This is a genomic window from Streptomyces sp. NPDC055025 (genome assembly GCF_053608565.1).
This window is the reverse complement of record NZ_JBSGVS010000064.1, coordinates 1-52,560: the sequence shown is the minus strand read 5'-3', so window position 1 is coordinate 52,560 and position 52,560 is coordinate 1. Positions and strand designations below refer to the sequence as shown.

At 71.8% G+C, this 52,560-nt stretch carries 49 protein-coding genes and 1 riboswitch; of the genes, 25 read left to right on the top strand and 24 right to left on the bottom strand.

The annotated features are described in order from the left end of the window. Positions 1-119: 119 nt before the first annotated feature. Positions 120-1,181: an Rv2231c family pyridoxal phosphate-dependent protein CobC gene (gene cobC / locus ACWGDX_RS31490; RefSeq protein ID WP_453631081.1), complete on the bottom strand. Its 1,062-nt coding sequence runs from the start codon at positions 1,179-1,181 to the stop codon at positions 120-122. A 215-nt stretch (positions 1,182-1,396) separates the two neighbouring features. Further along, positions 1,397-1,825: a cobalamin biosynthesis protein gene (locus ACWGDX_RS31485; RefSeq protein WP_453631079.1), complete on the bottom strand. Its 429-nt coding sequence runs from the start codon at positions 1,823-1,825 to the stop codon at positions 1,397-1,399. A gap of 75 nt (positions 1,826-1,900) precedes the next feature. On the opposite strand from ACWGDX_RS31485, the gene ACWGDX_RS31480 reads away from it, so the two are divergent. After that, a complete protein-coding gene (locus ACWGDX_RS31480) occupies positions 1,901-2,815 on the top strand; it encodes a ZIP family metal transporter (protein ID WP_453631077.1) in 915 nt (304 codons plus the stop codon). A gap of 49 nt (positions 2,816-2,864) precedes the next feature. On the opposite strand, the gene ACWGDX_RS31475 is transcribed toward ACWGDX_RS31480, so the two are convergent. The 7 genes from ACWGDX_RS31475 to ACWGDX_RS31445 all read right to left on the bottom strand — a co-directional run bounded on the left by ACWGDX_RS31475 (position 2,865) and on the right by ACWGDX_RS31445 (position 11,621). Next, on the bottom strand, positions 2,865-4,334 hold the full coding sequence (locus ACWGDX_RS31475) for a cobyrinate a,c-diamide synthase (protein ID WP_453631075.1): 1,470 nt from the start codon (positions 4,332-4,334) through the stop codon (positions 2,865-2,867). Beyond that, entirely contained in the window at positions 4,328-4,927 is a 600-nt protein-coding gene (gene cobO / locus ACWGDX_RS31470; protein ID WP_093599561.1) for a cob(I)yrinic acid a,c-diamide adenosyltransferase, read from the bottom strand. Before cobO ends, ACWGDX_RS31475 begins: the two co-directional genes overlap by 7 nt. Then, positions 4,927-7,077, bottom strand: a complete 2,151-nt coding sequence (locus ACWGDX_RS31465; RefSeq protein ID WP_453631073.1) for a putative cobaltochelatase — start codon at positions 7,075-7,077, stop codon at positions 4,927-4,929. Before ACWGDX_RS31465 ends, cobO begins: the two co-directional genes overlap by 1 nt. 67 nt (positions 7,078-7,144) lie before the next feature. Beyond that, on the bottom strand, positions 7,145-8,788 hold the full coding sequence (locus ACWGDX_RS31460; protein WP_453631071.1) for a cobyric acid synthase: 1,644 nt from the start codon (positions 8,786-8,788) through the stop codon (positions 7,145-7,147). Further along, positions 8,785-9,894: a cobalamin biosynthesis protein gene (locus tag ACWGDX_RS31455; protein WP_453631069.1), complete on the bottom strand. Its 1,110-nt coding sequence runs from the start codon at positions 9,892-9,894 to the stop codon at positions 8,785-8,787. Before ACWGDX_RS31455 ends, ACWGDX_RS31460 begins: the two co-directional genes overlap by 4 nt. A 33-nt stretch (positions 9,895-9,927) precedes the next feature. Further along, a riboswitch (cobalamin riboswitch) is annotated at positions 9,928-10,069 on the bottom strand. Between the two features lie 67 nt (positions 10,070-10,136). Then, complete coding sequence (locus tag ACWGDX_RS31450; RefSeq protein ID WP_453631068.1) at positions 10,137-10,343, bottom strand: hypothetical protein; 207 nt, start codon at positions 10,341-10,343, stop codon at positions 10,137-10,139. 30 nt (positions 10,344-10,373) lie between these two features. Next, positions 10,374-11,621: an anion permease gene (locus ACWGDX_RS31445; RefSeq protein ID WP_453631066.1), complete on the bottom strand. Its 1,248-nt coding sequence runs from the start codon at positions 11,619-11,621 to the stop codon at positions 10,374-10,376. Positions 11,622-11,794: 173 nt separating this feature from the next. Between ACWGDX_RS31445 and ACWGDX_RS31440 the strand changes: the two genes are divergently transcribed. The 7 genes from ACWGDX_RS31440 to ACWGDX_RS31410 all read left to right on the top strand — a co-directional run bounded on the left by ACWGDX_RS31440 (position 11,795) and on the right by ACWGDX_RS31410 (position 19,933). Then, entirely contained in the window at positions 11,795-12,457 is a 663-nt protein-coding gene (locus tag ACWGDX_RS31440) for a class II aldolase/adducin family protein (RefSeq protein WP_453631064.1), read from the top strand. Positions 12,458-12,593: 136 nt separating this feature from the next. Continuing rightward, positions 12,594-13,721, top strand: coding sequence for an alpha/beta hydrolase (locus tag ACWGDX_RS31435; protein WP_453631062.1), 1,128 nt, complete (start codon positions 12,594-12,596; stop codon positions 13,719-13,721). Between the two features lie 133 nt (positions 13,722-13,854). Further along, positions 13,855-15,252, top strand: a complete 1,398-nt coding sequence (locus tag ACWGDX_RS31430) for a hypothetical protein (protein ID WP_453631060.1) — start codon at positions 13,855-13,857, stop codon at positions 15,250-15,252. Between the two features lie 443 nt (positions 15,253-15,695). Beyond that, a complete protein-coding gene (locus tag ACWGDX_RS31425; protein WP_453631058.1) occupies positions 15,696-16,463 on the top strand; it encodes a hypothetical protein in 768 nt (255 codons plus the stop codon). A 98-nt stretch (positions 16,464-16,561) separates the two neighbouring features. Continuing rightward, a complete protein-coding gene (locus ACWGDX_RS31420; protein ID WP_453631056.1) occupies positions 16,562-18,160 on the top strand; it encodes an ABC-F family ATP-binding cassette domain-containing protein in 1,599 nt (532 codons plus the stop codon). 619 nt (positions 18,161-18,779) lie between these two features. After that, a complete protein-coding gene (locus tag ACWGDX_RS31415; RefSeq protein WP_030753304.1) occupies positions 18,780-19,001 on the top strand; it encodes a helix-turn-helix domain-containing protein in 222 nt (73 codons plus the stop codon). Between the two features lie 128 nt (positions 19,002-19,129). Further along, entirely contained in the window at positions 19,130-19,933 is an 804-nt protein-coding gene (locus ACWGDX_RS31410; RefSeq protein ID WP_453631054.1) for an enoyl-CoA hydratase/isomerase family protein, read from the top strand. 26 nt (positions 19,934-19,959) lie between these two features. Here ACWGDX_RS31410 and ACWGDX_RS31405 read toward each other — a convergent pair whose 3' ends face one another. The 3 genes from ACWGDX_RS31405 to ACWGDX_RS31395 form a co-directional block, all read right to left on the bottom strand. After that, positions 19,960-20,769 carry a family 1 encapsulin nanocompartment shell protein gene (locus ACWGDX_RS31405; RefSeq protein ID WP_453631052.1) on the bottom strand — a complete coding sequence of 270 codons (810 nt, stop codon included), beginning with the start codon at positions 20,767-20,769 and terminating at the stop codon, positions 19,960-19,962. Further along, complete coding sequence (locus tag ACWGDX_RS31400; RefSeq protein WP_453631050.1) at positions 20,750-21,823, bottom strand: Dyp-type peroxidase; 1,074 nt, start codon at positions 21,821-21,823, stop codon at positions 20,750-20,752. Before ACWGDX_RS31400 ends, ACWGDX_RS31405 begins: the two co-directional genes overlap by 20 nt. 172 nt (positions 21,824-21,995) lie before the next feature. Next, the gene (locus ACWGDX_RS31395; protein ID WP_453631048.1) at positions 21,996-22,739 is read right to left on the bottom strand and encodes a hypothetical protein; all 744 of its coding nucleotides are present in this window, start codon (positions 22,737-22,739) and stop codon (positions 21,996-21,998) included. A gap of 93 nt (positions 22,740-22,832) precedes the next feature. Between ACWGDX_RS31395 and ACWGDX_RS31390 the strand changes: the two genes are divergently transcribed. The 5 genes from ACWGDX_RS31390 to amaP all read left to right on the top strand — a co-directional run bounded on the left by ACWGDX_RS31390 (position 22,833) and on the right by amaP (position 25,280). After that, the gene (locus ACWGDX_RS31390) at positions 22,833-23,324 is read left to right on the top strand and encodes an Asp23/Gls24 family envelope stress response protein (RefSeq protein WP_453631046.1); all 492 of its coding nucleotides are present in this window, start codon (positions 22,833-22,835) and stop codon (positions 23,322-23,324) included. Positions 23,325-23,399: 75 nt separating this feature from the next. After that, complete coding sequence (locus tag ACWGDX_RS31385; RefSeq protein WP_453631044.1) at positions 23,400-23,591, top strand: hypothetical protein; 192 nt, start codon at positions 23,400-23,402, stop codon at positions 23,589-23,591. Between the two features lie 6 nt (positions 23,592-23,597). Then, positions 23,598-23,948: a hypothetical protein gene (locus ACWGDX_RS31380; protein WP_453631042.1), complete on the top strand. Its 351-nt coding sequence runs from the start codon at positions 23,598-23,600 to the stop codon at positions 23,946-23,948. Next, positions 23,945-24,697 (top strand): DUF6286 domain-containing protein, encoded by a 753-nt coding sequence (locus ACWGDX_RS31375; protein WP_453631040.1) that lies wholly within the window; start codon positions 23,945-23,947, stop codon positions 24,695-24,697. The genes ACWGDX_RS31380 and ACWGDX_RS31375 overlap by 4 nt, the downstream gene beginning before the upstream one ends. Positions 24,698-24,701: 4 nt before the next feature. After that, entirely contained in the window at positions 24,702-25,280 is a 579-nt protein-coding gene (gene amaP / locus ACWGDX_RS31370; RefSeq protein WP_453631038.1) for an alkaline shock response membrane anchor protein AmaP, read from the top strand. Between the two features lie 91 nt (positions 25,281-25,371). Here the strand turns inward: amaP and ACWGDX_RS31365 are convergent, their stop codons facing one another. From ACWGDX_RS31365 to ACWGDX_RS31340, 6 genes are all read right to left on the bottom strand, one after another. Then, positions 25,372-26,127, bottom strand: a complete 756-nt coding sequence (locus ACWGDX_RS31365; protein ID WP_453631036.1) for an SDR family oxidoreductase — start codon at positions 26,125-26,127, stop codon at positions 25,372-25,374. 4 nt (positions 26,128-26,131) lie between these two features. Then, positions 26,132-27,916, bottom strand: coding sequence for a glycoside hydrolase family 15 protein (locus tag ACWGDX_RS31360; protein WP_453631034.1), 1,785 nt, complete (start codon positions 27,914-27,916; stop codon positions 26,132-26,134). 83 nt (positions 27,917-27,999) lie between these two features. After that, positions 28,000-28,800 carry an SURF1 family cytochrome oxidase biogenesis protein gene (locus ACWGDX_RS31355; RefSeq protein ID WP_453631032.1) on the bottom strand — a complete coding sequence of 267 codons (801 nt, stop codon included), beginning with the start codon at positions 28,798-28,800 and terminating at the stop codon, positions 28,000-28,002. Between the two features lie 140 nt (positions 28,801-28,940). After that, complete coding sequence (locus tag ACWGDX_RS31350; RefSeq protein ID WP_453631030.1) at positions 28,941-29,975, bottom strand: DEDDh family exonuclease; 1,035 nt, start codon at positions 29,973-29,975, stop codon at positions 28,941-28,943. Between the two features lie 125 nt (positions 29,976-30,100). Next, complete coding sequence (locus ACWGDX_RS31345; protein ID WP_453631028.1) at positions 30,101-33,208, bottom strand: NACHT domain-containing protein; 3,108 nt, start codon at positions 33,206-33,208, stop codon at positions 30,101-30,103. Positions 33,209-33,533: 325 nt separating this feature from the next. Then, positions 33,534-35,099: a S8 family peptidase gene (locus ACWGDX_RS31340; RefSeq protein WP_453631026.1), complete on the bottom strand. Its 1,566-nt coding sequence runs from the start codon at positions 35,097-35,099 to the stop codon at positions 33,534-33,536. A 246-nt stretch (positions 35,100-35,345) separates the two neighbouring features. Between ACWGDX_RS31340 and ACWGDX_RS31335 the strand changes: the two genes are divergently transcribed. The 3 genes from ACWGDX_RS31335 to moaA all read left to right on the top strand — a co-directional run bounded on the left by ACWGDX_RS31335 (position 35,346) and on the right by moaA (position 38,596). Further along, on the top strand, positions 35,346-35,741 hold the full coding sequence (locus ACWGDX_RS31335) for a DUF485 domain-containing protein (RefSeq protein ID WP_453631024.1): 396 nt from the start codon (positions 35,346-35,348) through the stop codon (positions 35,739-35,741). Continuing rightward, a complete protein-coding gene (locus tag ACWGDX_RS31330; RefSeq protein ID WP_453631023.1) occupies positions 35,738-37,390 on the top strand; it encodes a solute symporter family protein in 1,653 nt (550 codons plus the stop codon). The genes ACWGDX_RS31335 and ACWGDX_RS31330 overlap by 4 nt, the downstream gene beginning before the upstream one ends. 216 nt (positions 37,391-37,606) lie before the next feature. Continuing rightward, entirely contained in the window at positions 37,607-38,596 is a 990-nt protein-coding gene (gene moaA / locus ACWGDX_RS31325; protein WP_453631021.1) for a GTP 3',8-cyclase MoaA, read from the top strand. A gap of 22 nt (positions 38,597-38,618) precedes the next feature. Here moaA and ACWGDX_RS31320 read toward each other — a convergent pair whose 3' ends face one another. After that, positions 38,619-38,864: a hypothetical protein gene (locus ACWGDX_RS31320; protein ID WP_453631020.1), complete on the bottom strand. Its 246-nt coding sequence runs from the start codon at positions 38,862-38,864 to the stop codon at positions 38,619-38,621. Positions 38,865-39,072: 208 nt separating this feature from the next. Next, entirely contained in the window at positions 39,073-39,432 is a 360-nt protein-coding gene (locus ACWGDX_RS31315) for a DUF3099 domain-containing protein (RefSeq protein ID WP_453631018.1), read from the bottom strand. 220 nt (positions 39,433-39,652) lie between these two features. Between ACWGDX_RS31315 and ACWGDX_RS31310 the strand changes: the two genes are divergently transcribed. Next, positions 39,653-39,943 (top strand): GlsB/YeaQ/YmgE family stress response membrane protein, encoded by a 291-nt coding sequence (locus ACWGDX_RS31310; RefSeq protein WP_453631017.1) that lies wholly within the window; start codon positions 39,653-39,655, stop codon positions 39,941-39,943. Positions 39,944-40,134: 191 nt separating this feature from the next. Here the strand turns inward: ACWGDX_RS31310 and tyrS are convergent, their stop codons facing one another. The 3 genes from tyrS to ACWGDX_RS31295 all read right to left on the bottom strand — a co-directional run bounded on the left by tyrS (position 40,135) and on the right by ACWGDX_RS31295 (position 44,524). Further along, a complete protein-coding gene (gene tyrS / locus ACWGDX_RS31305; RefSeq protein WP_453631016.1) occupies positions 40,135-41,403 on the bottom strand; it encodes a tyrosine--tRNA ligase in 1,269 nt (422 codons plus the stop codon). Between the two features lie 84 nt (positions 41,404-41,487). Beyond that, a complete protein-coding gene (locus tag ACWGDX_RS31300) occupies positions 41,488-42,894 on the bottom strand; it encodes a metallopeptidase TldD-related protein (protein WP_453631014.1) in 1,407 nt (468 codons plus the stop codon). Positions 42,895-43,000: 106 nt separating this feature from the next. Beyond that, positions 43,001-44,524 carry a TldD/PmbA family protein gene (locus ACWGDX_RS31295; RefSeq protein ID WP_453631012.1) on the bottom strand — a complete coding sequence of 508 codons (1,524 nt, stop codon included), beginning with the start codon at positions 44,522-44,524 and terminating at the stop codon, positions 43,001-43,003. 214 nt (positions 44,525-44,738) lie between these two features. On the opposite strand from ACWGDX_RS31295, the gene ACWGDX_RS31290 reads away from it, so the two are divergent. The 4 genes from ACWGDX_RS31290 (at position 44,739) to ACWGDX_RS31275 (ending at position 49,104) form a co-directional block, all read left to right on the top strand. Beyond that, positions 44,739-46,784, top strand: a complete 2,046-nt coding sequence (locus tag ACWGDX_RS31290; protein ID WP_453631010.1) for a GTP-binding protein — start codon at positions 44,739-44,741, stop codon at positions 46,782-46,784. 168 nt (positions 46,785-46,952) lie between these two features. Further along, positions 46,953-47,672 carry a 3-oxoacyl-[acyl-carrier-protein] reductase gene (gene fabG / locus ACWGDX_RS31285; RefSeq protein WP_363084638.1) on the top strand — a complete coding sequence of 240 codons (720 nt, stop codon included), beginning with the start codon at positions 46,953-46,955 and terminating at the stop codon, positions 47,670-47,672. A gap of 4 nt (positions 47,673-47,676) precedes the next feature. Next, entirely contained in the window at positions 47,677-48,450 is a 774-nt protein-coding gene (gene fabI / locus ACWGDX_RS31280; protein ID WP_365906107.1) for an enoyl-ACP reductase FabI, read from the top strand. 261 nt (positions 48,451-48,711) lie between these two features. Then, on the top strand, positions 48,712-49,104 hold the full coding sequence (locus ACWGDX_RS31275) for a hypothetical protein (RefSeq protein ID WP_453631009.1): 393 nt from the start codon (positions 48,712-48,714) through the stop codon (positions 49,102-49,104). Between the two features lie 36 nt (positions 49,105-49,140). Here the strand turns inward: ACWGDX_RS31275 and ACWGDX_RS31270 are convergent, their stop codons facing one another. Further along, entirely contained in the window at positions 49,141-49,815 is a 675-nt protein-coding gene (locus tag ACWGDX_RS31270) for a FadR/GntR family transcriptional regulator (RefSeq protein ID WP_453631007.1), read from the bottom strand. An 84-nt stretch (positions 49,816-49,899) separates the two neighbouring features. On the opposite strand from ACWGDX_RS31270, the gene ACWGDX_RS31265 reads away from it, so the two are divergent. The 4 genes from ACWGDX_RS31265 (at position 49,900) to ACWGDX_RS31250 (ending at position 52,483) form a co-directional block, all read left to right on the top strand. Then, complete coding sequence (locus tag ACWGDX_RS31265; protein ID WP_453631005.1) at positions 49,900-51,348, top strand: CynX/NimT family MFS transporter; 1,449 nt, start codon at positions 49,900-49,902, stop codon at positions 51,346-51,348. Between the two features lie 4 nt (positions 51,349-51,352). Further along, the gene (locus ACWGDX_RS31260; RefSeq protein ID WP_453631003.1) at positions 51,353-51,469 is read left to right on the top strand and encodes an SGM_5486 family transporter-associated protein; all 117 of its coding nucleotides are present in this window, start codon (positions 51,353-51,355) and stop codon (positions 51,467-51,469) included. 194 nt (positions 51,470-51,663) lie between these two features. Further along, positions 51,664-51,873 carry a hypothetical protein gene (locus ACWGDX_RS31255; RefSeq protein ID WP_453631002.1) on the top strand — a complete coding sequence of 70 codons (210 nt, stop codon included), beginning with the start codon at positions 51,664-51,666 and terminating at the stop codon, positions 51,871-51,873. 91 nt (positions 51,874-51,964) lie between these two features. Beyond that, positions 51,965-52,483 (top strand): SixA phosphatase family protein, encoded by a 519-nt coding sequence (locus ACWGDX_RS31250; protein WP_453631000.1) that lies wholly within the window; start codon positions 51,965-51,967, stop codon positions 52,481-52,483. Positions 52,484-52,560 lie beyond the last annotated feature (77 nt).

Genomic DNA, 52,560 nt, shown 5'->3' with positions numbered 1-52,560 from the left:
ACGAGCACCCGCGCGTAGCGCTGACGCCGCCGCGTACGGCGCGGCCACGCGTCGCCCGGCCGGTGGTCCCGCCGGCCGGGCGACGCCACGGGCCGTACGCCGTCAGCCGCCCACCCCCGTCAGCCGCCCACCGCCGTCAACGCCTGGTCCAGGGCCAGGAGGAAGCGGTTCGTCGTGGTGCGGTCGCGGACCGCCAGGCGTAGCCATTCGGCGTCGAGGCCCGGGAACGTATCGCCTCGGCGGGCCGCGAAGCCCAGGGTGCGCAGCCGGGCGCGTACCGCGTTCGCGTGGGCCATATGGACCAGGACGAACGGGCCCTGCGCCGCCTCGACGGTCCGTACCTCCTCGAACTCCGCGAGCCCCGCCAGCAGATGGGCGCGCTCCACCGCCGTCCGGCACGCCGCGCTCTCCGCCTCCGCCAGCGCGGCGGGCGACATGCACGCCTCCGCCGCCGCCAGCGCGGGTGTCGAGACCGGCCACAGCGGCTGCGCCCGCTCCAGCGCGGCCACCGTCCCCGGCTCGGCCAGTACATAACCGATCCGCAGCCCCGCGAGCCCCCAGGTCTTGGTGAGGCTGCGCAGCACCACCAGCCCCGGCACATCCGTACGCCCCGCCAGCGCCTCCGGCTCACCCGGCACCGCGTCCATGAACGCCTCGTCCACCACCAGCGTCCGCCCGGGGCGCGCCAGCTTCGCGACGGCCCCGGCGGGATGGAGCACGGAGGTCGGATTCGTGGGATTGCCGATGACGACCAGATCCGCGTCCTCGGGCACCGCCCCGGGATCGAGCCGGAAGCCGTCCGACGCGCTGAGCAGCACCCGCCCCACGGTGTGCCCCGCGTCCCGCAGCGCCGATTCCGGCTCGGTGAACTGCGGATGGACGATCACCGGCCGGCGTACCGGCAGGGCACGGGCGAGCAGTACGAACGCCTCCGCCGCGCCCGCCGTCAGCAGCACCCGCTCCACCGGCAGCCCGTGCCGCGCCGCCACCGCCGCGCGCGCCGCCCGTCCGTCCGGGTACGCCGCGAGCCCGGTCAGCGAGTCGGCGATACGGGCGCGCAGCCACTCCGGGGGAGTACCCGTACGGACATTGACCGCGAGATCGATCAGTCCCTCCGCGCCGTCCCGCATCTCGGCGTCGCCGTGATGGCGCAGATCATGAAGATCACCGCGCGTAGACATGAGGGCCAATCGGTCGATGGCGGACCGGTATACGGGCCCGGCGGGGCCGGTGCGGGTACGGACCCCGCGCGTGGGGTGCCACGCTCTCGCTGGACTGGTCGACGCGGGTCACCGGGCTCCTTCCGAATGCCACCGGGATACGGGGGCGTCATGGCGCGGCGCGCTGTAGCGCGTGGCCGCTGATCTGTACCGCCAACCGGCCGCCGCCGTCAACGTCACCGACAGGTCTCCGTCGTCGACATCATCTCCGCTCCCGCCGGTTCCACTCCGTCCCGGCCCCTGTACGCCACCGCGCAGGTGACCGCGGCCGGCCGGCCCTCGGGGGCCGACTTCCGTTTCGGCACGAGAAGCGCACCTCCGCCCGCCAGCGCGGCGGCCTCCGCGACGGACGCGGTCCCTGCGGCGGCCAGCGGCGCACCGGACGGATTCGGTACGGCGATCGCGGCCAGCAGACCGGCCGCGTACCCCCGTACGGGCACACCCAGCCGCGCCGCGGCCCCGGCGATCGCGGGGGCGTCCGCCTTGGTGTCGACGGTCGCCAGTTCCACCACCGAGCGCGGCGCGAGCCCGGCGTCCCGCAGCGTGTCCGCGATCAGGCCGAGCACTTCCCCGACGGTGGCGCCCCGGCTCGCGCCCACCCCCACGACCAGCTCCGGATCCGGCCGCGCCGTGGAGCGCGGATGTGCGAGTCGGGCGTCCGATCCGCTATGCAGGGGCGCATGGCCGTGTTCGTCGCGCTCGGCGCGTTCCTCATGACGCTGTTCGGCGGCTGGACGGCGCAACGCGTCACCGACCGCCGCCATCTCGTACTGGGCCTGGCCGGTGGGCTGATGCTCGGTGTCGTCGGTCTGGATCTGCTGCCGGAGGCGATGCGCGCGGCGGGCCATGAGATCTTCGGCGTACCGCAGGCGCTGCTGCTCTTCGTCGGGGGCTTTCTCGTAGCCCATCTGGTGGAACGTTTGCTCGCGGTCCGTCAGGCCTCCCACGGCGGCGCCCCGCGCGATCCCGTCCCCCGTGAGTCCGTCGCGCCCGGCTCGGGCCGCGGCGGCCGTGGCGGCGGACCGGGCGGCGGCCCTGGTGGCTCGGGCGGCGGCGGCCCTGGCGGCGGTCCCGGCGAGGCTCCCGCCGGTGGTCCCGGTGCGGGTCCTGGTCCTGACGCGGGCCACGGGGCCGCCGACCTCGGGACGAACGGCCGGGCGCCCGAGGTCGGGCTGACCGCCGCGGCGGCCATGGTGGGCCACAGCGTGATGGACGGTATCGCCCTCGGCGCGGCCTTCCAGGTGGGCGAGGCGATGGGCGCCGCCGTCGCCCTCGCCGTCATCGCCCATGACTTCGCCGACGGCTTCAACACGTACACACTCACCAGCCTGTACGGGAACGACCGGCGCAGGGCGATCGGGATGCTGGTCGCGGACGCGATCGCGCCGGTGCTGGGCGCCGCGTCCACCCTGCTGTTCACGCTCCCCGAGGAGGCGCTCGCCAGCTATCTCGGGTTCTTCGGCGGCGGCCTGCTCTATCTGGCGGCGGCCGAGATCCTGCCCGAGGCGCATCACGAGCACCCGGCCCGCTCCACGCTGCTCTGCACGGTTTTGGGGGTGGCCTTCATCTGGCTGGTGGTCGGTCTCGCCGCCTGAGTCACGGGAGCATGGGAGCCACGGGCCCGGACACGGCCCCGCGACCCGCTCACGCCGAGCACCGCTCCACGAACCGCCGCGCCATCTCCGGCACCGCCGCCCAGTGCGTATGCAGATAACTCGCGTGCACACCCCGCAGGACGAAACCCTCCACCCGCCGTTCCGGGTGCACCACGCCCCAGGCGGGGGCGTTCCCGGCGCCCGGCTCCAGCACCGTCCGGTGGAACTCGTGCCCCCGCACCCGGGTTCCGGCCCGCGCCAGCGCGCTGTCGCCGACCGCCACCGCCTCGCGGTACCCCAGTGTCAGCCGCCCCGACATCCGCGCGTCGGCGTCCAGCACGCCGCACATCGGCCGTCCGTCCAGGGAGCGCGCCAGATACAGCAGCCCGGCGCACTCCGCGGCCACCGGCGCACCGGAGAACGCCAGCTCCGCGACGGCCTCGCGCAGCGGCTCGTTCGCGGACAGCTCCGGCGCGTACACCTCGGGGAAGCCGCCCCCGATCACCAGCCCCCGGGTCCCTTCGGGGAGCCGCTCGTCACGCAGCGGGTCGAACGGTACGACGTCCGCACCCGCGGCCGTCAGCAGCTCGGTGTGCTCCGCGTACGAGAAGGTGAACGCCGACCCGCCGGCCATGGCGATCACCGGCCGCCCGCGCCCCGCCGAAGCGACCGAAGCGACTGGTGTGACCGAAGCGACCGGAGCCACCGCCCCGGCCCCTGCGGCCCCCTCGGCCCCCGCGGTCCTCCCGGCCGTATCGCGCGGCCCGTCCCACCCCGCCCCCGCCTCCCACGCCGTCGTGGCCAGCGGCGGCGCACTGCGCGCGAGCGCCAGCAGCGCCTCCAGATCACATCCCGCCCGTACCCGCCCGGCCAGCTCCCGCATCGCCGCCAGCGCCTCCGCGCGCCGCTCGGCGACCGGCACCAGACCCAGATGGCGCGAGGGCGTACCGACCTGTTCCGTGCGGCGCAGCACCCCCATCACCGGCACACCCGACTCGTCCAGCGCGTCGCGCAGCAGCTGTTCGTGCCGGTCCGTGGCGACCTTGTTGAGGATCACCCCGCCTATCCGTACCTCCGGGTCCCAGGAGGCGAAGCCGTGCACCAGCGCCGCCACCGAACGGGACTGCGACGAGGCGTCCACCACCAGCACCACCGGAGCCCGCAGCAGCTTCGACACCTGCGCGGTGGAGGCCAGTTCCCCCCGGCCGGACGCGCCGTCGTACAGCCCCATCACACCCTCGACGAGCGCCAGGTCGCAGCCCGCCGCGCCATGCGCGAACAGCGGCCCGATCAGCCCGGTGCCGCACATGTACGCGTCGAGGTTGCGGCCCGGACGGGCCCGGCCGTCACCGGACACCGCCAGCGCGTGATACCCCGGATCGATGTAGTCGGGCCCCACCTTGTGCGGGGACACGGCGAGACCGCGCTCCGAGAAGGCCGCCATCAGTCCCGTCGCGACGGTGGTCTTGCCGCTGCCGGAGGCGGGCGCGGCGACGACCAGACGCGGGACGTTCACCACTCGATGCCCCGCTGGCCCTTCTGGCCCGCGTCCATCGGGTGCTTGACCTTGGTCATCTCGGTGACCAGATCCGCGAAGTCCAGCAGCTTCTCCGGGGCGTTGCGCCCGGTGATCACCACATGCTGGGTCCCTGGACGGTCGCGCAGCACCTCGATCACCTCGTCCGTGTCCACCCAGCCCCAGTGCAGCGGATAGGCGAACTCGTCCAGGACGTAGAGCTTGTGCGTCTCGGCCGCGAGATCGCGCTTGACCTGCTCCCAGCCCTCGCGCGCCGCCTCCTCGTTGGAGAGCTGGCTGTCGCGCTGCACCCAGGACCAGCCCTCGCCCATCTTGTGCCAGACGACGGAACCGCCCTCGCCGCTCGCCCCCAGCACCGTCAGCGCCCGCTCCTCGCCGACCCGCCACTTCGCGGACTTCACGAACTGGAACACCCCGATCGGCCACCCCTGGGTCCACGCGCGCAGCGCGAGTCCGAACGCCGCCGTCGACTTGCCCTTGCCGGTGCCCGTATGCACCAGCACGAGCGGACGGTTACGGCGCTGGCGGGTGGTCAGACCGTCGTCCGGCACGGTCTCCGGCTGTCCCTGCGGCATTACGCGGCCTTCCTGGAGCGTCCGTTGTTGCTGCTGCTGATCCGCTGTACGTCCCTGACCAGACCGGCGATGCTGTCGGCCCGCAGTTCGTCGAGTGTGATGGCCGTGCCCGCGAGCGCCGAGGCGAGCGAACCGGCCAGCCCGAGCCGTACCGGCCCCGACTCGCAGTCCACGACCACCGAGGCCGTGCCCTCCGAGGCGTGCAGCCGGGCCGCGCGCGCCGCCAGCGCCACCGGATCGGGGCCGCCCGTCGCGCGCCCGTCCGTCACCACCAGCAGCAGCGGACGGCGCGCGGGATCGCGCATCCGCTCCACCCGCAGCACGTCATGGGCCTTGAGCAGCCCGGCGGCGAGCGGGGTGCGCCCGCCCGTCGGCAGCGACTCCAGCCGGGCCGCCGCCGCGTCCACCGACGAGGTCGGCGGCAGCGCCACCTCGGCCGTCCTGCCCCGGAAGGTGACCAGCCCGACCTTGTCGCGCCGCTGATACGCGTCCAGCAGCAGCGAGAGCACCGCGCCCTTCACCGCGCCCATCCGCGCCCTGGCCGCCATCGATCCGGACGCGTCGACCACGAACAGCACGAGATTCCCCTCGCGCCCCTCCCGCGTCGCCTGCCGCAGATCGTCCTTGCGGACCACCAGCCCGGGGCCGCCGCGCCCGCGCGCCCGCTGGTGCGGGGCAGCGGCCTGTACGGTCGCCGCGAGATGCAGCTTGGTCAGCGCGCCCCGGGGCCTGCGGGATCCCGTCGTCCTGCCGTGTTCGGTACGGGCCCGGGAGCGGCGCCCGGCGGCGCCCTCGCCCAGTCCGGGGACGCTCAGTGTCTTCGTACGGAACGGCTCGGCGGCCCGTACGGCGGACTGCTCCCCGGACCCGGACCCGGCACCCGCACCAGCCCCGCCGTCCCCCTTCGCGTCCGCACGCTGGGGCTCCGTCGTCGGCTCGGGCTCCGGCTCCGCGGGCGTGTCGTCCCGTCCCGCCGCGGACTCCCGCGGTGTGTCGGACACTTCGGGACCGCCCTGTGGCGGGATGCCACCGCCCCCGGGTCCGTCCGGGCCACCGGAACCGCCGCCGTCGGGGTCGTCGTCCGGGTCCTCGCCCCCGTCGCCCCCGTCGTTCCCGCTGTCCCCGCCGTTGTCGTCCTCGCCCTTGAACCGCTCCAGCGTGTCGTCGAGCCTGTCCTCGTCGAGCCCCGGCGCGTCGAAGGGATTGCGGCGCCGCCGGTGCGGCAGCGCGAGCAGCGCGGCCCGGCGTACGTCCTCGGGACGTACGTCCGTCCGCCCGGCCCACGCGGCCAGCGCCGTCGCGGTCCTCGCCATCACGATGTCCGCGCGCATCCCGTCCACCTCGAACGCGGCGCAGGTCGCGGCGATCTGGAGCAGTGCGGCGTCCCCGAGCCGTACCTCGGGCAGCAGCGCGCGGGCCGCGACGATCCGTTCCCGCAGCGCGCTCTCCTCGTCGGCCCAGCGCGCGGCGAAGGCGGCGGGGTCGTCGTCGTACGCGAGCCGCCGCCGTACGACCTCGACCCGCTGCTCCGGCTCCCGCGAGGCCGCGACCTCCACGGTGAGTCCGAAGCGGTCGAGCAGCTGCGGCCGCAGCTCGCCCTCCTCGGGGTTCATCGTCCCGACGAGCAGAAAGCGCGCGGCGTGCCGTACGGAGACGCCCTCGCGCTCCACGTACGAGGCACCCATCGCGGCGGCGTCCAGCAGCAGGTCGACGAGATGGTCATGGAGGAGATTGACCTCGTCGACATAGAGCACCCCTCGGTGCGCGTCCGCGAGCAGCCCCGGCTCGAAGGCCTTCACGCCCTCCGACAGCGCCCGTTCGATGTCCAGCGCCCCGACGAGCCGGTCCTCGGAGGCGCCGACGGGCAGCTCGACCATACGCGGGGGCCTGGAGACACCCGGCCCGCTCCCGTGCGGTCCGTCCGGGCAGTGCGGATCGGGCGCGGCGGGATCGCAGCCGAACCGGCACCCGGCGACCACCGCCAGCTCGGGCAGCAGAGCCGACAGGGCCCGTACGGCCGTGGACTTCGCCGTGCCCTTCTCCCCGCGTACGAGGACTCCGCCGACCGCCGGACTGACCGCGTTGAGCAGCAGGCCCAGCCGCAGATCGTCCATCCCCACGATGGCGGTGAACGGATAAGGGGTGCTCATATGCTGATCGCTCCTTCGAGTACGACGCTTGCGAACGCGGCTGTGGCGCCCTCCAGGGCGTCGGCGGTCACGGTGCCCCGGGAGGAATGAAGGGCAGCCCCGGCGGCGCCCCCTCCTCGATCAGCCGCAGCAGCGCGTCCGTGTCCGCGTGCTCCTCGATGAGGTCACCGAGAAGGTCGAGCTGTTCCTCGCGCAGCGCGCCGAAGCTCGTGTCGGGCGCGGGGACGAAACGCCGGCCCGCCGCCCGTGCCACCTCCGCCAGGAAGCGCCGCCGGAACGTGTCGCTCTCCAGCGCCCCGTGCCAGTGCGTGCCCTGGACCGCGCCCATCCGGCAGCCGTCCAGCGCCCGTCCGTCCGGGCCGGAGACAAAGGCGTCCCCGCCCCGCACCTCGGCGACCCCGTGATGGATCTCGTACCCCTCCACCGCCGCGCCGAGGGCCGTCCCGGACGGTCTGGCCAAGGTCTTCTCACGGGCGAACCGCACCCGTACGGGCAGCAGCCCCAGTCCGGCCACGGCGCCCGCCCGTGACTCCACCTCGTCGTCGATGTGCTCGCCGAGGATCTGATAGCCGCCGCAGATGCCCAGCACCGGACGCCCCTCGGCGGCCCGCCGCGCGAGCGCGTCGGCGAGCCCGCGCTCCCGCAGCCACGCCAGCGCCCTCACCGTGCCCCGGGTGCCGGGCACCACCACGAGATCGGCGTCGGCCAGTTCCTCGGGGCGGTCCACGAACCGCACGACGACACCCGGTTCTGCCGCGAGCGCGTCCACATCGGTGAAGTTGGACATCAGGGGTACGGCGCAGACCGCGACCCGCAGCACCTCCTCGCCGTACGGGGGAGCCACCAGGGACTCGCGCACGGCGCCGCGCAGCGAGATACGCAGTCCGTCCTCCTCGTCGATGCCCAGACCGTGCCGCCAGGGCAGCACCCCGAGCGTCGCCCGGCCGGTCAGCCCGCGCAGCATGTCGAGACCGGGCTCCAGCAGGGACACATCGCCCCGGAACTTGTTGACGAGATACCCCGCGACCAGCTCCTGGTCCTCCGGGGCCAGCAGCGCGGTCGTACCGAAGAACGAGGCGAAGACCCCGCCCCGGTCGATGTCTCCGACCACCACCACCGGCAGCCGCGCGGCCCGCGCGATCCCCATGTTCACGATGTCGGTACGGCGCAGATTGATCTCGGCGGGGCTGCCCGCGCCCTCGCAGATCACGGCGTCATAGGTGGAGCGCAGCTCCTCCAGGCACTCCAGGACGGGCCCGAGCAGCGCCTCCCGCCGTCCACCGCGCAGCGCCTTCCCCGAAGCCGCCCCGCCCGAAGACGAGTTCCCCGCGAGAGTGTTCCCCGTGGCCGGGTTCCCCGGCGCGGTCCCCTCGGCGCTGCCGAAGAAGCCCCTGGCACTCAGCTCACCCACCGGCCGTCCCATCAGCACCACTTGGCTGCTGCGGTCACCGCCGGGCTTCAGCAGGACGGGGTTCATCAGCGCGGTCGGCTCCACCCGGGCCGCCTGGGCCTGCATCGCCTGCGCCCGTCCGATCTCCGCGCCCTCGCGTGTCACGAACGAATTCAGCGACATGTTCTGCCCCTTGAAGGGCGCGACCTTCACCCCCCGGCGCACCAGCCACCGGCAGATCCCCGCCGTGACGACGCTCTTGCCCGCGTCCGAGGTGGTCCCGGCCACCAGAAGGCCCCCGCCGCGCCCGCCCCGGCTCATCCACGTCCCTTTCCCGTGGCCGCCGTACGGCGGCGCGTGTCCGTGGCACGGCGGCGTATCGCGCCGTACGCGAACCGGCCGGCGACACAGACCGCGAGGGCGTATCCGCTCACCCGGCGCGACAGGCGCACGGCCCGCTCGATGTCGGCTGTCTCCACGGGCCGCCCCTCGCCGTTCAGTACGGGCCGGTGCTCCACCCGTCCGCCGTACGCGAGCGTCCCGCCGAGCCGTACGCCCAGCGCGCCCGCGAACGACGCCTCCACCGGGCCCGCGTTGGGGCTCGGATGCTTCCGCGCGTCCTGCCGTACCGCCCGCAGGGCCGCGCGCGGATCGCCGCCCGCCGCGACGGCCAGCGCGGCGGTCAGCCGGGCCCCCGGCCAGCCGGCCAGATCGTCGAGCCGGGCCGACGCCCAGCCGAACCGGCGGTACCGGGGGGACCGGTGGCCCACCATCGCGTCCAGTGTGTTCACGGCCCGGAATCCGACCAGCCCCGGCACCCCCGCGATCGCCCCCCACACCAGCGCGCCCACGACGGCGTCGGAGGTGTTCTCGGCGACGGATTCCACGACGGCGCGGGCGAGTTGCTGTCCGTCCAGTGCCTGCGGATCGCGCCCGCACAGCCGCGGCAGCCGCTCCCTGGCCAGCTCGATGTCCCCGGCGGTGAGCGCCGCGCCGATGGCGCGTGCCTCCCGGCCGAGCGAAGTGCCGCCGACGACGGACCAGGTGGCCAGGGCGGTCAGCGCGACGGACGCGGCGCGCCGTCCGGCACGGCTGCTCCGTACGGCCCGCGTGCCCCGCGTGGCCCGTACGGTCTCGGCGCCCCGCGTGGCCCGTACGGTCTCCGTATTCCGGGCGGCGACGATCGCGAGCCCGGCGGCGCCTCCGGCGCACACCAGGGTGTGCAGCGTGCCCCAGCCGCGGTGGTCGTGCCAGAGCATCCGCTCGACGGCCCCCGCCGCCCGGCCGAACGCGGCCACCGGATGGCCCCGGCGCGGATCGGCGAACACCTGGTCGCCCAGCAGCCCCAGGGCCGCGCCGTAGGCGAAGACCCGCTCGGCGGCGGCCGAACCGCCGCCGCGCACGACGGCAGAACCGCAGCCAGGCATGGCGAAATGTCCTCACTCAGGGTCCGCGCCCCGGCTCGACGTGGTGCGGCGGCGAGAGTTCCTGGCTCCCGGGAGAGGACTCCCGGTGACAGTGGCGGGACCGCGCCGGACTCGCACCGGCTTCCTCTTCTGCCGCCGTAAATGGCCCCGGCAGTCCACCACGCCCCGCGAACAGCCGTCAACTCATCGCTGACCTGCGACGGGACACTGTGCGAAGCCCCACATCGGCGGGTGGACCCGGGTCACGCGACGATCAGCCAGATCCCGTACCCCACGGCTCCGGCGCACAGGGCGAAGCAGGCGTACGCGCCCGTGCGCGCCAGAGCCATGGCGCCCGGCTCCCGCTTGGCGAGACCCACGACGCCCAGGGTGAACAGGCCCACGAGGGCGACGGTCGCCACAAGACTGACCCCGAAGACGGCGCCGAGCGCTGCCCAGTCGATTTTCATACGTTCGCTCTTCCTTGGACCGTGGGGGGTTCAGACCGTGGCGGTGCGGGCGGGCTCACCGGAGCTGCCCGGAGGGGACGGAATGGTGGTCGACAGATCGTGCCCGGCACCGGCACCGGCCGCGCTCGACGCGGTGACGGCCGTGACGCCGTCGGCCAGGATCCCGGCCTCGTCCTCGTCGGAGTCGGTGACATTGGTGTGGTCGACCGGGCGGCGGCGCGAGGCGAGCCAGATGGCGCCGGAGAAGGCGAGCAGCAGTGCGGCGACCACCGAGACGCCCCAACTTCCCTGGCCGGTCAGGAACTCCGCGCAGGCCGCGACCAGACCCGCGGCGGGCAGGGTCAGTCCCCAGGCGACGAACATCCGGGTGGCGGTGGACCAGCGGACCACACCGCCCTTGCGGCCGAGCCCCGCGCCCATCACGGCGCCGGAGCAGGACTGGGTGGTGGAGAGCGAGAAGCCGAGGTGCGAGGAGGCGAGAATGACGGTCGCGGCGCTGGTCTGGGCGGCGAAGCCCTGCTGCGGCCCGAGATCGGTGAGACCGGTGCCCATGGTGCGGATGATGCGCCAGCCGCCGAGATACGTACCGAGCGCGATCGCCGTGCCCGCGGAGACGATCACCCACAGCGGGGGGTTGGAGCCGGGGGAGAGGACACCGCCGGTGACGAGCGCCAGCGTGATGACGCCCATGGTCTTCTGCGCGTCGTTGGTGCCGTGCGCCAGGGAGACCAGACCGGCGGAGGCGATCTGGCCCGCGCGGTAGCCCTTGGCGGTGGCCCTGTCGTCCGTGCGGCGGCCGATACGGTACGTCAGCCGGGTGGCGAGCAGCGCCGCGAGACCGGCGACGACCGGCGCGGCGAGCGCGGGGATCAGCACCTTGGTGATGACCACACCGCCGTTGACCCCGGAGGTGCCGACGGACATCAGGGTGGCGCCGATCAGTCCGCCGAAGAGGGCGTGGGAGGAGCTCGACGGGAGACCGACGAGCCAGGTGAGCAGATTCCAGAGGATGGCGCCGACGAGCGCCGCGAAGATCACTTCTGTCCGGATGCCGTTCTCGTTGATGAGCCCGCCGGAGATCGTTCTGGCGACCTCCACGGAGAGGAACGCGCCGACCAGATTCAGCACGGCGGACATGGCCACCGCGGTCTTGGGCTTCAGGGCGCCGGTCGAGATGGTCGTCGCCATCGCGTTGGCGGTGTCATGGAAACCGTTCGTGAAATCGAACACGAGCGCCGTCACGATCACGATCGCGAGCAGCAGTGTGAGGTGTTCCATTTACCCAGGCAATCGTTCGACGTAGGGGGCCTCGGTGAACGTAGGGAGTCATGGTGAACGGAAGATGAACTGTGCGGGTCTTCATGGTGTCTCAGGCTGACGTCGCGTGGTTCTGTTCGGATGATCGGGAGAACGGTGTGCGGTCCGCCGGAGGCTCCTGGCAGGATCGCGGTATGACCGATCAGGAGAAACAGGACGCGATAGGCCGGGCCTGGCGGGATCTGGTGAACACCGCCCGCAGAACGGCCTCCGAGGGGCTCGTCGTCGGCACCTCGGGCAATGTCTCGGTGCGGGTCGGTGGAATCATCCTGGTGACGCCCAGTGGAATTCCCTATGAACAACTCGGTCCCGAGGATGCCGTCGGGGTCGATCCGGACGGCCGGCAGGTCCTCGGCGCGTTCACCCCCACGAGTGAGCTGCCGCTCCATCTCTCGGTTTACCGGCACACCTCGGCGGCGGCCGTCGTCCACACCCACGCGGTGCACGCCACCGCCGTCTCCACGCTCGTGCCGGAACTGCCCGTGATCCACTACATGGCGGCGGCGTTCGGCGGCCCCGTCCGGGTCGCTCCGTACGCGCTGTACGGGACGGACGAACTGGCCGCGGGCATGCTCACCGCCCTCCGCGACCGCACGGGCTGTCTCCTCCAGAACCATGGCACGGTGACCTACGGCGCCACCCTCGCGCAGGCCTACGACCGCACGGCCCAGTTGGAGTGGATGTCCCGGCTCTGGCTCACCGCCAGCGCGGTGCCGGGCCTCTCGCCCTCGCTGCTCTCCGACGCCCAGCTCCAGGAGGCCGGGGAGAAGCTGAAGGGCTACGGCCAGGGGCGCTGACCATCGGCCAGGGTCGCGGGCCGTGACCGGGGGCGGTCGGCGTCGGCGGCGCCGGCCGTGACCGGTGACGGTCCGGCCCGACCCCGACGGACCGCGCCCGGTGGCCGGGGCGTGCGCGGGTGACGACACTGGGACCGTGCGCCCCGCAACAGCGACGGCAGCGGCCGTCTCCACCGTGATCGGCGTCGGCGCGGCCGCGGTCGCGGCCGGCCGGCTCGCCGGTGACGCCGCTCTGAAGGCGTCGCCGGGGCGGCCCCTGCCCGGCGACCCCCGGCTCACCGTGCACGCCACGGCCGCCGGGCAGATCACCCTGACGCGCTGTCTCGCCTCCCTGCGCCCCGGTGTGTACGGGATCGGGAACCGTGACCTCCACGCGGTCGTCGGGCCGGTCCTGGAGGGCGTGCGGCACCCCGCCGACACCGTCGTACGGAGACTGGAGCGGGTCGACCGCGGCACCCTCGTCCCGGGTATGCGGGTACGCCTCACCCCGCAGGTCCACATCGGCGACCCCACCACCGCGCTCGGCATCGACCACCGGGAGGAGCGGATCCCGGGCGAACTCGGCTTCCTGCCCGCCTGGTTCGTGCCGGGAGCGCGGGACACCTGGGTGATCACCGTGCACGGCCTGGGCACCACCCGTGAGCACCCCCTGAACGTCCTGGAACTGCTGGCGGGACTCCAGGTCGCCGTGCTCGATCTCGCCTACCGGGGCGACCCCGGCGCCCCCCGCTCCCCGGACGGCCTCGGTCATCTCGGCGACTCCGAGTGGCGCGACCTCGACGCGGCGATCCGCTACGCCGTCCGCTACGGCGCGGAGCGGGTCGTCCTGTACGGCTGGTCCACCGGCGCCACGATGGCCCTGCACGCCGCCGCGAACTCCGCGCACAGCGAGCGGATCTCCGGCCTGGTGCTCGACTCGCCCGTACTGGACTGGGAGGCCACCCTGAAGGCCCTCGCCACCGCCCGGCGCACCCCCACCGCACTGCTGCCGCTCGCCGTCCGGGCGGCCCAGGGCAGGACCGGACTCCACGGCGGCCGGCTGCTCCAGGCCGCCGACCCGCGCAACCTCGATGTCCCGACGCTGATCATCCACGGCCCCGACGACACCCTCGCCTCCTGGGACCCCTCCCGCGAACTCGCCGCCCTGCGCCCGGGACTGATCGGTCTGCACGCCGTCGCGCACGCTCCGCACGCCGCGATGTGGAACGCCGATCCGACCGGTTACGAGGAGGCCCTGCGCCGCTTCCTCACCCCTCTCATGTAGCCGTCCAACAGGCCTCGTCCGCCCCGTACGCACCCTCGCCAGGACCCGTCCGCGCGGGCCCCTGTCCGCGTTCCGGTACCGACTCGACAGGTTCCGTTTGGGCTTTCGGGCGGTCACCGGGAAGACTGCTCCCGTGACGTCCCGAAAGCCTGATGAGCAATTGGCGCGCAACTCCAGACTCCGACTCGTCCGCCCGCGGCCGTTGACCACGGCCCGACGGGCCGTGACCGACGGACGCAACCGGCCGGCACCCCGGCCGCCCGAGGGCACTCCACCCCCCGCGGAGCTGGCCCGCCAGGCCAGGGAGGTCCTCGCCGACGCCGTACGGATCGCCCGCTGGGCCGCCGTCGACCGGGGTCCCGGCACGGGCCCCTTCGGCGCGTCCGCGCAGGCACGGGCCGCCGAAGCCCTGGAGCTGGCTCCGGAGCAGGTGCGCGCGGGCTGGGACCGGGCCAGGCTGGCCGGGCTCGTCGAGCTGCACGGCGGCACCGTACGGCCCGGCTGGCGGCTCCAGGCCTGGGACCGCGACGACAGCGCCGTCCAGCGTGGCTGGGTGGCCCTCTTCGACGCCTGGTCGCTCGTGCACCCGGCCCCCGAGGACGTCGAGGCCTCCACGGTCGCCGAGGTCGTCGAAGCCGTCCCGCAGGTGCTCTCCCTGCTCCAGCTCTCGGCCGGGCCCGTGCTCGTACCGGCCCTGCTCGATCTGCTGCGGCAGCGCGTCGCCGAACTCCACGAGGAGCGCTGCGAGGTCCCCTACGGGCCACAGCCCGCGCCCGCCGAGCGCACGGCCCCCGAGCCGCCGGACGAGAGCCTCCTGCCCCCGCTGCTCGACTGGGCCCTCGAAGGACTGGCCGCCGTCGGCGCGCTGACCCTGGGGGAGGGCCAGGCCACCCTCACCCCGCTCGGCAACTGGGCGGTCTGGGTCAAGCTGGAACAGATCTGCGTCGCTGCCCAGAGCCCCGCGGGCAATATCGAACAGTCGGCCCAGCACATGCTGCGCGGCTGTGCCGGACTCACCCCGGGACCGGCCCGCGCCGAGTACCGCGCCTGGCTCGCCGCCCGGACCGTCGGCAGCGCCGTCACCGAACTTCTCACCGTCGCCCGTGGCGAGGACGCGCTTCTGCGCGGGCTGGCCTTCGAGGCGCTGCGCGTCGTCGGCGCCCCGGCCGAGGCGGGCGTACGGGCGGCGGCCGGCGAGTCCTCGCTGCGCCCCTACGCCCTGCTCTGGCTGGCGGAGTACGAGGGCGCCGACCCGGACGACGCGGCCGATGTCCTCACCCGCGAGGAGTCGACCTGGCTCTGGGTGGACACCGCGGCGGCCGTCGCCGACCACGGGGAGAGCGATCTGCTGGTCCGCCATCTCGACTCGGCCGTGCAGGGCAATGTGCCCGCGCTGCTGGACGAGGTCCGGGCCGTCGGCCATCCCCGTACCGTCCAGGTCCTGGTCGCCCTGGCGGCGGCACACCCCGATCCGGCCCTCGCCAAGGCCGTGCGCCGGGCCGCCTTCCAGGTGCACACCGGAGGCTCCTGACCCGTCCGCCCGTACCGCCGCCCGCCGACCGCCCGCCGGGGGTGGACGGCGGGGGTGGACGTGCGACGGGCGGCGGTACGGACCCGGCGGGGCCCCGCGCGCGAAGCCGTCCGCGCGGGTCCGCTGCCGAACGGGGGATGTCCCCGGCCGCGTGCGCCGTGTCGCGGCGGCTCCGGGTGCCGTCCGCGTGGTCCCTTATTACGCTCACGCCTGACCGAGGCGCACGCCCGGTCGAGACCGGTGGCACAGAAGAGCGAACAGGGACCGGGGGAACAGTGACCGTTCCGTCCACGACCGCGGCGCCGACCGTCCCGCCGCCCGCCCCGCACACCACGCCCGCCCCACCCGCCGTGACCCCCGCGCCCGCACCCGGAGGCGGCGGCACCGAGGGCGGAGACGGGACCGGAGACGGAGACGGGACCGGAGACGGGACCGGGGGCGCCGTGACCCGTACCACCGCCAGGCACCGGCGCGCACGGCGCGCCGCCCGGCTCGCGCTCGCCGTCTTCCCGGCCCTGTTCGCGCTCCCCCTGGTGACCGCCGCCCATCACTCCCGGCACGCCCCCTTCGGCGACCAGCTCACCGTCCACACCCCGCCGGCCCCCGCCCCGCCCGCCGCCCAGGACCCCGTACTGCGCACCGCGGGCCCGCGCGTCGAGGCACACGATCCGCGCTCCGGCGCACTGCGCTGGGTCCATGAGCGCTCCGGCCGCCGCCCGCTCGCGCTCGCCGCGGCGCCCGGCCACGCCTTCGCCCTCTGGAGCGACGGCCTGGTCACCGACACCGAGAGCGCCACTGGCCACGCCGTGCGCTGGCACCGCGCGCTCCCCGGGCTCGCCGACTGGCTGGCCGCCGCCCCCGGCCGGGGCACCGGAGTGCTCCAACTCCTCGACCCCGGGGCCCGGATGCTCGCCGTCGTCACCCCGCGCCGTATCACCGCGTACCGCACCGCCGACGGCGATCTGCGCTGGGTGCTGCCCGCCGTACGCGGCTGTGCCTTCGACCCGGCGCGCTCGGTCCGTACGGGCGGGGTCCTGCTCGTCGCCCAGCCCTGTGAGGGGAACTCCGCCTGGACCGCGGAGCTGAAGGCCGTGGACGGACTCGGCAGGATCGTGCCCGACCGCACCCCGCTCGGCAACGATCTCCCGGGCCACCGGCCGGCCGAGGGTACCGGCCCCCGGCAGCGGAAAGCATTCGCGCAGCCCGGTTAGACTGGGCCGCATGGCATTTCTCCTTGTGCATTAGCCGGCGTCGAAGACTCGCCTCCGCCTGCCCTCTTCCGCCGTCCATACCGCCCTGGAGTCTTTCCGTGATCAACGCAACCGGCGTAGAGCTGCGCGCCGGAGCCCGTGTCCTCATCGAGTCCGCCTCGTTCCGTATCGCCAGGGGGGACCGCATCGGTCTCGTCGGCCGCAACGGAGCCGGCAAGACCACCCTCACCAAGTGCCTCGCGGGTGAGGGCATCCCCGCCTCAGGCACCATCACCCGCTCCGGGGAAGTCGGTTATCTGCCGCAGGACCCCCGTACCGGCGATCTCGACGTCCTCGCGCGCGACCGTGTCCTCTCCGCCCGCGACCTCGACTCCGTGCTGAGGAAGATGCGCGAGAACGAGGAGCGGATGGCGAACGGCAAGGGCGCCACCCGTGAGAAGGCGATGAAGAGGTACGAGCGCCTGGAGACGGAGTTCCTCACCAAGGGCGGATACGCCGCCGAGGCCGAGGCCGCCACCATCGCCGCCGCGCTCGGGCTGCCCGACCGGGTGCTCGGCCAGCCCCTGCACACCCTCTCCGGCGGTCAGCGCCGCCGGGTGGAGCTGGCGCGGATCCTCTTCTCGGACGCCGACACCCTGCTGCTCGACGAGCCCACGAACCACCTCGACGCGGACTCGATCGTCTGGCTGCGCGACTACCTCAAGACCTACCGGGGCGGCTTCATCGTGATCTCCCACGATGTCGAGCTGGTCGAGACCGTGGTGAACAAGGTCTTCTATCTGGACGCCAACCGCGCCCAGATCGATGTGTACAACATGGGCTGGAAGCTCTACCAGCAGCAGCGCGAGGCCGACGAGAAGCGCCGCAAGCGCGAGCGCGCCAACGCGGAGAAGAAGGCCGCCGCCCTCAACTCGCAGGCCGACAAGATGCGTGCCAAGGCGACCAAGACCGTGGCCGCGCAGAACATGGCCCGCAGGGCCGAGCGGCTGCTCTCCGGTCTTGAGGAGGTGCGGCAGTCCGACAAGGTCGCCAAGCTGCGCTTCCCCGAGCCCGCCCCCTGCGGCAAGACCCCGCTCACGGCCGAGGGACTGTCGAAGTCGTACGGCTCCCTGGAGATTTTCACCGATGTGGATCTCGCCATCGACAAGGGCTCCAGGGTCGTCATCCTCGGTCTCAACGGCGCGGGCAAGACCACCCTGCTCCGGCTGCTGGCCGGGGTGGAGAAGCCGGACACCGGACAGGTGACCCCGGGCCACGGTCTCAAGCTGGGCTACTACGCCCAGGAGCACGAGACGCTCGACCCGGAGCGCTCGGTCCTGGAGAACATGCGCTCGTCGGCGCCCGATCTCGATCTGGTCGAGGTCCGCAAGACGCTGGGCTCCTTCCTCTTCTCCGGTGACGATGTCGACAAGCCCGCCGGTGTGCTCTCCGGCGGTGAGAAGACCCGGCTCGCGCTCGCCACCCTGGTCGTCTCCTCGGCCAATGTGCTGCTGCTCGACGAACCGACGAACAACCTGGACCCGGCCAGCCGCGAGGAGATCCTCGGCGCGCTCCGTACGTACAAGGGCGCGGTCATCCTCGTCACCCACGACGAGGGCGCGGTCCACGCGCTGGAGCCGGAGCGGATCATCCTGCTGCCCGACGGGGTCGAGGACCTCTGGGGCGCGGACTACGCGGATCTGGTCGCGCTCGCCTGACGGCCTGGTGGCCTACGGCCCCCGCGTCGCGTCCGGCCCACCCGCCCGCCTGCCCGCGCGCGCCCGTCGTGCGACGGTCACGCGCGGCCCCCGTGCGTGGTCCCTTCCATGGCCGCCGGATGATCCGCCGTACCGACCGCCGGGTGGCCCGTGGGGTGCCCGGCGAGTGATCCATGGGCGGTCCGCGGACCGGTCCGCAGGCCGGTGCGCCGGGCCCCCGCGGCCGTGCTCCACGGGCGGTCCGGCCCCGGTCCGCACCAGGTCCGCACCCGATCGGGACCCGCCCCCGACCGTGATCCACTCCGTATGGATCATTCGGCTCAGCGGTGATCCATCATCTGAGTGAGTGCGTCTCGTACCGTCGGCGTGCCGCGCGACGGAGAGTGCTGTTGGACACATTATCCGCGCCGCTCTTGCCAGTACGCCGCTGACCTGGCACTTCGACCGGTGCCCCGACCCTTGTCCCCTACAGCCATGACCGGAATCGGGGAATCCGGTCGCGCTGGAAGCTTGAACTCTGCCAAAGCTTGTCGTACGGACCTTGCCGAATGGGTGGCCAGGAGGCCCGTAAGGGGTGATCATGAGAAGTCCAGAGCGCACTTCCCATGAGGAGGCACGGGTGGCCGAGACTCTGAAGAAGGGCAGCCGGGTAACCGGCGCCGCGCGCGACAAGCTCGCGGCAGACCTGAAGAAAAAGTACGACAACGGTGCGAGCATCCGGGCGCTGGCCGAGGAAACGGGCCGTTCCTACGGATTCGTCCACCGAATGCTCAGCGAGTCCGGAGTCACGCTGCGGGGACGTGGCGGAGCGACGAGAGGCAAGAAGGCCGCTTCGGCCTGACGCCCGCGCGCGCTCCTCATGGTCACCGGTTCGGACGGTGGCCACCCGGGTCGATCACGCGATCGCCCAGGTGGTTACTGTGCAGTCACTTGGCTCGATGCCCTGACTGCCCGAACCGGAGGCGCCCTATGACTTCGCTCGAATCAGTACACGAAACAGTGCTCGACAAGGACGGCGTACGGCTCACCGTCGAGGACGCTATCGCCACGGTGACCCTGACCAACCCGGCCAAGCGCAACGCCCAGTCTCCCGCTCTGTGGCGGGCGTTGAGGGAAGCCGGCAGGTCGCTGCCGGGCAGTGCCCGGGTCGTGGTGCTGCGGGGTGAGGGCAAGTCCTTCTCCGCGGGGCTCGACCGGCAGGCGTTCACCCCCGAGGGGTTCGACGGGGAGCCGTCCTTCCTGGATCTGGCGCGGGGTTCCGACGCGGACCTCGACGCGGCCATCGCCGAGTACCAGGACGGCTTCGTCTGGCTGCGCCGCAACGACATCGTGTCGGTCGCGGCCGTCCAGGGGCATGCCGTCGGCGCCGGTTTCCAGCTCGCCCTCGCCTGCGATCTCCGGGTCGTGGCGTCGGACGTGCAGTTCGCCATGCGCGAGACGAGTCTGGGGCTGGTCCCGGATCTCACCGGCACCCATCCGCTGGTGGGACTGGTGGGCTATGCCCGTGCGCTGGAGATCTGCGCCACGGGCCGCTTCGTCCAGGCCGACGAGGCCGAACGCACCGGGCTCGCCAATCTCGTGGTGCCCGTGGACGAACTCGACGCGGCCGTCCAGGATCTGGCGGGCGCGCTGCTGGCCGCGCCGAGGGACGCGGTGATCGAGACCAAGGCGCTGCTCCGGGGCGCGGCCGGCCGCTCCTTCGAGGACCAGCGCGCGGCCGAGCGCGCGGCGCAGGCCCGACGGCTGCGCGATCTGGCGGGGCTCGCCGACTGACGAGCGCGGCCGGTTCTCGCACGCGGTCACAGCTGCGGTGTCGCGGTGAGTGCCACCGCGGCCTCGCCCGTGTACATCAGGAAGGTCAGCGTCTCCTGGAAGTAGAGCCGTACGCTCGTGTCGTCGTGGGACAGATAGCCGATGGACACGTCCTGGCCGAGACGCAGCTCGAAGTCGCCGCCCCGCGTGGACAGCAGGAAGGCACCGTCGATGGCGGGCGCCCAGACGATCCCGCCGTCCAGCACCCGGTCGATGTGCCGGTGGATCGGATAGCCGTGGTCGGACGTCTCGTTCACGGCGGTGTACGCGCCGGCGCTGAGGGCGAGGGTGTACGGACCGCCGACGCCCGCCAGCCGGAGCGTGGACACGGCCTGGCTGATGGCGTCCGGGTAGTCGCGCACCTCGGCGGGGAGCGTCAGCTCCGGATTGGACGTGCTCTGCCGGATACCCGCGATGCCCGCCGCCCCGTACCCCTCGAAGACCGCGCGGTCCTCGGCGAACGCGATCTTCCGGGCGGCGTCCTTCACCGGCTGCCAGTCCGCGTCCTTCGCGCCGCGCTCGACATCGTCCACCTGCCGGCGGTCGACCGTGAACGGCACCCGTAGCTCGACGAGCGGCCGTGACGCGCGCCGGTGGGCGACGACTCCGTCGGCGGGCGGATCGACGGGGTCGAGATGGCCGGTGCCGACCGCCGCCGTCGAGACTCCGAGAGGCTCGGGCACATCGACGATCCGGCGGGCGGCCACATGGCGCTCGAAGGTGCGGCGCGCCTCCTCCTCCAGGTCCGCCCACGCGGCATCGGAGACGGGCGCCAGTTCACGGTGCAGGTTCTTCATCGGGGATGCTCCTCTTCAGATCGCCGATCCCGAGCGAGCCGTCGGCCCTCGGTGCGCCGCCGAGCAGGGCTTCGCGGGTCTCCGTGTCCGTGTCCGTCACCGCTCCGGGCGGGTCCGGCGGATCGTCGAGGAAGTCGGCGCTGGGCGCGAAGAACAGCGTGCCGGTCACGGCGGTGGAGAAGTCCAGGATCCGGTCGTGGGTGGCCGGCGGACTGCCGAGGAACATGTTCTCCAGCATCCGCTCGGTGACATCGGGGGTACGGGCGTAACCGATGAAGTACGTGCCGAACTCACCGCGCCCCACACTGCCGAAGGGCATGTTGTCGCGGAGGATCTTCCGCTCGGTGCCGTCGGGGTCCGTGATCGTGTTCAGCGCGACATGCGAGTCGGCCGGTTTGACGTCGTCGGCCATCTCGATGTCGGAGAGTTTCGTCCGGCCCATCACCCGCTCCTGCTCCTCGACGGGCAGGGCGTTCCAGGCGTCCAGATCGTGCAGGTATTTCTGCACGATCACATAGCTTCCGCCGCTGAACCCGGCGTCCTCGTCACCGGTCAGCACCGCGGCCCGTGCCACGGGACCGACCGGATTCTCCGTCCCGTCGACAAAACCGAGCAGGTCGCGTACGTCGAAGTACTTGAAACCATGGACCTCGTCGCGGACCGTCACGGCGCCGCGCAGCCGCTCCATGATCTGGGCGGCCAGACCGAAACAGAGATCGAGCCGCGCCGCCCGGACATGGAAGAGCAGATCGCCGGGGGTGGACACCGCGCGGTGTCCCGTCGGTCCGACGAGTTCCCGGAAGGGATGCAGCCCCGCCGGGCGCGGTCCGCCGAACAGCCGGTCCCAGACCTGTGAGCCGATACCGGTGACCACGCTCAACTGCCCGTCGGGCGCCCGGAAACCGACCGCGCGCTGGAGCCCCGCCAGATCGGGCAGCAGCTCCCGCACGACCGGCTCGCCGCCCGGGTCCACCGTCACCACCAGGAAGATGGCCGCACCCGTCAGAGGGCTCAGCACCGGCTGCGGGATCACCTCCGGGACGGGACCGGCCATGGCCGCCTGCCTCCTCCGCCGCTCGTCGTGGGCCGCCGCGCCGACCGGTACCCCGGTCTGACCTGCACCATTGTCCTGGGCGGGGACCGGCACCGCATCCCGTGGCCGGGCCGCCCGGCGCTGAGCGGCCCGGCCGGGATCCGGCGTACGGGGCCGGGCGGGGGCGGAGGTCTCAGGGCGTCACGTTCACCGCCGTGATCAGCACCCCCACCGAGGGACCGCCCGGCACGTGCGCCGCGACCCTCTTCCGCACCACCCGTGCCACCTCCAGCGGGCGGTGCCCCGCCGCCGTCGCCAGCTCGATCCGGACATGCCCGGGAGAGCCGGTCACCGCGTTGCCCAGCGTCCGGGTCAGACAGGCGACACCGGGCACCGAGGCGGCCGTCAGCGCCGGTTCACCCTCCGGGGTGGCGGCCCGTAGCTCGAACGGCCCTGTCGGCCCGGCCGGTTCCACCGGCCCCACACGCCCCACCGCCCCCGCCGGTGGTTCCGCCGCCGGGTCCAGCAGGGCCGTCACCCGCAGATCGATCTCCGCGATCCGCAGCCCCAGCCGCTTGGTCGCGCAGGCGAACAGCACCGCGCGCAGCCGGTCGGCCACGACGGGCAGGGGGGCGTCCGTCATATCCGTGAACCGCTCGCCGAACTCCGCCTCGATACGGAGCTGTCCGGGCGGCAGCGCGCTGGGCGGCGGGGGTACGAGGGACTTCTCCACCGTGCCCGGGTCCGTGGGGGAGAGCCGCACCGCGCCCAGCACGGTGCCCGGCACCGCGGCCGCCGCCCTCCGGAGTTCCGCCGCCGCCGCGCGTTCCGCCAGCCATGTCCCGTCGGCGGCGCCGCCCAGCGGAAGCAGTCTGCCCAGGTCGAGCCGGCGGCGTACCGCGGCCGTCCAACTGTCGGAGTCGTGCGCAGTCGTCATTCCACCAGCCTGCCGCATCCGTGGCGCGGTACGGGGAAAGCGGACCTAGTCTGAGGAACGGAGTCTCCCGCCGCCCGGAAAGGATGAATGGCGATGTCGGACAGCACCCCCCGCAACCAGTCAGCGCCTTTTGCCACGGAACCCTCGGGCGACGACGGGAGGAAGCCGTCCGTCACCAAGCGCGGCGGAGGCCCTCCCGCCACACGGGGACGTACCACCATCGCCGACGGAGTGGTGGAGAAGATCGCCGGGCTCGCGGCCCGGGACGTCCTGGGCGTGCACGCCCTGGGCAGCGGTATGGCCCGTACCTTCGGCGCGGTGCGCGAGCGGGTCCCCGGCACCACCAGATCCGTCAGCCGGGGGGTGAAGGCCGAGGTGGGCGAGGTCCAGACGGCGCTCGATCTGGAGATCGTCGTCGACTACGGCGTCTCGATCACCCAAGTGGCCGCCGCCGTGAGGGAGAACGTCATCGCCGCGGTCGAGCGGATGACGGGCCTGGAAGTCGTCGAGGTCAATATCGCGGTCAGTGACGTCAAGCTGCCCGACGAGGAAGATGACGAGGACCAGGACGCGCGGGTCCAGTAGGCCGCGACCGGGGTGACGGCCGGGACCGGCGCGACCGGTCCGGGGGGCGGAAGAGCAGCGGAAGAGGAGCGCACGATGAACATGGCGATGGTCGGCCTGTTGGCCGGTATGGCGCTCGGTTTCGCCGGATACTTCGGCGGCTTCGGTGCCTTTGTGCTGGTGGCCGCGTTGGGGGCGATCGGCTTTGTGGCAGGGCGGTTCGCCGACGGCGATCTCGAACCCGGCGACTTCTTCCGCAGCCGCGACCGCGACGACCGGCGGCGGTGATCCCGCGTGGCCGGTGACGGGGTGGTGGCGGCCGCCGAGCGCGGGGCGACCACGATCGCCGACCGGGTCGTCGCGAAGATCGCCGCGCAGGCGGCGCGCGAGGCGCTCCACGGCGTACCGGACGGCGGCTCCGCGCCGCACGCCACGGTCACGGTGCGCCGCGACATCGCGCGGGTACGGGTCGGGGTCGAGCTGGACTACCCCTCCGACATCGGTACGCAGTGCGGCGCGGTACGGCTCCGGGTCGCCCAGCGGGTCAGGGCCCTGGCGGGTCTGGAGGTACCCGAGGTGGTGGTGAGCGTCGAGCGGCTGCACTCCGCCCAGGCGCGTCCGACGGCACAGGGGAGGGTCCGGTGAGCGATCCGGCGAAGGGCCCGGCGAACGGTCCGGCCGAGGATCCGTCAGAAGAGCGGGCGGACGGTCCGGCGGGCGGTCCGGCGGCCGGGGGCGCCGGGAAGGATCCGGCACAGGGCGATGGACCGGGCGGTCCGGCCGCTCTCGATCTGTCGGCCTCCGCCACCCGCTACGAGCCGCGCCCCACGCTCACCGGCGAGGCGTACCACAGGGCCGGGCGCTTCTGGTCCGCCCGCCGTTTCCCCGCGGCGCTGACCGCCCTGGTCGTCCTGGGCGCCGCCGGGCTGCTGCTGTACGACATCGCGGCGGTACGGGCGGGCCAGCGTGCGATGGACTGGCGCCGGGAGCTCGCCGACGAACTCGCCCGGCGGCCCCTGGACGACACCTGGACGCTGGTCGGCGCGTGTGTCGCGATGGCGCTCGGGCTGTGGCTGGTCGCGCTCGCCCTCACGCCGGGGCTGCGGCGGGTGCTGCCGATGCGACGGGACGTCGCGGACGTACGCGCCGGGCTCGACCGGGACGCCGCCGCGCTGGTACTGCGCGACCGGGCCATGGAGGTCTCCGGGGTGCGGTCCGCGCGGGTACGGGTCGGCCGCTCCAGGGTGCGGGCGCGTGCCCTCTCCCACTTCCGTGAACTCGACTCCGTACGGGCCGATCTGGACGAGGTACTGGCCACCGGCATCGGCGAACTCGGTCTCGCGAGGCCGCCCTCGCTGACGGTCCGGGTCCGCAGGCCGGTGAAGAAGGGGTGACGGGATGATCCGGGTGGTCAACCGTGTGCTGCTGGCGCTGATCGGCCTGGCGCTGCTGTGCGCGGGGGGTCTGGTGCTCGCCAGGGGACTGGGGTGGGCGGTCCCGTCCTGGTGGCCGTACAGCGGGCCGCACGATGTCCTGCTCAGCCGCGCCGACCGCGAGCGCTACCGCACCGATGGCTGGTGGTGGCCGGCCGTCATCGCCGCTCTCGCGGTCGTGGTGGTGCTGGCGCTCTGGTGGCTGCTGTCCCAACTGCGGCGGCCCCGGCCGGCGGAGGTACTGGTCGACAGCGGCGACGGACAGCGCGCGCTGCTGCGCGGGCGCGCGCTGGAGAGCGTGCTGGAGGACGACGCGGAGTCCCTCGACGGTGTGGCACGCGCCAAGGTCCGCCTCACGGGCCGCCGTTCGGGCCCCTCGGCCCGGATCCGGCTGCTCCTGGAACCCCACGCGTCGCCGCGCCGGTCGGTGAACCGGCTCACGGACGAGGCACTGACCCATGCCCGCGACTCGACGGGCCTGGCCGCGCTCCCGGCGGAGGTCCGTCTTCGCGCGGCCCGGCACAGCGCGGAACGCGTCACCTGACCCGGGACCGTCCGGCCGGGGTCACCCGCCTGGGCGTACCGGGCCTCTGCCCCGCCCCGCCGGGGGCGGGGCGGGGAATCGGGCGGCGCGGTCAGAAGCCGTGGCGGGTGCCGCCGTCCACCGGGAGCATGATGCCCGTCAGATACGACGCCGCCGGCGAGAGCAGGAACGCGGCCGTTCTGCCGAACTCCTCCGGCGTTCCGTACCGCCGCAGCGGTATACGGGACTCCTGCGCCGCCCGCGCCGCCGCCGCGTCGCCCGACAGCGCGTCCAGCTCGCGCATCCGGTCCGTGTCGATACGCGACGGCAGCAGGCCCAGCACCCTGATCCCGCGTGGGCCGAGTTCGTACGCCAGGGACTTCGCGTAACCGGCCAGCCCGGGGCGCAGACCGTTCGAGATCGCCAGACCCGGGATCGGCTCATGGACCGAGGACGACAGGACGAAGCCGATGACACCTCCCTCGCCCAGCTCCGCCGCCGCCGTGCGCGCCAGCCGTACCGCTCCCAGGAAGACCGACTCGAACGACGCCCGCCACTGTTCGTCCGAATTGGCCGTGGGGTAACCCGGCGGCGGGCCCCCGACACTGATCAGGATGCCGTCGAAGCCCCCGAACTCGGCGCGCGCCGTCCGTATCAGACGCTCCGCCAGGGCCGGATCCGCGTTGTCCCCGGCCACCCCGTGCGCGCCGGGGCCGATCGCCGCCGCGGCCTCGCTCACACTCGCCTCGTCCCGCCCGGAGACGACGACCTTCGCGCCGTCCGCCACCAGCGCCTCCGCGGCCGCCCGGCCGAGCCCCCGTGACGCGCCCGTCACGACATAGACACGGTCCTTCAGTCCAAGATCCATGGCCCTATCCTGCCGTGTGCTCCCCGGCGAGCGTCAGGGCGGTCACCACCAGACCGATATGGCTGAACGCCTGCGGGAAGTTGCCGAGCTGCCGCCGTGCCACCGGGTCGTACTCCTCCGAGAGCAGCCCGACATCGTTGCGGAGCGCGAGCAGCCGCTCGAACAGCTCCTTCGCCTCCTCCGTACGCCCCGTCAGATGCAGCGCGTCGGCCAGCCAGAACGAGCAGACCAGGAACGTCCCCTCCGTGCCCGGCAGTCCGTCCACGCCCGGCCCCGTCACGCTGTAGCGGCGCAGCAGACCGTCCTGGCCCAGCTCCGCCCGTACGGCGTCGACCGTGCCGATCACCCGCGGATCGTCCGGCGGCAGAAACCCGACCCGGGGGATGAGCAGTGTCGCCGCGTCCAGTTCGGCGGAGCCGTAGGACTGCGTGAAGGTGTTCCGCTCCGGGTCGTACCCCCGCTCGCACACCTCCCGGTGCACCTCGTCCCGCATCGCCCGCCACCGGTCCGCCTTCCCGCCGAAGCGCGGATTGCGCTCCAGCGTCCGTACGGCCCGGTCGGCGGCGACCCATGCCATCACCTTGGAGTGCACGAAGTGCCGGCGCGGTCCCCGTACCTCCCACAGCCCCTCGTCCGGTTCGCGCCACTTCGACTCCAGGAAGCCGAGCAGCGTCAGTTCCAGATTCCAGGCATGCGGTTTCGGCGGCAGACCCGAGGTCCGTGACACATGGAACGAGTCGATGACCTCCCCGTACACATCGAGCTGGAGCTGGTCGACCGCGCTGTTGCCCGTACGGACCGGGGAGGAGCCCGCGTAACCGCTCAGCCAGGGCAACTCGCTCTCCGGCAGCCGCCGCTCACCAGCCAGGCCGTACATGATCTGAAGATCGGCCGGATCACCCGCCACCGCGCGCAGCAGCCAGTCCCGCCAGGCCGCCGCCTCCTCCAGATAGCCGACCGACAGCAGCGCCCCCAGCACGAGTGTCGAGTCCCGCAGCCAGCAGTAGCGGTAGTCCCAGTTGCGTACGCCGCCCAGCTCCTCCGGCAGGGAGGTGGTCGGCGCGGCGACGATGCCGCCCGTCGGGCCGTAGGTGAGCGCCTTGAGCGTGATGAGCGAGCGCATGACGGCGGCGCGGTGCGGGCCCTCGTACCGGCAGCGCGCCGACCAGACGGCCCAGTCCTCCAGACACTGCGCCAGCGCCTCGAACGGATCGGCGAGCGGCGGGCGCTCCTCGTGCGAGGGGTGCCAGGTGAGGACGAACGCCACGCGCTCGCCCGCGGCGACGGTGAACGACGAGCGGGTGCTGTAGTGCTGGCCCCAGGTCCTGACCTCGGGCTCGCTGCGCAGCCAGACGGAGTCGGGACCCGCGACCGCGAGCCGGTGCCCCTCCTCGCGCCGCATCCAGGGCACGACGGAACCGAAGTCGAAGCGCAGCCGGAGCGTGCCGCTCATCTCCACCGAGCCGCTGACGCCCTCGATGATCCGCACGATGTCGGGGGCCACCTCGCGCTGCGGCATGAAGTCGATGACCTTGACCGTGCCGGTGGGGGTCTCCCACACGGATTCGAGCACCAGCGTCTCACCCAGATAGCCACGCCGTGTGCAGTCGCCCGCGCCCGCGGGGGCGATCCGCCAGTGGCCGTTCTCCTGGTCGCCGAGCAGCGCGGCGAAGCAGGCCGCCGAGTCGAAGCGAGGAAGGCACAGCCAGTCGATGGAGCCGTTCCTGCCGACCAGGGCGGCGGTCTGGAGATCGCCGATGAGTGCGTAGTCCTCGATGCGTTGGGTCACGCCAAGGGCTGTTCCCGGCGCACGGAACGGCTAAGCAGGCGCGGCCGGGCGGCGGGCGGGGGTCCGTCCGGGTCCTCGGACGGTCAGGCCGTGGCGGGCGCGCGCGCCGGCTCGGACTCGGGCGCGGCCCGCCCGGCCGCCGCCGCACGGTCGCGCAGCTCACGGCGGACGAGAATCACCCAGCCGACGGGCACGGCGGCGGCGAACAGCCACCACTGGACCGCGTACGCCATATGAGGCCCGATCGAGCTGTCGTCGGGGGTCGGGATCTGCTCGGGAGAGCCACCGGCCGGCACGGGGGCGGTCTGCTCGACATAACCGCCGAGGACGGTGCGTCCGATGGCCTTCTGCTGCCGCTCGCTGTTGATCAGCATGACCTGGCGGGGCGGCAGGTCCTGTACGTCCCTGATCCCGGTGGCCGCCGCCGTCTCGTCGGCCTTCAGCCGTCCGGTGACGGTGACCTTGCCCTTCGGCGCGGCGGGGATGTCGGGGAAGGCCCGCTGGTCGCCGGTGGACGGGATCCACCCGCGGTTGACGACCACGGCCCGGCCGTCGCTCAGGATGAGGGGGGTGAGGACGTGATAGCCGACCTGGTCGTCGGCGGAGGTCCTGCGGCGTACGACGACCTCGTCCGCGGTGTCGAATCTGCCGGTGGCGGTGACCGTGCGCCAGTAGTCCGCGCGCGGGACGGTGTGTCCGGGGGAGGTCAGCTCCTCGACCGGGACGGGCTTCGCCTTGAGGTTGTCCGAGATCAGGGAGTTCTGGGCGACCCGGTGCTCATGCCGGTGGAGCTGCCAGAAACCCAGCTCGATCATCGCGGGGATGAGGGCGAGAGCGAGCAGGGTGAGGATCACCCACTGCCGGGACAACAGGAAGCGGTACACACCATCGACCGTACCCGGCGGCCGGTGGCCGCCGGACGGCGGGTGGGTTCTGGACGATGGGGGGTGTTCCGGACAGGCCGCGCGGGCCAGGAGCGGCAGCGGGCGTGGACGGGCGGACGCGGGGTGGGTGTGCCCCGCCTCTACTCGGTGGCGGGCGCGGCGGCAGGCGCGGTGGCGGGCTCGCTGGCGGGCGCGGGGATGGAGCCACGCGCCGGTGCCACGTCCCGGAGGAGCTGGGTGAAGGCCGCCTCGTCGATCACCGGCGTGCCGAACGACGCCGCCTTGACCGTCTTGGACGTCGAGGACCCGGGATCATTGGTCACCAGCAGACTCGTCAGCCGGGACACACTGGACGCCACATGCAGCCCCGCCTCCACGGCCCGGTCCTCCAGCAGCTCACGGTCGACCGAGGTGTCGCCCGAGAACGCCACCCGCATCCCCTGCGTCAGCGCCCCGCCCGGCTCGTACCGCCCGGGGTTGGGATACGGGCAGGCGGGCCGCTTGCGCGAGGGCCGCCAGCTCGTCTGCCGATAGGTGGACTGATAGCCGACCCGGGGCCGCGCCGGGGCGTCCGACCACTCGGTGAGCGGCAGGCACTCCAGCAGCGGCAGCCGCACGCCCCCGCGCGCGGCGGCGTGCAGACTCGGACGGAACGCCTCGGCCAGCACACGCGCGTCGTCGAGCGCGTGGTGCGCGCGCTGCTGCACGACACCGAAGTGCGCGGCGAGCGACTCCAGTTTGTGGTTGGGCAGGGGCAGTCCGAGTTCCTTGGAGAGCGCGATGGTGCAGAGCCGCTGCCGGGTGGGCGCGGTCCGCGCCGCGCGCGCGTACTCCCGGGCGATCATCGACCAGTCGAAGATCGCGTTGTGCGCCACGAGCACCCGGCCGTCGAGCCGCTCGGCCAGCTCACCGGCGACCTCGGGGAAGAGCGGGGCGTCGGCGAGCACATCGGTCGTCAGACCATGGATCCACACGGGCCCCGGGTCGCGCTCCGGGTTGACCAGGGTGTACCAGTGGTCCTCGACCTCGCCCCGCGCGTCCAGACGGTAGACGGCAGCGGACACTATCCGGTCGTCGCGTGCGAGTCCGGTGGTCTCCACGTCGACGACCGCGTACCCCTCGGGGTAGGCGGCCGGCCACATCGCTGAAGTCGTATGGTCGTCGAGCATGGTCACAGAGAATACGGGCCGGGACTGACAGAGCTGACGCCCGGTCGGCCGGTACGCGCCCTCACCCACCCCCGCCGCCGGACGGCCCGGCGTACCGTCAAGGACGCCCACGGGGACGGTGCCTGAGAGCCTCACGAAGATTGGCCCAGTCGGACGAGCCGACCAGGTGGGAAGAGTTCTCCCCCCGTGACCAGGGCGTCGTCTCCCCAGAGGGTGATGGTGAGGTCTTCCAGGCCGGCCAGCGGAGTCAGGTCGGGCGGGGAGCCCTCCTGGGTGCAGGAGAGGAGCTGGAGCGTTCGCAGGGAGGGCAGTTCACGGAGCGGGCCCAGCCCGTCCGGGAAGTCGCAGTGCGCCAGCAGAAGGTTCTGAAGCCGGTCCAAACGGCAGAGCTGGGCCAGATCCAGTGGCCTCTGCCGGGAAAGGTTCAGTTCGGTGACTCCGTACAGGGAAGGTGTACGGACGAGATGGCGGATTTGTTCCGCTCCCGCCAGAGACAGTTTCTTGAGGTCGGGCCAGCGCTCCACACCGTCCAGGCTCAAATAGCTGGTCTCTCGGCTGAGGAACAGGGCGGTGAGCTGGGGACCTACTGGAAGCTCGCTCACGCCCTCCATGAGCAGGGGGTACGACAGCCGAAGGCTTCGCAGTTCACGCATGGTGTCCAGCGCCTCCAGCGAGAGGTCGAGATGCATGTCGACGAGATTCAGCCGCTCAATGCCGAGCCCTCCGAGTTCGCGCAGTTCCCGTACCCCCACGCACCCGCTGAGCGTCAGTTCCGTCAGCGTTGTCAGGGACGCGAGGGGAGAGAGATCGGTGAGGACGCTGTTGCTGTAGAGAAAGATCCAGTCCGGGGCCTTCAGCGCCAGGAGTGGGGTCAGATCGGCGTGATCGCCCTTCAGATGGACCATGCGCGCGTTGGAGACCAAGCGGAGCGACCGCAATTGATCCAGCGTATTGGTGTAGATGAAGGTGCGCGTCCAGTCATGGGCCGAGAGTACGGTCCCGGCGTATGTCTCCGTGTCGAATGAGCCCCATGCCTGGGAGACCTGGGCCGCGACCTGAGGACGCGTGTCCTCGCGGAACCGGGCCACCACCTCGAACGCCCCGTCCCCCTCGATCAGCGCCGCCGTCCGCACCACCGCCGCCGCCGTGCGCTCGTCCAGCCCCTGCGGACCCGGCAGCAGTTCAAGCACCAGTTCCCCGGCCTTCGCCAAGGCCTCCGCGTCCGCCATCCCGCGCGGCGGGACCAGTTCCGCCGCCCTGGACTCCACCTCCCCCCGTACCCCCGGCTCCAGCTCCGGCGCGTGTTCCAGACAGGCCGCCGCCAGCAGTACCAGCCGGTGGCTCAGCCTCGGTGCCCGATCCGCGCGGCGCAGCAACTGCCGCAGCAGCCGGCCCCGTTCATCCACCCGCGCGTGGCCCACCGCCATGCGCACCACGTCGTCCCACTGGTCGTCATGCGCGTTCCTGACGAGTACGCCGAAGTCCCGGCTCTCGACCGCCGCCTTCGCGCCCAGATAGTCCTGGAAGGTCCGGTGGACGAAGTTGACCGCGCCCGGGACCGGTTCGCGCAGCAGGCCGCTGCGGATCAGCAGATGGGTGAAGACCTCCTCCGGTCCGCCCGCCACCTGAGGCATCGCGGCGAGCCACTCCCCGAGCATCTCCACGACGTCCCCGCGCGTCGCCTCCGCCTGCCCGTTGCGGATCAGCCAGTACGCCAGCCGTTGCAGCAGTGCCGTCTGCTCGTCCCGGGTCAGGGTCACGCCCTCGACGCCCAGGATCTCCCGTTCGGTGTCCCGCCGTACGAGCAGCATCTCCAGGGCCGCGTCGTACAACTCCTTCCTGGCCCGGGGAAGTTGCATACGGCGGTCCCGGTTCAGGGCGCACAGCAGCGCGCACATCAGCGGGTTCGTCGCCAGCCGCCCCAGGTCCCGGCGGGTCATCACCGCCTGGAGCAGGGACTTCTCGTAGGTGTCGAGCTGGTCCCGTTCGGCGTCGGAGACGCACTCCGCCCGGACCGCGCCGTGCCAGTGGCCCACGAACGCCTTGATGTCCTCGCGGTCCATCGGCAGCAGCGAGTGTGCCTCGAAGCCCTGACCCGACAGCCAGTCCTCCGGTACCGCCGACGGCCGCGTCGTCACCACGCAGCGCGCTCGGGGGAACGCTGCGACGAGGGACTTCAGCCAGGTCTCGGTACGGGCCCGCAGCCGGGGCGGCACCTCGTCCACGCCATCGACCAGGATCAGCGCGCGGCCCTCCGTGAGCAGATCCTCCGCCCAGCCGTGCGCCGCCGACAGCGGCACCCCCGCGGCCCGCAGGAAGTCCTCCGGCATCGGCAGCGAATCCCAGGTCGTGAAGGCCCGCAGCCGCAGTACGAAGGGCACGCAGCGGTTCCAGTCGGCGAGTTCGGGACGGAAGCTGCGCCGGGCCGCGTTCAGCGCCAGCCACTGCACCAGGGTGCTCTTGCCCGACCCGGCCGGGCCCCGCAGCAACAGCCGGTCCGTGGTCATCAGCGCCTGCTCGGCGGTGACCGTCGTGGGGCCCGTGTGCGGCAGCCCAGGGTCCCCGAGACCCCCGGGGCCTCTGCGCTCCCCGCTCACCGACAGACTGATGTACGCCGTGTCCAGCGGCCAGTCCCGCCTCGACCGTCCCAGCGTCAGTCCGAACAGCTCCAGCCGCCCATGGGTGTGGGCCACATACTCGCCGTACCGCTGCTCGAACGCCAGCGCCGCCGCGTCCCGGCGCGGTCCCACGCGCTCCCGTACGTCCTCGATCAGCTCATGCGTCCGGCCCGCCGCCCGGGTCTGCTCGACCGCGGCGCGCGCGGCGAACGAGGGGTGTGCGGTGAGCTGTTCCACCACATGCGCGCAGCACAGACCGAGCAGCTCCTCGTACAGGTCCCCGGCGGGACCGGGATGCGGTGTGCGTAACTCCCCCGCCAGCCGCGCCGGGTCCAGGTCCAGGGCGAACAGCCGCTCGGGCGTCAGCCCGTCCGCCGCGAAGGAGGACCGTACGGCTTCGACGGCCGCCAGCCGCTCGTTCTCCGGCAGCCGCGCGTAAGCGTGTGACTGCTTCAACCTCCCCGCCAGCACCTTCGCCAGCCGGTCCGGTGACGCCGGTCTCGGCAGAGGGCGCACGGGAGAGGCCACGAGGCCCGCGCCCGGTTTCGGCAGGAGTACCGACTTGGCGACCGCGCCCATGACCGTACCCGCGAGACGCGCCACCACAACTTCCAGGCTCACTGCGGCCGTTCCTCCCCCGACGACGAAGCGGGCTGACAGGATCCCACGGCGCGGCTCGCGTACTTGTCGGTAGTCACATCTGGCGCCGCTCCGGGTCGCCACCCATGAGTACGCGGCCCTCGCCCGCGATCTGCGGGCCGCGCGCGGCTGGTGTGACCTGGATGGGCCATGTGCTGCGCGGGCCCGGCTGGCAGCCCGTACAGGAGGCCGTACGGGCCGTGTCCGCCGGGTCCTCCGCGCCCGCCCGCCGCGCGGACGACGGGGCGTACGACGGACGCGGGCCGCCCCGAAGGACGGCCCGCGCACTGATTCCGGCTGGTGGTGCCTACTTGCGCACCGCGTCCAGGGCGTCGACCAGACCCGCCCCGTAGAAGCCGTTGTAGCGCTCGCCGCCCTCACAGACGGCGTCGACGACGCCGTCGCCGTCGATGTCGTACGCCGTCGGGCAGGCCACGTCGTCGGCCTGCGCCGTCAGCAGCGCCTTGATCGCGTTCGCCGAGGCGTGCGGATGCGTGGACTTCAGCAGCGCCGCGACACCCGCGACATGCGGGGAGGCCATCGACGTACCCGCCATGTAACCCCAGGTGCCGCCCGGCAGCGGGCCGAGGATCAGACCGCTGGTGGCCGGCGGGGCCGGGGTCTGGTAGCGCGTGGAGTCGCCGCCCGGGGCCGCGATGTCGATGATGCCGAGACCGTGGTTGGAGAACGAGGACTTCAGGCCCTTGGCGCCGGTGGAGGCGACGGTGACGACGCCCGGCAGCTGGGTCGGGATGTCCAGGCACACCGAGGGGTCGATGACCCGGTCGACGGGGGTGCCGTCGTCCGGGCTGGTCGGGTCGAGGATCTCGTCGGACGAGAGGTCGTAGTTCTCGTTGCCCGCCGCGGCCACATTGACCGTGCCCTTGCTCTCGGCGTACCGCGTGGCGCGGGTGATCGCCTCGACCAGGGCCTTCTGGTCCGGGTCGTTCTTGCAGTTGAAGTACCACGGGTCGGTGTAGTAGCTGTTGTTCGTCACATCGACACCGTGCTCGGCGGCCCAGACGAAGCCGCAGACGACGGCCTCGGTGTAGAAGAGGCCGGCCGGGGTGGAGACCTTGATACCGGACACCTTCACACCCGGCGCGACACCGGTGATGCCCACGCCGTTCTTGGCCCCGGCTATCTCACCCGCGACATGGGTGCCGTGCGGGCTCTCCCCGGCGTTCGGACGCCAGGCGCCGTCCGCCGTGTCGGGCTTGCCCGTCACACAGTTGACCGACGCCGCGCGGTCGAAGTTGGGCGCGATGTCCGGGTGCGTGTCGTCGACACCGGTGTCGATGACGGCGACAGTGACGTTCCTGCTGCCGAGGGTCTTCTCGTGCGCCTTGTCCGCCTTGATGGCGGGCAGGTCCCACTGCAAGGGCTCCAGCGGGTCCTGGGGGAGGGCGGTGCCGCCGCCCTTCGACGCGTTCGCCTTCTTGGCCGCCCCGGCCGCGACGGCGACCTCCTCGGCGGTGAGCGCACGCGGCGTACCGACGTCCGTCGTGGACTGCGCGGGCAGCGGCGCGGTGCGGGTGGCACCGGCCGACTCGACGCCCCTGACCTTGCGCACGGCCGTGGCGAAGCCGGGGTTCTGCGAGGTGACGACGATGACACCTATCTGGTCATAGCTGGTGACCACGGTGCCGCCGGCCCGGTCGATCGCCTTCTTGACCGACTTGACGGTGGAGTGCCCACCGCGGGTGTTGACGACGTACGACAGCTTCGGGCCGTCCGTGGCGACCGCGTCGGTGCCGCCGCCGGCCGGTGCGGCCGTAGCCGTCGCGGCGGGCAGGAAACCGAGCGTGACGGTGAGCGCCAGACCTACGGGCAGCGCGAGTGCGCGCTGCCGTCTGGATCCCAGATGAGCCATGGGTTCTCCACATCATCCGTGAGACCGCCCTCGCGCAGGCTGCGCGTGAACGGGTACATGACGAGCGAAGTTATCGCTGATCATCGCTGCTCTTCAATCACTTCTTGAATCATTTCCGGAAGAAAAAGACCGGTGTTGAACCGCTTCGCCATGCCTCCCGTGCCGTTGTCAGGGGGACGAGCACCATCCCGTCCCTGAGAGGTCCCCATGGCCAACCACACCGCACCCGCGTCACGAGGAGATTCCGTGGCTACCGACGCACCGCCGCCCGAGGGCGGTACGGACACCAGCCCAGCCCCGTCCACACCGGACCGGTCCACGACCGTCCAGCCCACGACGGCCCAGTTCGTCGAGGTGCAGGAGAGCGCGGAATTCGGCGAACTGCGCCGTACCTACCGCTCCTTCGCCTTCCCGCTGACCGTCGCCTTCATCGCCTGGTACCTGCTGTACGTCCTGCTGTCCAACTACGCGGGCGGCTTCATGGGCACCAAGGTCTTCGGCAACATCAATGTCGCACTCGTCCTCGGTCTGGCGCAGTTCGCCACCACGTTCCTCATCGCCTGGTACTACGCGCGGCACGCCGCCCGCAAGCTCGACCCGAAGGCGGATGTCATCAAGTCCCGTATGGAGGCGGACGCGTGAGCCACTCGATCCAGCTCGTCGGCCAGTCGGCGCCGCTCCAGCTCGCCGCCGCCTCGGACGCCAGCGAGCACCGGCCGCTGATCATCACACTCTTCGGACTCTTCGTCGTCGCGACCCTGGTCATCACCGTCTGGGCCGGCCGGCAGACCAAGAGCGCGTCCGACTTCTACGCGGGCGGACGCCAGTTCTCCGGCTTCCAGAACGGACTCGCCGTCTCCGGCGACTACATGTCCGCCGCGTCCTTCCTCGGGATCGCCGGCGCCATCGCCCTCTTCGGCTACGACGGCTTCCTCTACTCCATCGGCTTCCTGGTCGCCTGGCTGGTGGCACTGCTGCTCGTCGCCGAACCGCTGCGCAACTCCGGCCGGTACACCATGGGTGACGTCCTCGCGTACCGGATGCGCCAGCGCCCGGTCCGTACCGCGGCGGGCACCTCCACCATCGTCGTCTCGATCTTCTACCTTCTCGCGCAGATGGCCGGCGCGGGTGTGCTGGTCTCGCTGCTGCTCGGCATCACCAGTGACGCCGGGAAGATCGCCATCGTCGCGCTGGTCGGTCTGCTGATGATCGTGTACGTCACCATCGGCGGCATGAAGGGCACCACCTGGGTGCAGATGGTCAAGGCCGTGCTCCTCATCGCGGGCACCCTGCTCATCACCTTCCTCATCCTGCTGAAGTTCGACTTCAACCTCTCGGACCTGCTGGGCACGGCGGCGAGCAACAGCGGCAAGGGGGCGTCCTTCCTGGAGCCCGGTCTCAAGTACGGGGCCACCGCGACCTCGAAGCTGGACTTCATCTCGCTCGGCATCGCGCTGGTGCTCGGTACGGCGGGACTGCCGCACATCCTGATCCGCTTCTACACCGTGCCCACCGCCAAGGCCGCCCGCAAGTCGGTGATCTGGGCCATCGGCATCATCGGCGCGTTCTATCTGATGACGATCGTGCTCGGCTTCGGCGCCGCCGCGCTGCTCAAGCCCGATGACATCATCGCCTCCAACAAGGCGGGCAACACGGCGGCTCCGCTGGCCGCCCTGGAAATCGGCGGCGGTGCCGGTTCCACCGGGGGAGCGATTCTGCTCGCCGTGATCTCGGCGGTCGCCTTCGCCACGATTCTCGCGGTGGTCGCGGGACTGACGCTCGCGTCCTCGTCGTCCTTCGCGCACGACATCTACGCCAATGTCATCCGCAAGGGCCAGGCGACCGAGAAGGAGGAGGTCCGCGCGGCCCGCTGGGCGACCGTCGCCATCGGTGTCGTCTCCATCGGGCTCGGGGCGCTCGCCCGCGATCTGAACGTGGCCGGTCTGGTCGCGCTCGCCTTCGCCGTCGCCGCCTCGGCCAATCTGCCGACCATCCTCTACAGCCTGTTCTGGAAGCGGTTCACCACCCAGGGCGCCCTGTGGTCGATCTACGGCGGTCTGGCCTCCTCGGTGCTGCTGGTGCTGTTCTCCCCGGTCGTCTCGGGGAAGCCCACCTCGATGTTCCCCGACGTCGACTTCCATTTCTTCCCGCTGGAGAACCCGGGCCTGATCTCCATCCCGCTGGGCTTCCTGCTCGGCTGGCTGGGCACCGTGCTGTCCAAGGAGCAGCCGGACAAGGGCAAGTACGCCGAGCTGGAGGTCAAGTCCCTGACCGGCACCGGAGCCCACTGAGCCGTACGGGAGGACCCGGCGGAAGAAGCCGTACGGGCAGCGCCCTTCCGGGTACGGACCTCCTTTCCGTGCCCCTGCCGGACCCCTGCCGTGGCCGCGTCGTGGACACCCGCGACGCGGCCACGCCGCTCCTCGCCGTAAATGTCCCTCTGGCGTTGTCAGTGGGCTGACGTAGTCTCGACGGTGTCGGATCCGATCACAGGGAGGGGGCCCGGAGTGCTCATAGACACTTATGGCCGTCTGGCCACTGACCTGCGCGTCTCGCTCACGGACCGGTGCAATCTGCGGTGCACGTACTGCATGCCGGAAGAAGGGCTCCAGTGGCTCGGCAAGTCCGAGCTGCTCAGCGACGACGAAATCGTCCGTCTGGTCCATGTCGCCGTCACCCGCCTGGGTATCACCGAGGTCCGCTTCACCGGCGGCGAGCCGCTGATCAGACCCGGTCTCGTCGGGATCGTCGAGCGGTGTGCCGCGCTGGAGCCACGCCCCAGGATGTCGGTGACCACCAATGGCCTCGGGCTCCGGCGCACCGCCGCCGCGCTCCGGGCCGCCGGCCTCGACCGGGTCAATGTCTCACTCGACACCCTGCGGCCCGCCGTCTTCCAGGCGCTCACCCGGCGTGACCGGCACGCGGATGTGATCAGCGGGCTGCGCGCCGCCCATGAGGCCGGACTCACCCCCGTCAAGATCAACGCGGTGCTGATGCCGGGCCTCAATGGCGACGAGGCCCCCGAGCTGCTCGCCTGGGCCATCGAGCAGGGCTATGAGCTGCGCTTCATCGAGCAGATGCCGCTCGACGCCCAGCACGGCTGGAAGCGCGACGGCATGATCACGGCCGGTGAGATCCTGGAGTCGCTGCGTACCCGCTTCGTGCTCATCCCCGAGGGTGAGAGCGCCCGGGGCTCGGCGCCCGCCGAGCGCTGGATCGTGGACGGCGGACCGCACCGCGTCGGGGTGATCGCCTCCGTCACGCGCCCGTTCTGCCATGCCTGCGACCGCACCCGGCTGACCGCCGACGGACAGGTGCGCACCTGTCTGTTCGCCCGGGAGGAGACGGATCTGCGGGGCGCGCTGCGCTCCGGCGCGCCCGACGAGGAGATCGCCACGATCTGGAAGCTGGCGATGTGGGGCAAGAAGGCCGGTTCCGGGCTGGACGATCCCTCGTTCCTCCAGCCGGACCGCCCGATGTCGGCGATCGGCGGCTGATGTCCGCGATCGGCGGCTGGTGTCAGTGATCGGTGGCGGACCGGCGCTCCCATTCGGCCAGTTCGACCACGTCCTTGAGAAAGCCGCGCATACCGAGGAACGAGGAGAGGTGCTCACGGTGCTCGTCGCACGCCAGCCAGGTCTTGCGCCGCTCCGGCGTATGCAGCTTGGGGTTGTTCCAGGCGAGGACCCAGACGGCGGGATTACGGCAGCCCTTCGCGGAGCAGATCGGCGCGGCCTCGGAATGGGAATTGTCGGGGAGGTTCACCCCGCCACCCTAGGACAAGCCCCGGACCTCATCCGATAACCCGAAATGGCGACGCCGAGCAGCCACGGGGGGAGCTGCCCGGCGTCGGTCCGTCGCTCCGACGGGGGATGCGGAGCGCGTACAAAGTATGTCACGGGCAATGGGGTGCCGGGCACCGGAACTTCACGATTGATCTGAGCTTTCCTTGAGCTTTGCGGACCGCCGGAGATCAGTTCTCCCGCGTTTCGCGGCCCTTCGTCTCGGCTCCGGATTCCGCCGCGACAGGTCCCGGGGGCGGCGCGATCATCGGTGGCACCGGCGCGGTCACAAAGGTCGTGGGCAGCGAAGGAGCGTTCTCCCGGCCCGCGTTGGCGATCACCACGGCGACATACGGCAGCAGTGTGCCGACGACCAGGGTCACGATCGCCACCGGCCGTTCCACATTCCACAAGGCCACGGTGGCGACCACCGCGAGGGTCCGTACGGACATCGAGATCACATAGCGGCGCTGCCGGCCGCGCACATCGTCGGCGAGTCCCTGCCGGGCCCCCGTGATCCGGAAGACCTCGGTGCCGCTCCGCTTCCGCATCACGTTCCCTCACCCGATTCCTGTGCCGGATTCCCCCCGGGCCCATCGCGAACCACGGTACGCCGGGGCTCCCGCCGCCACGAGAGCGGGTCACCCTCCATCCTGACCGATCGTTCTCATCGCGCCACGTACGGAGCCGTCCGACATGCGCCGTATGAGCGACCGGCACAGACTGGCCGCACATGCGCGGAGCGCGAGCGCACCACTCCGGGAGGCGACGATGAGCTGGTTGTGGGCGATCATTGTGGGGCTGGTGCTGGGCCTCATCGCCAGGGCGGTCCTCCCGGGCAAGCAGCACATCCCCCTCTGGCTGACCGTCCTGTGCGGCATCCTCGGCGGCATGCTGGGCAACGGGGCCGCGGGCTGGCTGGGCGTCGCCCACACCAGGGGCATCGACTGGACGCGCCATGTGCTCCAGCTCATCGGAGCGATTCTGGTGGTCTTCGTGGTCGATCTGCTCTGGAACAGGATCCGGGGCAGACGGGCCGGCGGTGCCAGACAGCGCATGTGAGGCGTGCCGGCTGCGAGACGTGTGCAGCCATGAGGCGCGTGAAGTGTGTGGAGCGTGAAGTGTGTGGAGCGTGCGGCCGGGCGGTGCGCGGGGCACACGATGTCTCGCGCGCCCCGCGGACCACCACGGACGGTAAGGACCGCCCCGGGCTCCGAGGACCACCCGGGCCGCAGGGATCAGTCCCGCGACGGTCAGCCGGCCGTGACCTCGACCGCCGCCAGATTCTTCTTGCCCCGGCGCAGCACCAGCCAGCGGCCGTGCAGCAGCTCCTCGCGGCCCGGTACGGAGTCCGCGTCGGTGACCTTGGTGTTGTTCACATAGGCCCCGCCCTCCTTGACCGTGCGCCGCGCCGCCGACTTGCTCGGCGCGAGACCGGTCTCGGCGAGGAGATCCACCACCGGGCCCAGCTCGGCGACCTCGGCGCGCGGCACCTCGGAGAGCGCCGCGCTCAGCGTCGCCTCGTCCAGCTCCGCCAGCTCTCCCTGCCCGAACAGCGCCCGGGAGGCCGCGACGACCGCCGCGCACTGCTCCGCGCCATGGACGAGCGTCGTCAGTTCCTCCGCCAGCGCCCGCTGGGCCGCACGGGCCTGCGGACGCTCCTCGGTGCTCCGCTCCAGCTCCTCCAGCTCCTCGCGGCTGCTGAAGCTGAGGATGCGGCTGTACGCGGAGATGTCACGGTCGTCCACGTTCAGCCAGAACTGGTAGAAGGCGTACGGCGTGGTCATCTCCGGGTCGAGCCAGACGGCCCCGCCCTCCGTCTTGCCGAACTTGGTCCCGTCCGCCTTGGTCATCAGCGGGGTGGCCAGCGCGTGCACGGTGGCCCCCGGCTCCAGCCGGTGGATCAGATCGAGACCGGCGGTGAGATTGCCCCACTGGTCGCTGCCGCCCTGCTGGAGGACACAGCCGTACCGCCGGTACAGCTCCAGGAAGTCCATGCTCTGGAGCAACTGGTAGCTGAACTCGGTGTAGCTGATGCCCTCGTCCGACTCCAGCCTGCGGGCGATGGACTCCTTGGTGAGCATCTTGTTCACCCGGAAGTGCTTGCCGACGTCCCGCAGGAACTCGATCGCGGACAGGCCCGCGGTCCAGTCCAGATTGTTGACCACGGTCGCGGCGTTCGGGCCCTCGAAGGAGAGGAACGGCTCGATCTGGGCCCGCAGCCGCCGCACCCAGCCCGCGACCGTCTCCGGGTCGTTCAGCGTCCGCTCGGCGGTCGGGCGGGGGTCACCGATCTGGCCGGTGGCGCCGCCCACCAGGGCCAGCGGCCGGTGTCCGGCCCGCTGGAGCCGGCGTACGGTCAGCACCTGTACGAGATGTCCCACGTGCAGACTGGGCGCGGTGGGATCGAAGCCGCAATAGAACGTCACGGGACCGTCCGCGAGCGCCTTGCGCAAAGCGTTCTCGTCGGTGGACAGGGCGAACAGCCCGCGCCACTTCAGCTCGTCGACGATATCCGTCACGGTCGTGTCTCTCCTCGGATGGTCACCTGGGTGAGCACCAGTCTATGGGCGTCGTCGAGGGCCTGAGCGCGCGCTCCGCTCCGGCTACACGCCCCGGCTGACCGAGCTCATATTGAAGTCGGGGATACGCAGCGGGGGCATCGCCGCCCGGGTGAACCAGTCGCCCCACTCACGCGGCAGCGTCTTCTCCGTACGCCCGGCCTCGGTGGCGCGGGAGAGCAGATCGACGGGCGACTCGTTGAACCGGAAGTTGTTCACCTCACCGACGACCTCGCCGTTCTCGACCAGATACACCCCGTCCCTGGTCAGCCCCGTGAGCAGCAGGGTCGCCGGATCGACCTCCCGGATGTACCAGAGGCAGGTCAGCAGCAGCCCGCGCGCGGTGGCCGAGACCATCTCCTCCAGCGACCGGTCGCCGCCGCCCTCCAGCATCAGATTCCCGGTGCCCGACGCGACCGGGAGCCCGGTCAGCGCGGCGGTGTGCCGGGTGGTGATCAGCCGGGCCAGCTCGCCCTCCCGTACCCAGTCCGTGGCCGGCAGCGGCAGACCGTTGTCGAACACGGAGGCGTCGTCGCCCGAGGAGTGCGCGATCACGAACGGCGCCGACTCCAGACCCGGCTCGTTCGGATCGGTACGGAGCGTGAGCGGCAGCTCCGAGAGCTTCTCGCCGAGGCGGGTGCCGCCCCCGGGGCGGGAGAAGACCGTACGGCCCTCCGTGGCATCGCGGGCGGTCGAGGACCAGAGCTGGTAGATCAGCAGATCGGCCACGGCGGTCGACGGCAGCAGCGTCTCGTACCGCCCGGCGGGCAGCTCGATCCTGCGTTCCGCCCAGGCCAGCCGCTGGGCCAGCTCGGCGTCGAGGACCGCCGGGTCCACGTCCTTGAAGTCGCGGGTGGCCCGGCCCGCCCAGGCCGAGCGGGTGCGGTCGGGGGACTTGGCGTTGAGCTCCAGAGTGCCGTTGGGCTGGTCGTGGCGGAGCCGTACGCCCGTCGACGTACCGAGATAGGTCGAGGTCAGCTCGTGGTTGGCGAAACCGTACAGTTCACGGCCGCCGGCACGGGCACGGGCGAAGGACTCGCCGAGCGCCGGCGCGAAGTCCGCGAAGACGGCGGAGGTCGTCTCGGCGGGCGCGTCCGTGAAGTCACCGGACGGCGGACCCGCCTGCTCCGGGCCGACCAGCGGCTGGGCGTCCTCGGCGGGACCGGCCCCGCGCGCGGCGGCCTCGGCGGCCCGTACCAGCGGCTCCAGTTCATCGGCGGTGACGGCGGCGCGCGACACCACACCGGACGCGGTGCCCCGCGCGCCGTCGACGGTGGCGATGACGGTCAGGGTCCTGCCCCGGGTGACGCCGTTGGTCGTCAGCGCGTTGCCGGCCCAGCGCAGATTGGCGGAGGACTGTTCGTCGGCGATGACCACACAGCCGTCGGCGGTGGAGAGTCCGAGAGCGCGCTCGACGATTTCGTGCGGCTTGCTGATACGGCTGGTGCTCATCGTCCGGCCTCCTGAGTCGTGTTGAGACGGTGCTTGCCCGGGGCGCACAGTGTCAGATTGCGGCTGCGCCGCGGGCCGGACCCCCGGCCGATGGTGGTGGTCGGCCTCATCGCCCGGCCTCCTGAGTCGTGTTGAGGATGTTGACGCCGCGGAACAGGGCGGAGGGGCAGCCGTGGGAGACCGCCGCCACCTGGCCGGGCTGGGCCTTGCCGCAGTTGAAGGCGCCGCCCAGGACATAGGTCTGCGGTCCGCCGACCGCCTCCATCGAGCCCCAGAAGTCCGTCGTCGTCGCCTGGTAGGCGACATCGCGGAGCTGACCGGTCAGTTCGCCGTTCTCGATACGGAAGAACCGCTGCCCGGTGAACTGGAAGTTGTAGCGCTGCATATCGATCGACCACGACCGGTCGCCGACCACATAGATCCCGCGCTCCACCCCGCCGATCAGGTCCCGCGTGCTCAGCCCGCCGGGATCCGGCCGCAGCGACACATTCGCCATACGCTGTACGGGCACATGTCCCGGTGAGTCCGCGTAGGCGCAGCCGTTGGAGCGGCCCAGACCGGTGAGCCTCGCGATCCTGCGGTCGAGCTGGTAGCCGACGAGCGTGCCGTCCTTGACCAGGTCCCACGACTGCGCCTCGACACCCTCGTCGTCGTAGCCGATCGTCGCCAGACCGTGCTCGGCGGTCCTGTCGCCCGTCACATTCATCACCGAGGAGCCGTACGCCAGCTTCCCGAGCTGGTCGAACGTCGCGAACGAGGTCCCCGCGTACGCCGCCTCGTACCCCAGCGCCCGGTCCAGCTCCGTGGCGTGGCCGATCGACTCGTGGATGGTCAGCCAGAGGTTGGACGGATCGACGACCAGGTCGTACGTGCCCGCCTCGACGCTCGGCGCCCGCATCTTCTCGGCGAGCAGCCCGGGGATACGCTCCAGCTCCGCGTCCCAGTCCCAGCCGGTCCCGGTCAGATACTCCCAGCCCCGCCCGGCCGGCGGCGCGATCGTGCGCATCGAGTCGAACTCACCGCTGCCGGCGTCGACCGCCGTGGCGGTGAGCTGCGGATGCAGTCTGACCCGCTGCTGGGTGGTGACCGTACCGGCGGTGTCCGCGTAGAACTTGTTCTCGTGGACGGTGAGCAGCGACGCGTCCACATGCGTGACGCCCTCCGCGCGCAGCAGCCGCGCGCTCCACTCCGCGAGCAGTCCGCTCTTCTCCTCGTCGGGCACGTCGAAGGGATCGATCTCGTACGACGACACCCAGGTCTTCTCCGAGTGCACCGGCTCCTCGGCCAGTTCGACACGCTCGTCCGAGCCCGCGGCGGAGATCACCTTCGCGGAGAGCCTCGCCATCGCCACGGCCTGCCCCGCCACCCGCGCCGCCGCGTCCATGGACAGATCGACCCCGGACGCGAAACCCCAGGCACCCCCGTGCACGACCCGGACCGCGTACCCGAGATCCGTGGTGTCCGACGACCCGGCGGGCTTCCCGTCCCGCAGCCGCCACGACGCGCCGCGCACCCGCTCGAACCGGAAGTCCGCGTGCTCGGCGCCGAGCGCCCGCGCCCGTGCGAGCGCGGCGTCGGCGAGCGCCCGCAGCGGCAGTGCCAGGAACGACTGATCTACCTCATGGGGCACGTCGGCCTCCCCTTCTCACAGCTGTGTGTCATGTGTCCGCAGTGAATCATGCGGGCACGGGGCGCCGCCGAGTGCCGGACAAATCGGTTGCGACCGGCGGGGAGCTCTGCTGTACTCGCCCGCGACATCGGATCGATCAAGGAGTTCGTCGTGCGGGGAACGTCTGTGTCCAGCCAGCGGGAAATTGCCGTCCACACAGAGGACCTGACACTTCGTGCGAACGCTGAACCTTGGAATCCTGGCGCATGTCGACGCCGGTAAGACGAGCCTGACCGAGCGGCTGCTCCACGCCGCCGGGGTCATCGACGAGATCGGCAGCGTCGATGACGGGAGTACCACGACCGATTCCCTCGCGCTGGAACGGCAGCGCGGGATCACGATCAAGTCGGCCGTCGTGTCGTTCCTGATCGACGACATCACCGTCAATCTCATCGATACACCGGGACACCCCGATTTCATCGCCGAGGTGGAGCGTTCCCTGAGCGTGCTCGACGGCGCGGTCCTGGTGATCTCCGCCGTCGAAGGGGTGCAGGCGCAGACCCGTGTACTGATGCGGACGCTGCGGCGGCTCCGTATTCCCACGATTGTTTTCGTGAACAAGATCGACCGCCGTGGCGCGCACGGCGAACGGGTGCTCCGGAGCGTGGCCGAGCGGCTGAGCCCGGCGGTCGTTCCGATGGGAGCGGCATACGGTCTCGGCACGCGCGGCGCCGGTTTCGCCCCGTACGACGGTACGGAGACCGCCTTCGTCAGCGGCCTCGCGGAGACGCTCGCGGATCACGACGACGCCCTCATGGCCGCGTATCTGGACGACGCGGCGGCTCTTCCGTACGGCCTGCTCCACCGTGAGCTGGCCGCGCAGACCGGGCGGGCGGCGGTCCATCCGGTGTACTTCGGCTCGGCCATCACGGGCGCGGGCGTGGACGCGCTGATCACCGGGGTCAAGCAGCTGCTGCCCGCGTCCGAGCACGACGCCGGGGGCGCCGTCCTCGGCACGGTCTTCAAGATCGACCGCGGTCCGGCGGGGGAGAGGGTCGCGTACGTCCGGATGCTCTCGGGGACCGTACGGACCCGGGACCGGCTGGCGTTCGGCCGGGACGGCGCGGGGAAGGTCACCGCGATCAGCGTGTTCGACCAGGGGTCGGCCGTCCCCCGCGAGTCGGCCGAGGCAGGGCGGATCGCCATCCTCCGGGGGCTCGGCGGTGTCCGGATCGGCGACACCGTCGGTGACGCCGGTGTCACCGACGGCACCGCGCGTACGGGTGTTTCCCCGGACGGGGCCGAGCACGTGAGCGTCTCCCCGGAGCACTTCGCCCCGCCGACGCTGGAGACGGTCGTCGTCCCCCGCCGCCCGGCGGACCGGGGCGCGCTGCACGCGGCACTCGCCCAACTCGTCGAACAGGATCCGCTGATCAACCTCCGGCAGGACGAACTCCGCCAGGAGATCTCCGTATCGCTCTACGGAGAGGTGCAGAAAGAGGTCATCCAGGCGACGCTGGCGAATGACTTCGGCGTCGAGGTCACCTTCCGGGAGACGACCACCATCTGTGTGGAACGGCTGACCGGATCCGGCGCGGCCTTCGAGATCATGGGAAAGGACCACAATCCCTTTCTCGCCACGGTCGGACTGCGTGCCGATCCGGCGCCGGTCGATTCCGGCGTGGAATTCCGGCTGGAGGTCGAACTCGGTTCCATGCCCTTCGCGTTCATGAAAGCAGTCGAGGAAACGGTCAAGGAGACCCTGTTCCAGGGCATTCACGGATGGCGGATTCCCGACTGTACGGTCACCCTCACCCACTCCGGCTACGCGGCGCGGCAGAGCCATTCCCACGGTGTCTTCGACAAGAGCATGTCGAGCACCGCGGGGGATTTCCGCAATCTCACGCCGTTGGTCCTGATGAGCGCGCTCCAGCAGGCCGGCGTCACGGTGCACGAGCCGATGCACCGCTTCCGCCTCGAACTCCCGGCGGATGTGTACGGAGCGCTCCTGCCCGTTCTCGCCCGGCTGCGCGCCGTACCCCGGACACCGTCCACGCGCGGTGACTCATACGTTCTGGAGGGTGAGATCCCGGCGGCCCAGGTACATGAACTGGAACAGCGGCTGCCGACCCTGACCCGGGGCGAGGGCGTACTGGAATCCGCCTTCGACCACTACCGCCCGGTCACCGGCGCCATCCCGTCCCGGCCCCGCACGGATCACGATCCACTCCACCGAAAGGAGTACCTGCTGCGTGTCGTGCGAAGGATCGCCGGGGGTTAGTCCGGCCCGTTCCCGGCCGTACGGCGCGGGTGTTCCGGCGGCCCCGCGGGTGTTTCTGTAGGAATCCAACAGGGTCTGTACCGAGGCGCTGTCAGGGGTCGATTCTCCGCGGACGAGACGCTACCGATAGGTTTTCGGTGTACCAGACCGCTACGAAAGGCTGATCCGTTGAGCCGCTCGGTTCTCGTCACCGGAGGAAACCGGGGCATCGGCCTCGCCATCGCCCGGGTCTTCGCCGAAAACGGCGACAAGGTCGCCATCACCTACCGCTCCGGCGAGCCGCCGGCGGCCCTGCTGGAGCTGGGCTGCCTGGCGGTCCGCTGCGACATCACCGACACCGAGCAGGTGGAGCAGGCCTACAAGGAGATCGAGGAGAAGCACGGTCCCGTGGAGGTACTGGTGGCCAACGCCGGTGTCACCAAGGACCAGTTGCTGATGCGGATGTCCGAGGACGACTTCACCTCCGTCCTCGACACCAACCTCACCGGCACCTTCCGTGTCGTCAAGCGCGCCAACCGCGCGATGCTGCGGGCCAAGAAGGGCCGGGTCGTCCTGATCTCCTCGGTGGTCGGGCTCCTCGGCTCGGCGGGACAGGCGAACTACGCCGCGTCCAAGGCCGGTCTCGTCGGCTTCGCGCGCTCCCTCGCCCGTGAACTGGGCTCGCGGAACATCACCTTCAATGTCGTCGCACCGGGCTTCGTCGACACCGACATGACCAAGGTGCTCACGGACGAGCAGCGCGCGGGCATCGTCGCGCAGGTACCGCTCGGCCGCTACGCGCAGCCGGAGGAGATCGCCGCCGCGGTGCGGTTCCTCGCCTCCGACGACGCCTCGTACATCACTGGAGCCGTCATTCCCGTTGACGGCGGATTGGGCATGGGTCACTGATCACATGAGTGGAATCCTCGCCGGCAAGCGCATTCTGGTGACAGGTGTCCTCACCGAGGGCTCCATCGCCTTCCACGCCGCCAAGGTGGCGCAGGAGGAGGGCGCGGATGTCATCCTCACCGGCTTCGGCCGGCTCACCCTCGTCGAGCGCATCGCCAAGCGGCTGCCCAAGCCCGCCCCGGTCATCGAGCTGGATGTCACCGACCAGGAGCATCTGGACCGGCTCGCCGGCCGGATCCGGGAGATCCAGGGCGACGCCGGTGCCGGACTCGACGGTGTCGTGCACTCGATCGCCTTCGGCCCGCAGGGCGCGTTCAACTTCCTGGAGGGGAGCTGGGACGACGTCTCGACCGCGGTGCATGTCTCCGCGTACTCGCTGAAGTCGCTCACGACGGCCTGTCTGCCGCTGATGGAGCGCGGCGGCTCGGTGGTCGGTCTCACCTTCGACGCGCAGGTCGCCTGGCCCAAGTACGACTGGATGGGTGTCGCCAAGGCGGCGCTGGAGTCCACCAACCGCTATCTCGCCCGTGACCTGGGCGCGCGGAACATCCGCTGCAACCTGGTCTCGGCCGGTCCGATCAAGTCCATGGCCGCCAAGTCCATCCCCGGCTTCGAGGAACTGGCGGACGTGTGGAACCACCGCGCGCCGATCGGCTGGGACCTGTCCGACCCGGACCCGGCCGGCCGGGGTGTCGTCGGTCTGCTGTCCGACTTCTTCCCGAAGACGACCGGCGAGATCGTGCATGTCGACGGTGGCGTGCACATGATGGGCGCCTGACCGCCTGACCGCTTCAGCGCCCCGCGCACCCCTCGTTCCGGAAGCCGCGCACCGTCCAGTCCGACGGTGCGCGGCTTCCGTGTGCCGGGGCGCCGGGGCCCGGTGATCCGGCGGAGTGACGGACCGTGTCCCTTCGATTCGAAAAGTGGGGCAAGTGGCCCCACACTGAGCGCATCGGGGCATTCCGGTTGCCGTATCGGCGGCCTCGTGGGCCGCTGCGCGGATCGCCGCGAGGGCCGCCATGGGGGAGGAGGTGTACACATGCGTCCGTCGTATCTCCGTACGGCCGCCACTCTCCTCACGGCCCTGCTGATCGCGACCGCCTTCGCCGTCTCCTCGGAAGTACGGGGCGGACCCGTGCGCGCCGCCGATCTGTCCGCTCCGGCGGGCGGGGGCATGGAGCGCGCCCGTTCCGAACGCTTCGGCGCCACCTGCCGTACGGCGGTCGAGGGCTCCCGTGCCACCGCCTCCTGCCACAACCCGTATCCGGAGACCGACCGGGTACGGCTGCATGTCGAGTGCGAGCGCTGGTGGGACATCGACGCCGACAGCGCCGCGGTGGAGATCGCCGCGGCCCGGTACGCGGAACTCGCCGAGCGGTGCTGGATGGAGATCCGCCAGGTGTGGATCACCCATGAGCGCGTGGCCTCCTGAGCGCCGCCGGACGCTCCAGGACCGTCACCACGCTGCTCAGACCCTTTCGTGCGGACAGTGACGGGTGTAACTGGCGGCCTCGGCGCCCGCCGTCTCCACATCGCCCGCCCGGATCGCGGCCACCAGCCGTGCGTGGTCCATATGGTTCTCCGGGCGCAGCTCCTGCCCCACGTCGTCACGGAGCGAGTCGCGCAGCAGGTGGTTGAGGTCCGCGTAGAGCGCGGTCAGCACATCGTTGTGCGAGGCCGAGACGACCGCCATGTGCAGGGTGGCGTCGGCCGCGACGAACGCGTCCCGGTCGCCCGCGCCCCAGGCCTCCTCACGGCGGGCGAGCAGCGTGTCCAGCTGCCGCAGATCCCGCTCCGTACGCCGCTCCGCGGCCATCCTCGCGGCCGAGGACTCCAGCGTGGAGCGCACCTCGGCGATATCGCGCGGGTCGGCGCCGGCGAAGCGCCGGTGCATCACCCCGGCCAGCTCGCTGGTCGCGACGACATACGTCCCCGAGCCCTGCCGGATGTCCAGGAGCCCGTTGTGGGCGAGCGCGCGGACCGCCTCACGGACGGTGTTACGGGCCACCCCGAGCTGTTCGACCAGCTCGGGCTCGGTGGGGATACGGGAGCCCACCGGCCATTCGCCCGAGGTGATCTGGCTCCGCAGCTCGGTGATCACCTGATCGGAGAGCGCGGAACGCCGGGGAGAGGTCAGCGCCATGATGCTCCAAGTCTCGTGGAACGGCGGAAGAGGGGGAGTCGGGCGGCTGGACAGTCAATCATCCCATGATTCTATGATGGCCCCATGCCCGACGAACCGCAGCCGCAGATACCCGTGGACACCCGGACCCTGACCCGGCCGGCCGGGTCCACCGCCGCGTCCGCGCCGGAAGCCGGGTCCGCGCCAGGATCCGTGCCCGCGCCAGGATCCGTGCCCGTATCCGCGTCCGCGTCCGGCGATTCTCCCGCACCGGGGGCGGCGCTCCGGTACACCCGGCTCCTTGTCGTCGGGCTCGTCCTCGCCGCCCTCAATCTCCGCCCCGCCATCACCAGCCTCGGCGCGCTGCTCGAAGAGGTACGGGACGGGCTGCACATGAGCGGCAGCGTCGCCGGTGTGCTCACCTCCGTACCGCCCCTCTGCTTCGCGGTCTTCGGCTTCACCGCGCCACGTCTCGCCCGGCGGTACGGCGCCGGTGCCATCGTCTGCGCCGGCATGGTGGCCATCACGGCGGGACTGCTGATCCGTCCGTTCGCGGGCGGCACGCCCGCCTTCCTCGCGGCGAGCGCGTTCGCGCTCATGGGTATCGCCGTCAGCAATGTGCTGATGCCGGTGATCGTCAAGCGGTACTTCCCCGACCGGGTCGGCACGATGACCGGGCTGTACTCGATGGCGCTGGCGTTCGGCACGGCCGTCGCCGCCGCCGCGACCGTCCCCATGACCGAGGCGCTGGGCGGCAGTTGGCGTACGGGGCTCGGTATCTGGGCCGCGCTCGCCGCGGTCGCCGTACTGCCCTGGCTCGGTCTGGTACGCGAGCGCGGCGCGGCGCCGCCGTCCGACAGGAGGCCGTCCGACAGGAGGCCGTCCGACCGCGGGCCGTCCGACCGCGGGCCGTCCGGCGGGGCCCCGGCCGCCCCCGGACCGGCGACGGGACAGGCCCCCGGCCTCCGGCTCGGGCGCAGCCGTACCGCCTGGGCGCTCGCCTGCTTCTTCGGTCTCCAGGCCACCGGCGCGTACATCACCATGGGCTGGATGCCCCAGGTCTTCCGCGACGCGGGGGTCCCGGCGGGCACGGCCGGGCTCCTGCTCGCCGTGATCATGGTGATGGGGGTGCCCCTGGCCTTTGTGATCCCGGGCCTGGCCGCGCGGATGAGGAACCAGGGCCCGATCGTCGTCGGCCTGGGCATCTGCGGACTGACCGCCTTCTCGGGCCTCTACTTCGCGCCCGCCGAGGGTGCCTGGCTCTGGGCGGTGCTGCTGGGCATCTCGAACTGCTCGTTCCCGCTCGCCCTCACCATGATCGGTATGCGGTCGAGGTCCGGCGCGGGGGTCGTACGGCTCTCCGCGTTCGCCCAGAGCACCGGCTATCTGATCTCGATCCCGGGCCCGCTGCTGGTGGGCGTGCTGTACCAGCACACGGGGGGCTGGGGGCTGCCGATCGCGCTGATGGCGGGGTTCCTGGTGCCGCAGATGGTGGCGGGGGTGATCGCGGGACAGGACCGGACGATCGAGGACGAGGCGCGGATGCGAGACTGAACGTATGCCAGTCCTTGACCCGAACCCCCAGAACGGGCAGCGGAAGCTGCTCCTCGTCTTCGGCACGATCATCGGCATCCTGGTGCTGATCGGCATCATCGCGTCGGTCGCGTCGCCGTAACGGTCGCCGTAACACCGCCGGGGCGCCGTGACGTCGCCTGGGGAGGGCCGCGCCCTCGCGAAGAGGTGGGGCTGGCACCACCATCCCCTAGGGGGCCAGGGTCAGGGTCCACTGGGTGGGTCACCGGATGTGCCCGGGGGCTCATGATCCGTAGGTTCTGGGGTAACAGAAACCGCAGACCCACGGAGGCGGCCATGCCGGTCCCGACCCACCCACGGTCCCACCCCCGCGCCGCCTCCGGCAGCATCGAGATCCGGCTGCCGTGGTGGTCCGTCGCCCTGCCCGCCGTCGCCTTCGCCGCACTGCTTCTGCTGATGACGGGCTCCGGCCAGGCCCGTGCCGCGGCGGCCGACCCCGGGGTCGGCCGCATCCTGGAGCAGATCCATCAGACCCTGGTGGGGTAACGGCGAGCAGTCGCCAGCACTGTTCACCCGTGCCGGGGCAGCCCGTCAACACCCTCTGCCCGCTGGCGCATTTCATGCGAAGCTGGGATGCATGAGCGTCGATACACCTCGCAGGATCGTCCTCCTCCGGCATGCGAAGGCCGACTGGCCGGACGTGCCCGACCACGAGCGGCCGCTCGCCGATCGCGGCCGGTCGGACGCCCCCATCGCCGGCCGCAGGCTCGCCGACAGCGGGCTCGTCGCCGATCTGGCTCTCTGCTCGACGGCCGCCAGGACACGGGAGACCTGGAAGCTGGCGGTGCACGAGCTGCCCGTACGCCCCAGGACCGTCTATGAGGACCGGCTCTACGACGCCACCCTGGGCGATCTCTTCGCGCTGGTCAACGAGACCTCCGACGATGTGCGCGATCTGCTGCTGGTCGGTCACAACCCCGGTATGCACGCGCTCGCCGACGCCCTCTCCGGCAAGGCGGAGGGCGACACCATCGCCAGGATGACCCGCACGGGATTCCCGACCGCCTCGCTGGCCGTGATCGCTTTCAACGGAAGCTGGAAGTCGGTGGAGCACGGAGTGGGCAGGCTCGTCGACTTCTGGACCCCGCGCGACTGATCCGTCCCGGCATGCGCGACTGATCCGCCCCGGAGATGACTGATCCGCCCAGGACACGGGAGGGCCCCGGCGCGGAC

Bases quoted from the DNA above. Each gene is read 5' to 3' on its own strand.
- ACWGDX_RS31255 (WP_453631002.1), top strand. From the start codon at position 51,664: ATGCCGGTCCCGACCCACCCACGGTCCCACCCCCGCGCCGCCTCCGGC.
- ACWGDX_RS31410 (WP_453631054.1), top strand. From the start codon at position 19,130: ATGACTTCGCTCGAATCAGTACACGAAACAGTGCTCGACAAGGACGGC.
- ACWGDX_RS31405 (WP_453631052.1), bottom strand. From the start codon at position 20,769: ATGAAGAACCTGCACCGTGAACTGGCGCCCGTCTCCGATGCCGCGTGG.
- ACWGDX_RS31400 (WP_453631050.1), bottom strand. From the start codon at position 21,823: ATGGCCGGTCCCGTCCCGGAGGTGATCCCGCAGCCGGTGCTGAGCCCT.
- ACWGDX_RS31310 (WP_453631017.1), top strand. From the start codon at position 39,653: ATGAGCTGGTTGTGGGCGATCATTGTGGGGCTGGTGCTGGGCCTCATC.
- ACWGDX_RS31315 (WP_453631018.1), bottom strand. From the start codon at position 39,432: ATGCGGAAGCGGAGCGGCACCGAGGTCTTCCGGATCACGGGGGCCCGG.
- ACWGDX_RS31455 (WP_453631069.1), bottom strand. From the start codon at position 9,894: ATGCCTGGCTGCGGTTCTGCCGTCGTGCGCGGCGGCGGTTCGGCCGCC.
- amaP (WP_453631038.1), top strand. From the start codon at position 24,702: ATGATCCGGGTGGTCAACCGTGTGCTGCTGGCGCTGATCGGCCTGGCG.
- ACWGDX_RS31365 (WP_453631036.1), bottom strand. From the start codon at position 26,127: ATGGATCTTGGACTGAAGGACCGTGTCTATGTCGTGACGGGCGCGTCA.
- fabI (WP_365906107.1), top strand. From the start codon at position 47,677: ATGAGTGGAATCCTCGCCGGCAAGCGCATTCTGGTGACAGGTGTCCTC.
- ACWGDX_RS31250 (WP_453631000.1), top strand. From the start codon at position 51,965: ATGAGCGTCGATACACCTCGCAGGATCGTCCTCCTCCGGCATGCGAAG.
- ACWGDX_RS31340 (WP_453631026.1), bottom strand. From the start codon at position 35,099: ATGGCTCATCTGGGATCCAGACGGCAGCGCGCACTCGCGCTGCCCGTA.
- ACWGDX_RS31300 (WP_453631014.1), bottom strand. From the start codon at position 42,894: ATGAGCACCAGCCGTATCAGCAAGCCGCACGAAATCGTCGAGCGCGCT.
- cobC (WP_453631081.1), bottom strand. From the start codon at position 1,181: ATGTCTACGCGCGGTGATCTTCATGATCTGCGCCATCACGGCGACGCC.
- ACWGDX_RS31275 (WP_453631009.1), top strand. From the start codon at position 48,712: ATGCGTCCGTCGTATCTCCGTACGGCCGCCACTCTCCTCACGGCCCTG.
- ACWGDX_RS31390 (WP_453631046.1), top strand. From the start codon at position 22,833: ATGTCGGACAGCACCCCCCGCAACCAGTCAGCGCCTTTTGCCACGGAA.
- ACWGDX_RS31445 (WP_453631066.1), bottom strand. From the start codon at position 11,621: ATGGAACACCTCACACTGCTGCTCGCGATCGTGATCGTGACGGCGCTC.
- cobO (WP_093599561.1), bottom strand. From the start codon at position 4,927: ATGCCGCAGGGACAGCCGGAGACCGTGCCGGACGACGGTCTGACCACC.
- ACWGDX_RS31465 (WP_453631073.1), bottom strand. From the start codon at position 7,077: ATGAGCACCCCTTATCCGTTCACCGCCATCGTGGGGATGGACGATCTG.
- ACWGDX_RS31450 (WP_453631068.1), bottom strand. From the start codon at position 10,343: ATGAAAATCGACTGGGCAGCGCTCGGCGCCGTCTTCGGGGTCAGTCTT.
- ACWGDX_RS31385 (WP_453631044.1), top strand. From the start codon at position 23,400: ATGAACATGGCGATGGTCGGCCTGTTGGCCGGTATGGCGCTCGGTTTC.
- ACWGDX_RS31265 (WP_453631005.1), top strand. From the start codon at position 49,900: ATGCCCGACGAACCGCAGCCGCAGATACCCGTGGACACCCGGACCCTG.
- ACWGDX_RS31395 (WP_453631048.1), bottom strand. From the start codon at position 22,739: ATGACGACTGCGCACGACTCCGACAGTTGGACGGCCGCGGTACGCCGC.
- ACWGDX_RS31270 (WP_453631007.1), bottom strand. From the start codon at position 49,815: ATGGCGCTGACCTCTCCCCGGCGTTCCGCGCTCTCCGATCAGGTGATC.
- ACWGDX_RS31460 (WP_453631071.1), bottom strand. From the start codon at position 8,788: ATGAGCCGGGGCGGGCGCGGCGGGGGCCTTCTGGTGGCCGGGACCACC.
- ACWGDX_RS31440 (WP_453631064.1), top strand. From the start codon at position 11,795: ATGACCGATCAGGAGAAACAGGACGCGATAGGCCGGGCCTGGCGGGAT.
- ACWGDX_RS31260 (WP_453631003.1), top strand. From the start codon at position 51,353: ATGCCAGTCCTTGACCCGAACCCCCAGAACGGGCAGCGGAAGCTGCTC.
- ACWGDX_RS31480 (WP_453631077.1), top strand. From the start codon at position 1,901: ATGGCCGTGTTCGTCGCGCTCGGCGCGTTCCTCATGACGCTGTTCGGC.